General features: G+C 62.7%; 54 protein-coding genes and 1 pseudogene (1 of these 55 running past the window's edge). 14 read left to right on the top strand and 41 right to left on the bottom strand.

Features of this window, described 5'->3' with window-relative positions:
• Positions 1-1,159: the 5' portion of an aromatic ring-hydroxylating dioxygenase subunit alpha gene (locus G3N61_RS03380; RefSeq protein WP_205821559.1), read on the bottom strand. The gene continues 44 nt to the left of window position 1, outside the view; 1,159 of the gene's 1,203 nt are visible here — the first part of the coding sequence; it begins with the start codon at positions 1,157-1,159; the stop codon falls past the left edge of the window.
• A 58-nt stretch (positions 1,160-1,217) separates the two neighbouring features.
• Positions 1,218-2,558, bottom strand: a complete 1,341-nt coding sequence (locus G3N61_RS03375; RefSeq protein ID WP_205821558.1) for an acetamidase/formamidase family protein — start codon at positions 2,556-2,558, stop codon at positions 1,218-1,220.
• Positions 2,559-2,773: 215 nt separating this feature from the next.
• On the opposite strand from G3N61_RS03375, the gene G3N61_RS03370 reads away from it, so the two are divergent.
• The 4 genes from G3N61_RS03370 (at position 2,774) to G3N61_RS03355 (ending at position 6,104) form a co-directional block, all read left to right on the top strand.
• Positions 2,774-4,273: a PAS domain S-box protein gene (locus G3N61_RS03370; RefSeq protein WP_043185620.1), complete on the top strand. Its 1,500-nt coding sequence runs from the start codon at positions 2,774-2,776 to the stop codon at positions 4,271-4,273.
• A gap of 161 nt (positions 4,274-4,434) precedes the next feature.
• Complete coding sequence (locus G3N61_RS03365; RefSeq protein WP_043185618.1) at positions 4,435-4,764, top strand: non-heme iron oxygenase ferredoxin subunit; 330 nt, start codon at positions 4,435-4,437, stop codon at positions 4,762-4,764.
• Positions 4,765-4,778: 14 nt separating this feature from the next.
• Positions 4,779-5,789: a 2Fe-2S iron-sulfur cluster-binding protein gene (locus G3N61_RS03360; RefSeq protein WP_205821557.1), complete on the top strand. Its 1,011-nt coding sequence runs from the start codon at positions 4,779-4,781 to the stop codon at positions 5,787-5,789.
• A gap of 30 nt (positions 5,790-5,819) precedes the next feature.
• The gene (locus G3N61_RS03355; RefSeq protein WP_043185616.1) at positions 5,820-6,104 is read left to right on the top strand and encodes a SemiSWEET transporter; all 285 of its coding nucleotides are present in this window, start codon (positions 5,820-5,822) and stop codon (positions 6,102-6,104) included.
• A 58-nt stretch (positions 6,105-6,162) separates the two neighbouring features.
• Here G3N61_RS03355 and G3N61_RS03350 read toward each other — a convergent pair whose 3' ends face one another.
• From G3N61_RS03350 to G3N61_RS03335, 4 genes are all read right to left on the bottom strand, one after another.
• Positions 6,163-6,975 carry a glucose 1-dehydrogenase gene (locus G3N61_RS03350; protein WP_089454207.1) on the bottom strand — a complete coding sequence of 271 codons (813 nt, stop codon included), beginning with the start codon at positions 6,973-6,975 and terminating at the stop codon, positions 6,163-6,165.
• A gap of 1 nt (position 6,976) precedes the next feature.
• Complete coding sequence (locus G3N61_RS03345; protein WP_089454206.1) at positions 6,977-7,519, bottom strand: flavin reductase family protein; 543 nt, start codon at positions 7,517-7,519, stop codon at positions 6,977-6,979.
• Complete coding sequence (locus tag G3N61_RS03340; RefSeq protein WP_205821556.1) at positions 7,509-8,774, bottom strand: styrene monooxygenase/indole monooxygenase family protein; 1,266 nt, start codon at positions 8,772-8,774, stop codon at positions 7,509-7,511. The genes G3N61_RS03345 and G3N61_RS03340 overlap by 11 nt, the downstream gene beginning before the upstream one ends.
• 265 nt (positions 8,775-9,039) lie before the next feature.
• Positions 9,040-9,435: a hypothetical protein gene (locus tag G3N61_RS03335; RefSeq protein WP_205821555.1), complete on the bottom strand. Its 396-nt coding sequence runs from the start codon at positions 9,433-9,435 to the stop codon at positions 9,040-9,042.
• Here G3N61_RS03335 and G3N61_RS03330 point away from each other — a divergent pair.
• Positions 9,434-10,954, top strand: a complete 1,521-nt coding sequence (locus tag G3N61_RS03330; protein WP_089454204.1) for a sensor domain-containing diguanylate cyclase — start codon at positions 9,434-9,436, stop codon at positions 10,952-10,954. The genes G3N61_RS03335 and G3N61_RS03330 overlap by 2 nt on opposite strands.
• Positions 10,955-11,397: 443 nt before the next feature.
• Here the strand turns inward: G3N61_RS03330 and G3N61_RS03325 are convergent, their stop codons facing one another.
• The 27 genes from G3N61_RS03325 to G3N61_RS03195 all read right to left on the bottom strand — a co-directional run bounded on the left by G3N61_RS03325 (position 11,398) and on the right by G3N61_RS03195 (position 38,550).
• On the bottom strand, positions 11,398-12,552 hold the full coding sequence (locus G3N61_RS03325) for an acyl-CoA dehydrogenase (RefSeq protein WP_205821554.1): 1,155 nt from the start codon (positions 12,550-12,552) through the stop codon (positions 11,398-11,400).
• 22 nt (positions 12,553-12,574) lie between these two features.
• Positions 12,575-13,654: an acyl-CoA dehydrogenase gene (locus G3N61_RS03320; protein WP_089454202.1), complete on the bottom strand. Its 1,080-nt coding sequence runs from the start codon at positions 13,652-13,654 to the stop codon at positions 12,575-12,577.
• Positions 13,655-13,783: 129 nt separating this feature from the next.
• Positions 13,784-14,932 carry a CoA transferase gene (locus G3N61_RS03315; RefSeq protein ID WP_205821553.1) on the bottom strand — a complete coding sequence of 383 codons (1,149 nt, stop codon included), beginning with the start codon at positions 14,930-14,932 and terminating at the stop codon, positions 13,784-13,786.
• 173 nt (positions 14,933-15,105) lie between these two features.
• Positions 15,106-16,224, bottom strand: coding sequence for a porin (locus tag G3N61_RS03310; RefSeq protein WP_205821552.1), 1,119 nt, complete (start codon positions 16,222-16,224; stop codon positions 15,106-15,108).
• A gap of 301 nt (positions 16,225-16,525) precedes the next feature.
• Positions 16,526-17,548 carry a 4-hydroxy-2-oxovalerate aldolase gene (gene dmpG, locus G3N61_RS03305; protein WP_205821551.1) on the bottom strand — a complete coding sequence of 341 codons (1,023 nt, stop codon included), beginning with the start codon at positions 17,546-17,548 and terminating at the stop codon, positions 16,526-16,528.
• Between the two features lie 14 nt (positions 17,549-17,562).
• Complete coding sequence (locus G3N61_RS03300) at positions 17,563-18,507, bottom strand: acetaldehyde dehydrogenase (acetylating) (protein WP_205821591.1); 945 nt, start codon at positions 18,505-18,507, stop codon at positions 17,563-17,565.
• A 13-nt stretch (positions 18,508-18,520) separates the two neighbouring features.
• Positions 18,521-19,309, bottom strand: coding sequence for a fumarylacetoacetate hydrolase family protein (locus tag G3N61_RS03295; protein WP_205821550.1), 789 nt, complete (start codon positions 19,307-19,309; stop codon positions 18,521-18,523).
• Between the two features lie 10 nt (positions 19,310-19,319).
• The gene (locus tag G3N61_RS03290) at positions 19,320-20,225 is read right to left on the bottom strand and encodes an alpha/beta fold hydrolase (protein WP_205821549.1); all 906 of its coding nucleotides are present in this window, start codon (positions 20,223-20,225) and stop codon (positions 19,320-19,322) included.
• A gap of 75 nt (positions 20,226-20,300) precedes the next feature.
• The gene (locus G3N61_RS03285; protein ID WP_174957569.1) at positions 20,301-20,876 is read right to left on the bottom strand and encodes a TetR/AcrR family transcriptional regulator; all 576 of its coding nucleotides are present in this window, start codon (positions 20,874-20,876) and stop codon (positions 20,301-20,303) included.
• Between the two features lie 171 nt (positions 20,877-21,047).
• The gene (locus G3N61_RS03280) at positions 21,048-21,782 is read right to left on the bottom strand and encodes a class II aldolase/adducin family protein (RefSeq protein ID WP_089454197.1); all 735 of its coding nucleotides are present in this window, start codon (positions 21,780-21,782) and stop codon (positions 21,048-21,050) included.
• Positions 21,779-22,117, bottom strand: a complete 339-nt coding sequence (locus G3N61_RS03275) for a non-heme iron oxygenase ferredoxin subunit (protein ID WP_043185595.1) — start codon at positions 22,115-22,117, stop codon at positions 21,779-21,781. The genes G3N61_RS03280 and G3N61_RS03275 overlap by 4 nt, the downstream gene beginning before the upstream one ends.
• 8 nt (positions 22,118-22,125) lie before the next feature.
• Positions 22,126-23,001 (bottom strand): SDR family oxidoreductase, encoded by an 876-nt coding sequence (locus G3N61_RS03270; protein WP_346778540.1) that lies wholly within the window; start codon positions 22,999-23,001, stop codon positions 22,126-22,128.
• Complete coding sequence (locus G3N61_RS03265) at positions 22,902-23,846, bottom strand: VOC family protein (protein WP_205821547.1); 945 nt, start codon at positions 23,844-23,846, stop codon at positions 22,902-22,904. The genes G3N61_RS03270 and G3N61_RS03265 overlap by 100 nt, the downstream gene beginning before the upstream one ends.
• A 12-nt stretch (positions 23,847-23,858) precedes the next feature.
• Complete coding sequence (locus G3N61_RS03260; protein WP_089454264.1) at positions 23,859-24,401, bottom strand: aromatic-ring-hydroxylating dioxygenase subunit beta; 543 nt, start codon at positions 24,399-24,401, stop codon at positions 23,859-23,861.
• 10 nt (positions 24,402-24,411) lie between these two features.
• Positions 24,412-25,716 carry an aromatic ring-hydroxylating dioxygenase subunit alpha gene (locus G3N61_RS03255; RefSeq protein WP_205821546.1) on the bottom strand — a complete coding sequence of 435 codons (1,305 nt, stop codon included), beginning with the start codon at positions 25,714-25,716 and terminating at the stop codon, positions 24,412-24,414.
• A 32-nt stretch (positions 25,717-25,748) separates the two neighbouring features.
• On the bottom strand, positions 25,749-26,957 hold the full coding sequence (locus G3N61_RS03250) for an FAD-dependent oxidoreductase (protein WP_205821545.1): 1,209 nt from the start codon (positions 26,955-26,957) through the stop codon (positions 25,749-25,751).
• 231 nt (positions 26,958-27,188) lie between these two features.
• Positions 27,189-27,470 carry a cytochrome C oxidase subunit IV family protein gene (locus tag G3N61_RS03245; RefSeq protein ID WP_089454193.1) on the bottom strand — a complete coding sequence of 94 codons (282 nt, stop codon included), beginning with the start codon at positions 27,468-27,470 and terminating at the stop codon, positions 27,189-27,191.
• On the bottom strand, positions 27,470-28,090 hold the full coding sequence (locus G3N61_RS03240; RefSeq protein ID WP_205821543.1) for a cytochrome c oxidase subunit 3: 621 nt from the start codon (positions 28,088-28,090) through the stop codon (positions 27,470-27,472). The genes G3N61_RS03245 and G3N61_RS03240 overlap by 1 nt, the downstream gene beginning before the upstream one ends.
• 22 nt (positions 28,091-28,112) lie before the next feature.
• Positions 28,113-28,889 (bottom strand): hypothetical protein, encoded by a 777-nt coding sequence (locus tag G3N61_RS03235; RefSeq protein WP_143331204.1) that lies wholly within the window; start codon positions 28,887-28,889, stop codon positions 28,113-28,115.
• A 99-nt stretch (positions 28,890-28,988) separates the two neighbouring features.
• A complete protein-coding gene (locus tag G3N61_RS03230) occupies positions 28,989-30,290 on the bottom strand; it encodes an FAD-dependent oxidoreductase (protein WP_301767313.1) in 1,302 nt (433 codons plus the stop codon).
• A gap of 57 nt (positions 30,291-30,347) precedes the next feature.
• Positions 30,348-31,703: an FAD-dependent oxidoreductase gene (locus G3N61_RS03225; RefSeq protein ID WP_205821541.1), complete on the bottom strand. Its 1,356-nt coding sequence runs from the start codon at positions 31,701-31,703 to the stop codon at positions 30,348-30,350.
• A 32-nt stretch (positions 31,704-31,735) separates the two neighbouring features.
• Complete coding sequence (locus G3N61_RS03220) at positions 31,736-33,118, bottom strand: outer membrane protein transport protein (RefSeq protein ID WP_051890063.1); 1,383 nt, start codon at positions 33,116-33,118, stop codon at positions 31,736-31,738.
• A gap of 140 nt (positions 33,119-33,258) precedes the next feature.
• Entirely contained in the window at positions 33,259-34,308 is a 1,050-nt protein-coding gene (locus tag G3N61_RS03215; RefSeq protein ID WP_205821539.1) for a 2Fe-2S iron-sulfur cluster-binding protein, read from the bottom strand.
• The gene (locus tag G3N61_RS03210) at positions 34,308-34,844 is read right to left on the bottom strand and encodes a hypothetical protein (RefSeq protein ID WP_205821537.1); all 537 of its coding nucleotides are present in this window, start codon (positions 34,842-34,844) and stop codon (positions 34,308-34,310) included. Before G3N61_RS03210 ends, G3N61_RS03215 begins: the two co-directional genes overlap by 1 nt.
• Before the next feature lie 24 nt (positions 34,845-34,868).
• The gene (locus tag G3N61_RS03205) at positions 34,869-35,999 is read right to left on the bottom strand and encodes an alkane 1-monooxygenase (protein WP_205821535.1); all 1,131 of its coding nucleotides are present in this window, start codon (positions 35,997-35,999) and stop codon (positions 34,869-34,871) included.
• A 50-nt stretch (positions 36,000-36,049) separates the two neighbouring features.
• Entirely contained in the window at positions 36,050-37,480 is a 1,431-nt protein-coding gene (locus G3N61_RS03200) for an aldehyde dehydrogenase family protein (RefSeq protein WP_241017538.1), read from the bottom strand.
• A gap of 101 nt (positions 37,481-37,581) precedes the next feature.
• The gene (locus tag G3N61_RS03195) at positions 37,582-38,550 is read right to left on the bottom strand and encodes a glucose 1-dehydrogenase (RefSeq protein WP_205821532.1); all 969 of its coding nucleotides are present in this window, start codon (positions 38,548-38,550) and stop codon (positions 37,582-37,584) included.
• A 145-nt stretch (positions 38,551-38,695) separates the two neighbouring features.
• Here G3N61_RS03195 and G3N61_RS03190 point away from each other — a divergent pair, with 145 nt between their 5' ends.
• Together G3N61_RS03190 and G3N61_RS03185 are read left to right on the top strand one after the other, a co-directional pair.
• The gene (locus tag G3N61_RS03190; RefSeq protein ID WP_205821530.1) at positions 38,696-41,545 is read left to right on the top strand and encodes a LuxR C-terminal-related transcriptional regulator; all 2,850 of its coding nucleotides are present in this window, start codon (positions 38,696-38,698) and stop codon (positions 41,543-41,545) included.
• 106 nt (positions 41,546-41,651) lie between these two features.
• Positions 41,652-42,326 carry a dienelactone hydrolase family protein gene (locus G3N61_RS03185; protein WP_205821528.1) on the top strand — a complete coding sequence of 225 codons (675 nt, stop codon included), beginning with the start codon at positions 41,652-41,654 and terminating at the stop codon, positions 42,324-42,326.
• A 106-nt stretch (positions 42,327-42,432) separates the two neighbouring features.
• Here G3N61_RS03185 and G3N61_RS03180 read toward each other — a convergent pair whose 3' ends face one another.
• A complete protein-coding gene (locus tag G3N61_RS03180) occupies positions 42,433-44,145 on the bottom strand; it encodes an AMP-binding protein (RefSeq protein ID WP_205821526.1) in 1,713 nt (570 codons plus the stop codon).
• A 559-nt stretch (positions 44,146-44,704) separates the two neighbouring features.
• Here G3N61_RS03180 and G3N61_RS03175 point away from each other — a divergent pair.
• Entirely contained in the window at positions 44,705-45,379 is a 675-nt protein-coding gene (locus tag G3N61_RS03175) for a hypothetical protein (RefSeq protein ID WP_205821524.1), read from the top strand.
• Positions 45,380-45,511: 132 nt separating this feature from the next.
• Here G3N61_RS03175 and G3N61_RS40200 read toward each other — a convergent pair whose 3' ends face one another.
• From G3N61_RS40200 to G3N61_RS03150, 6 genes are all read right to left on the bottom strand, one after another.
• Positions 45,512-46,156, bottom strand: a complete 645-nt coding sequence (locus G3N61_RS40200) for a GAD-like domain-containing protein (protein ID WP_205821522.1) — start codon at positions 46,154-46,156, stop codon at positions 45,512-45,514.
• Positions 46,157-46,313: 157 nt separating this feature from the next.
• Positions 46,314-47,099: an ABC transporter substrate-binding protein gene (locus G3N61_RS03165; protein ID WP_043185873.1), complete on the bottom strand. Its 786-nt coding sequence runs from the start codon at positions 47,097-47,099 to the stop codon at positions 46,314-46,316.
• A gap of 1,025 nt (positions 47,100-48,124) precedes the next feature.
• Positions 48,125-48,214 (bottom strand): valine--tRNA ligase, encoded by a 90-nt coding sequence (locus G3N61_RS39380; protein WP_218829745.1) that lies wholly within the window; start codon positions 48,212-48,214, stop codon positions 48,125-48,127.
• A gap of 55 nt (positions 48,215-48,269) precedes the next feature.
• On the bottom strand, positions 48,270-49,505 hold the full coding sequence (locus G3N61_RS03160; protein ID WP_205821520.1) for a right-handed parallel beta-helix repeat-containing protein: 1,236 nt from the start codon (positions 49,503-49,505) through the stop codon (positions 48,270-48,272).
• A gap of 467 nt (positions 49,506-49,972) precedes the next feature.
• On the bottom strand, positions 49,973-50,344 hold the full coding sequence (locus G3N61_RS03155) for an Imm1 family immunity protein (RefSeq protein WP_205821518.1): 372 nt from the start codon (positions 50,342-50,344) through the stop codon (positions 49,973-49,975).
• A gap of 248 nt (positions 50,345-50,592) precedes the next feature.
• On the bottom strand, positions 50,593-51,483 hold the full coding sequence (locus tag G3N61_RS03150; RefSeq protein WP_205821516.1) for a LysR substrate-binding domain-containing protein: 891 nt from the start codon (positions 51,481-51,483) through the stop codon (positions 50,593-50,595).
• A 282-nt stretch (positions 51,484-51,765) separates the two neighbouring features.
• Between G3N61_RS03150 and G3N61_RS03145 the strand changes: the two genes are divergently transcribed.
• The 4 genes from G3N61_RS03145 to G3N61_RS03130 are packed head-to-tail and all read left to right on the top strand — an operon-like array spanning position 51,766 to position 56,060.
• Positions 51,766-53,202 (top strand): amidase family protein, encoded by a 1,437-nt coding sequence (locus tag G3N61_RS03145; protein WP_205821514.1) that lies wholly within the window; start codon positions 51,766-51,768, stop codon positions 53,200-53,202.
• Positions 53,203-53,208: 6 nt separating this feature from the next.
• Positions 53,209-53,418 (top strand): DUF3311 domain-containing protein, encoded by a 210-nt coding sequence (locus tag G3N61_RS03140; protein WP_011349362.1) that lies wholly within the window; start codon positions 53,209-53,211, stop codon positions 53,416-53,418.
• A gap of 16 nt (positions 53,419-53,434) precedes the next feature.
• Positions 53,435-54,826, top strand: a complete 1,392-nt coding sequence (locus G3N61_RS03135; RefSeq protein ID WP_043185871.1) for a sodium:solute symporter — start codon at positions 53,435-53,437, stop codon at positions 54,824-54,826.
• 34 nt (positions 54,827-54,860) lie between these two features.
• On the top strand, positions 54,861-56,060 hold the full coding sequence (locus tag G3N61_RS03130; protein ID WP_205821512.1) for a porin: 1,200 nt from the start codon (positions 54,861-54,863) through the stop codon (positions 56,058-56,060).
• A 9-nt stretch (positions 56,061-56,069) separates the two neighbouring features.
• Here G3N61_RS03130 and G3N61_RS03125 read toward each other — a convergent pair whose 3' ends face one another.
• Complete coding sequence (locus tag G3N61_RS03125; RefSeq protein ID WP_043185545.1) at positions 56,070-56,468, bottom strand: Arm DNA-binding domain-containing protein; 399 nt, start codon at positions 56,466-56,468, stop codon at positions 56,070-56,072.
• A gap of 300 nt (positions 56,469-56,768) precedes the next feature.
• On the opposite strand from G3N61_RS03125, the gene msrB reads away from it, so the two are divergent.
• Both msrB and G3N61_RS03115 read left to right on the top strand, forming a co-directional pair.
• On the top strand, positions 56,769-57,299 hold the full coding sequence (msrB, locus tag G3N61_RS03120) for a peptide-methionine (R)-S-oxide reductase MsrB (protein WP_043185542.1): 531 nt from the start codon (positions 56,769-56,771) through the stop codon (positions 57,297-57,299).
• Positions 57,300-57,334: 35 nt separating this feature from the next.
• Positions 57,335-57,671 (top strand): annotated as a pseudogene (locus tag G3N61_RS03115) (cytochrome c biogenesis protein DipZ); the annotation flags it as partial.

Genomic DNA, 57,671 nt, shown 5'->3' with positions numbered 1-57,671 from the left:
GCAGGATCTCCTCGTCCTGAAGGAACATGTGCTGCTTCGCGCCGGACGCAAGCGCGGCATGCGTATCCTCCATCGTCGCCGTATCCTCGAGCCATGCGTTGCGCTGCAGCACCTGCGCGAATTCGACGGCCCAGCGTTCGCTGTTGGTCTTCGGCGGCTTCACGTAGTACTTGCCCTCCCACAGCGTCTTGTCGTGCGACAGCGGCCAGAACTGATGGGTGAACCAGATCCCCTCCGAGATGTGGATCAGGATGTTCGGGAACACGACGCTCAGCTCGAACGAGAAGTCGCCCCGGCGGTCGGGGTTCACGCCCGGCGGCAGCATCGACGAGCCGCGTTGCGCGACCAGCGACGCGCCCGTGATGTTGTTCGCGATGCCGGCGACCGGCGTCGGCGTGGCATTGAGCGTCAGGCAAATGCCGGTCGTGCGATGCTCGTCGAACAGCGCGACGTCGGTCAGCCCGCTCGAAAACACGTTCGGGAACGAACCGGCATGGATGGTCGACACGTGATACGCCTCGGAGAACGCGTCGAGCGCGATCTTCCAGTTGCAGTCGAGCACCGTGTTGTAGCTGAAGCACTGGCTCATCTCGTGAAACGGGAAGCCCGCGAGATGCTGCCCGAGGCCGCCGAGATACTCGTTCAGCGAGCGCTCCGGCTCCGCGGCCAGGTTGATGAAGATGAAGCCTTCCCACACCCCCGTATGAACCGGCGTCAGCCCGCTCGACGCCTTGTCGAAGCACGGCGGAAAGCGCTCTTCCTCCGGCACCTGCACGAGCTTGCCCTGGCCGTCGTAGACCCAGCCGTGGAACCGGCACGTGACGACCGCCGCCTTGTTGCGGCCGAAGGTTTCCTCGCCATGCTCGACGACGACCTTGTTGCCGCGATGCGAGCAGGTGTTGTGAAAGCCGCGGATCGTGCCGTCCTTGCCGTGCATCAGGATCACCGACGTCTTCGCGAAATGGATCTTCTTGACCTTGTAGTCGCCGACGTTCGGAATTTCCTCGATGCGCCCGACCTTCAACCAGGTCTTCGAAAACACGCGCGCCTTTTCGCGTTCGTAGAATTCCGGCGATATGCAGGGCTCGACCGGAATCGGCTCCGTGCCGAGTTCCGGATACTTGGCCGCCCATCTCAGGGTATTGGTGGTGGTGTCCATCGCTGCTCCTCTCAATGAATTGATTCGCGTTGCTCGATCGTGTCGACCGTCACGCGGTTCAGGTCCGGTCGTGCGTGCCGTCGTCGAGTCCGTATTGCGCGCGCGCCAGGTGCGCGATGCCGAGGCGTTCGAGCACCGGCATCGGGCACAGGAACGTGACCCGCACGACGCCCGGCAAGCGGCTGATCTCGATCGAGCCGGCGATCGTCGCGCGGTTGAGGATCTCGTCGTACGCCAGCCCCGTGACGTTCGTCGCGCGCTGCAAACCGTTCTTCGTCGCGTCGTTGAGCGTGGCGCCCGAGCCGATGAAGGTGATCGGCGCGTTCTCCTCGATCTCGCGCTGCCCGTAGCGCGCCGCGAGCGCCGCGACCCGTGCGCGCTGCGCGGCGTTCATCGGCCGCGCCATCGGCGGCAGATCGTCCGGTCGCTGCAGCAGGATCGGCCCGTCCAGCGTCAGGCCCTTGATCACCTCGACCTGCAGCTCGACCTCGCCCGCGACGTCGGTCGCATGGCCGGCGATCTCGCCATTGCCTTGCTGCGCATGCATGTCGCCCATGTACACGCCGGCCCCCGGCACCTTGACGGGGCAGATCACGATCGCGCCCGCGCGCACGCTGTTGGTGTCCATGTGGCCGTCGGTCTTGTTCGCCTCGAGCGCTTCGCGCGACATGCCGAACGCGTGCGGCGCATCGATCAGGAACGCGCCGAAATCGCCCGCGTTGTGCGAGTCCGGCATGTCGACCGACGGGATCGTGCCGATGTTGCCGAGAAACGGCTGCATGTGCGCCGCCAGCCCGCTCATGTCGGCGCGGGCAAGCGAAAGGATCGAATGCTGTTCGGACGAGGCCGGCAGGCGCGCCATCTTTCCCGGCATCCCGGCGATTCGCTGCGCGGCGTCCTTGTCGACGGTCAGCGACACCTGGTGCTCGCGGTCGAGCACGATCACGTAGCCGTGACTGAAGCGGAACGCATTGACCTCCGCGCCGCAGACGCTGCAATGGATCGCGTCGTCGCCAGTGCCCTCGACGTGACTCGGCGGGCTTTCCGTGCCGCAGGTCGTGCATCGCTTCGCGACGAACGGGTCGCCGACATAGCGGCCCTCGACGAACTCCATCACGCCCGACGACGTGGCGAGCGACGTCACGTCGCAACGCAGGATCTTCAGCGCCACGGCATCGCCGATTTCGGCGCCGTCGACAGCGACCGGCTGCGTGACCTCGTGCCCGCCCTGGAAGATCGGCGTAATCATCGGCCCCCAGCAACCGGGCGGCGTACCCGTCACGATGCGCCCGCCGTTCCTCACCGGACCGAGCATGGTCAGGCGCGGCCCGATGACGCCGCGCGTATACGCGCCGACCTCGACGACGTCCCGCGGTGCTGCCGACGGTGGATGGCTCATGGATGTCTCCTCGCTCGAATGCGGAACGGGGCCTTGCGCCACGTCTTCCGCTTCTTGTTGATCAGTGCACTCAAGCGTAAGGAAATCGCCTGCCGGCCGTTATCCGGTCGGTCAATTAGCGCATTAGGTGATAACACTTAACGGCCGCGCGGCCCGCGAGCGAGCGCTTTCGCGGTGCTATGCTGACAGCCGGATTACCCCGGGGCGCCCCTGCCATGCATTCCGTCAGTCAATTGAGCCGGACCAACTACCAGGAGGTCTTCGTCTACGCGAACGACATCATGGTGATCCACGACATGGACAGCGGGGAAATCCTCGACGCCAATCGCAAGGCATGCGAGATGTACGGGCACACGATCGACGAATTGCGCGGAATGTCGATCGGCGAGCTGACCCGGAACCACTCTCCGTACGACACCGAAGGCGGCCTGAGGCGCGTGTGGGAAGCGCGCGATTCCGGCGACACCGTGATCTTCGAATGGGTGATCTGCAACGCGCAGGGCCGCGAAACGCCTGTCGAAGTGAGCCTGAAGCGCATCACGCTGAACGGGGTCGACCGTGTGATCGCGATGGCGCGCGACATCACCGAGCGCAAGGAAGCGCACGCCGCGCTCAAGGAACGCGAGCGGTACTACCGCAAGCTGATCGAGCGCTCGTCGGACGGCATCGCGATCCTTTCCGCCAACGGCATCGTCCGCTTCCTCGGGCCATCGATCCATTCGCTGCTCGGGGTTTCCGCGCGCATGCCGGTCGGCCGGTCCGTCTATGCATTCATCGCACCGGAAAACGTCGAAACGGTGCGCGACACGCTGCGCGCGCTGGCGCCCGACGCGAGCGCCAACCTCGGCTACCGGATCCAGCACCGCAACGGCACGTGGCGCATCCACGAGGCGCGCTGCCGGAACCTGCTCGACGATCCGGCCGTCAACGGGATCCTGGTCAATTTCCGCGACGTCACCGAACGCGTCAGGGCCGAGGAAACCGCCCGCGCCCGCGCGCTCGAACTCAGCCGGATCTCGCGCATCTCGACGACCGGCGAGATGGCCACTGCGCTCGCGCACGAGCTGAACCAGCCGTTCTTCGCGATCGTCAACTTCGTTGCGGGGTGCCGCCGGCGCATCCAGTCCGGCAATTTTTCGGCCGACGACCTGCTGCACGCGCTGGAGCTGGCGCAGCACGAAGCCGAACGCGCCGGCCGCATCATCAACAAGGTGCGCGAATTCACGTGCAACCGGACCTATCAGCGCCAGTTGATCGACGTGCGCACCCTGGTCCGGGACATCGCCGACCTGATCGCGCTGCGCGCGCGGCAAAGCGACGTGACCGTCACGTACGAACTCGACGACGCGCCGTGCGAAATCGAATGCGACGACGTGCTGATCCAGCAGGTCGTGATCAATCTGGCCGTCAACGGGATCGAGGCGATGTCGGGCACGTCGCCAGAACGCCGCGAACTGCGCATCTCGGTCGCCAAGCGCACCAACGGCAATGTGCAGATCACCGTGTCCGATACCGGCCCCGGCCTGCCGCGCGTGAGTCCGGACCGCATCTTCGCGTCGTTCTTCTCGACCAAGCACACGGGCCTCGGGCTCGGACTGTCGCTGTGCCACTCGATCGTCGACACGCATGGCGGGCATCTGTGGGTCACGAGCGCCGAAGCCGCGCCCGGCACACGTTTCCACGTGATGCTGCCGCGCTCGGCCGGCGCGGCCTGAACGCGGCGACGATAAGCGAAAACCTGTATTCGCTAAGCAGTCGATCCAATTTACCCGTCAGGCAGCCGTCACTACCCTGAAGCCATGACGTCCCGCAGGCAGCGGAGCCGGCGCGATATCGCGCGCCGATTCATGGACGTCGACAACCAGGGAACACGATCATGACGGTAGCCGAACATACGATCCATTTTCTTTGCCGCACGTCGGACGTGCCGCGCGGATGCGCGAAGCGCGTCGCACTCGACGGCCGCGCACCGGTCGCGGTCTTCAACCTCGACGGCCGGTTTCATGTCACCGACGACACCTGCACGCACGGCGAAGCATCGCTGTGCGACGGTGAAATCGATGGCGACGTCGTCGAGTGTCCGTTCCATCAGGGTGCCTTCGACATTCGCACCGGCAAGGCCGTCGGTGCGCCCTGCATCGTCGATCTGAAGACGTATGCGGTCGTCGTCGAAGACGACGCGATCGGCATTCGCCTCGCCGATTGACGGAGGACGACGACATGCACGAGATCCTTCTCGACGGATCGGCGCACCGTTTTGCGTGCGATCGCGACGACACCCTGCTCGGCGCCGGCTTGCGGGCCGGCCTGGGCATGCCGTACGAATGCACCGCGGGCGCGTGCGGCAGCTGCAAGTTCGAACTGCTCGACGGCAGCATCGACGTGCTGTGGGACGACGCGCCCGGGCTGTCGGCGCGCGATCGCGCGAAGGGCCGGCACCTTGCCTGCCAGTGCCGCCCGACGAGCGACTGCCGCATCAAGATCCGGCTCGACGATGCATGCCGCCCCGCGCAACCGCCGCGCAAGCAGGTCGCCACCTTGATCGCGACGGACGACGTCACGCACGACATCCGCGAATTCCGCTTCCGCACCGATGCGCCCGCGGTCTTTCGTCCGGGACAATTCGCAGTGCTGCACTTGCCCGGGATCGCCGGCACACGTGCATATTCGATGGCGAACCTGCCGAACGACGACGGCGACTGGCATTTCCAGGTGCGCCGGGTCGAACGCGGCGCCGGTTCGACGACGCTGTTCGAGCGCGTGAAGCCGGGTGACCGCGTGATGCTCGACGGCCCGTACGGGATGGCGTTCTTGCGTCCCGAACCGGCTCGCGACGTGGTCTGCATCGCGGGTGGGTCGGGGCTCGCGCCGATGCTGTCGATCGCACGCGGCATGGCCCACGCCGGCCTGCTGGACACGCGCCGGCTGCATTTCTTTTATGGTGCGCGCACGCCTCGCGACGTGTGCGGCGACGCGCAACTGCGCACGCTGCCCGGTTACGGCGAACAGCTCGTGTTCCACCCGGCGGTATCGTCGCCCGGCGGCGCCGGCGACTGGTCGGGCCGTACCGGCTTCGTGCACGAATACGTCGAGGACGTCCTTGGCGCGAACCTGGCCGACCACGAGTACTACATGGCCGGCCCGCCGCCGATGATCCAGGCGATGCTGGACGTGTTGCATGCGCGTCACGGCGTGCCGGCGTCGCAGGTTCACTTCGACCGATTCTTCTGATCCCCCATTTCACGTGACAGGTCACGCACCATGAACATGACCGATACCGTCGGCCTGGTCGCCGGAATACTGACGACCGTTTCGTTCGTTCCTCAAGTCGTCAAGATCCGGCGCTCAGGCTCCGCACGCGATATTTCCTACACGATGTACGCGTGCTTCATCGCCGGCGTGAGCCTGTGGCTGTACTACGGCATCGCGATCGGCGCGTTGCCGGTCGCGCTGAACAACGCGGTCGTGCTGCTGCTGGCCGTCACGATCATCGTGCTGAAATATCGCGCCGAAGCACGGGCCGCAGCCGGCAAATCGGCCAATTGATGCTGGGAGAATGAGAAAGGGCGTCGGTCGGCAGCAAGCCGGCCGACGCCCGTGCCGTTCAGGCGGCCGGTGTCGTCAGTTCGCCGATCGGCGACAGGCCCTGCTCGGGGCCCATCGCCGAATAGCCGCCGTCCACGGCCAGATTCGCGCCGGTGATGAACGACGCCTTGTCGGAGACCAGAAACAATACCGCGTTGGCGACTTCCTCCGGCTCGCCGATGCGGCCGAGCATGTGGAATTTCTGCGCGACGGCATTGGTCCGGCGCTTGTCGCCGCCCGATATCGCGTCCAGCACGCCGGACCACGTCCAACCCGGCGACACCGCATTGACGCGGATATTGTCGCGCGCCAGATCCAGCGCCTGGCTGCGCGTCAGTTGCAGGATCGCCGCCTTGCTGGCCGGATACAGCCAGCGGCCGGCCTGCGCCGCGGACGCGCTCGTCGAGCCGAAATTCACGACCGCGCCGCCGCCGGCCTCGCACAGGAACGGATAGGCGGCCTGCAACAACAGGCACGCGCCGATCACGTTGACGTCGAACGCCGCATGCCATTGCGCGCGCGTCGACGACAGCGCGTCGTCGACGTATGCGCACGCAACGTTGACCAGCATGTCGATGCGGCCGAACCGCGCGTGCGTCGCTTGCACGCAAGCGCGAATCGCCGCATCGTCGGCGAGGTCGGTCTCGACGAACATTGCGCGCGCGCCGAGCGAATCGGCCAGCGCGCGACCGCGCGCAACGTCGATGTCGGCCACCGCGACCTGCGCGCCGCCGTCGCACAGCGCGCGTGCGACCGCCGCGCCGATCAGCGTCGCGCCGCCCGTGACGATCGCGGTCTTGCCTTCGATGCCCCAGCATGTCGATGGATTCATGTCAGCTTTCCTGTCGGTTCGTGTCCAGCTCGCGCAACGCGCCCATGCAGAAGACCAGCGGCGCCTGCTCGTGCCAGCGGAAACGGTTGACTCGGCCGACGAAGATCGCGTGATCGCCGCCCGCGTGCACGATCTCGTTCTCGCATTCGAACTGAGCGACCGCGCCCGCGATCAGCGGCACGCCGCCCTGCCCGTCGACGGTATCGACGCCGGAAAACCGGTCGTCGATCGGCTTGGCAAAGCGTGTGCAGATATCCTGCTGCGAGCCGGCCAGCACGTTGACCGCAAAGAAGCGGCAACGCTCGAACGCGCGCAGGTTCGGCGAGCGGCGCGCCAGGCTCCACAGGATCAGCGGCGGATCGATCGAGACCGACGAAAACGAATTCGCCGTCAGGCCGATCCGGCGGCCGTCGTCGTCGACCGTCGTGACGACGGTCACGCCCGTCGCGAAGCAGCCGAGTGCGCGCCGGAAGTCGCCCGGTGCCTGCGGAATCTCGTGATGATGACGCCACGCGTGCGCGACGATGTCGTGGTCATGCCGCATCGCGCGCCACCCGCTCCGCGACGAAGCGCTGTGCCTCCGACAAATCGGCGATCCACGGCCAGAACTCGCGCGGACGCTGAAAGCAGCGCACGAAGTCGTCCGCCACCGCACGCTGCGCCGACGCCGCGCGCAACACGTACATGATCGCGTCGCTCGGCGGTTCGAGCAGTGCGTTCGTGAACGCCGTCGTATAGCTGGCCGACGCGTCCCAGAACGCGTCGAAGGTCTGCTGCATCCACCCGGCGTCGAACGGCTCGCGACCGTGCACGTCGATCGCCCGCATCAGATGGTCCACCATGCGCGACGCGTTGTTCGCGCCCTGTCCGGCAATCGGATCGTTCAGGCAAACCGTGTCGCCGATGCCCATCACGATGCGCCCGGACGCGAGGCGGCCGACCGGATGGCGCACGGTCGGCGTGAAGGCGCCCTTGAGCCACGCGTTCGGATCGGTCAATTGCGCATCGTCGAGCAGGCTCGCCTCTTCCGGCGCGAAGTCGCGCATCACGCCGCGCGCAATCTCGAGCAGTTCATTGCCGTCCGTCGCGGCCTGGAAGCGATCCATGTCACCGCCCGGACGCGCTTCGAACAGGAAGCTCCGGCATTCGCCGACGCCATGCGAGTAGAACGGCAGCGAAAAGAACTCGCCGACACCGAAAACGAAGTTGAACCGCAGCGGCCGGAAGTCTGCTTTCGGCCACGGACGATCGCCGACGATCTGCGGCCCCTTGAGCAGCATCGCCGCGAGATTGCGCGGCGGCTTGTCGTGTACGCTTCGCGCAGCGTCGCGCGCGAACAGCGCATTGATCGCCCCCTTGCCGGACGCGATGAACGTCAGATCATTGGCGCTGGCGATCTCGTCCAGCTCGTCGATGTCGACGCTGCGAAACACGAGCGTGCCGCCGCGCCGTTCGAATTCCTCAGTCCAGCGCGCAAACTTCGTCCGCTGGTCGATCGCCTGACCCGACCGGTCGTGCAGCCGCCCCTTGACCGTCATCACGCTCGCGCCCGACGGCTCGCGAAAATCGACGAGCATCCCTTCGCCGGCCGGTGCGACGTCTTCCCAGAAATTCAGGCCGAGCCGGCGTTCCCAGTCCAGCGTTTCGTTGAACAGAAACGCCGTGCTCGGGATCCTGCCGGCCAGTAGCTGATCCGGCGTGCGGTCCGTAAACACCGTGACCTCATGCCCCCGGTCCAGCAAGCCGAATGCCAGATGAAACCCGGCCTGCCCGCCTCCTACGATTCCGATCTTTCTCACGTCGCATGCCTCCTGTTGGTTTGGGTTATGCGTAGCGTAGGAGGCCGGACAGGGTCGGTAAATTCGCTCGGCTACTTACGACCATAGATGGAAGCACCTATGCGCCATCGCACGGGCACGACGCAAGAAGTGCCCTGTTGCGGAATATCATCCCGTGACACGGCGTATCGGTCCATCGGTGAAGACAAGCGGCCGATCCGTTCACATCGTCATCCATCGTCCCCAAGCGGCTGCCTGGGCCAGATGCCGCACCGATGCCAGCGTGTTACCGGTCGCGCAGATCGGTCACAAACACGCCGAGGTTGCACGCTCCGCGACCGTCGACCGCGAAGTACAGGCGTGCTTGGTTACGACGGGCACGGCCGCCAATTGAGCGGATCGGCGCGTAGCCGGGCACGAACGCGATCGGGATGGTGCCGCTCGCCATGATGGACAGCGTGACGATCGGCGCGTCAGCGGCGCGCGGCGCAGCACACCGTTCCGCCCCGGACTGCCTTGCCCCCTCACCCGTGCCCGGTCGCACACGTTTGCGCCCCGTTGCGCGATCGCACGCGCCGGCTGGCGGCCACGCCGGCCTCGATTTTCTGTTAACCGTGCCGTTAACCCGGATTTGAACCGCGCCGGAGCCATTCCCGCCGGCCTCCCCTACGAGCACGAACATGCCCGCATCCACCTCGATCGAGAAAATTGCCGACTGGGCCGGACGCAACCATCTTGTCGTCGGGGCATTGGGTACGCTGATGTCGCTTGCCGCGCTCGGAATCAGCGCGGCGACACTGTGGGCCGGCCGGAGCGAAGTGATCGAACACGCACATGAGACGTCGCGCAACGTCGCAGCCGTGCTGGTGAGCCAGATCGCACGCACCGTCGAAACGTCGAACAGCGCACTGGTCGCACTCGCGTCCGATCTCGGCAAGCCCCCGGTGCAGCGTATGGATGCCGGGCTGCGGCACGACCTGCTGTTCGAGCGCACCGCAGCCCAATATGTCACCGGCATGGGCGTGACCGACAAGTCCGGCCAGTTGATCGACGGATGCTGCAGCGCGACCCACCATTGGGATTTCAGCGATCGCGACTACTTCAAGGTGCATCGCGACGCGGACGACGTCGGCCTCTACGTGTCCGAGGCCTATCGCGCGCGCTCGCGCAGCGGCAAGGAATCCATCGCGCTGTCGCGGCGCATCGACCGGCCGGATCATACGTTCAACGGCATCGCGGTGGTCGCCATCGACCTCGCCTATTTCGAGCAGCTCCTGTCCGGCCTCGATGTCGGGCCGAACGGGGTCAGCGCGATCCTGCGCGCGGACGGCACGATCCTCGCGAGAAATCCGTCGTTGAACGACAGCCAGATGAACCACCTGCGTCACTCGAAAGCCTTCAACCGGATGGTCAACAGTGAATCGGGCTTCTATCCCGCACGGTCGAGCATCGACGGCACCATGCGGCTGTATACGTATCAGCGGGTGCGGGGCACGCCGCTGATCGCCGTCGTCGCGCCGGCCGAGCACGACGTGCTGGCGGGCATTACGCGCCTGTCGTGGACGGTCGGCATATCCGCAACCGTGATCAGCGCCCTGTTCTGCGCGGTGGTCTGGCTGCTTGCGTTTGCGCTCCGGGACAACCTGCGCAAGCAGACGCTGCTCATGGACCTCACCCGGACCGATCCGCTGACGGGCCTGTGCAACCGCCGCGCGCTCGATATCGCGCTGGCCGACGAATGGGAACGGCTGCAGCGGGGCAGCAACGGCAGCCTGTCGATTCTGTTCATCGATGCCGACCACTTCAAGCAGTACAACGATCGGCACGGCCATGCGGAGGGCGACACGGCGCTGCGCTTTCTCGCCGAATGCATCCGCACGCACACGCGGCGGCGCGGTGATCTCGCCGCGCGCTACGGCGGCGAGGAGTTCGTCGCGGTGCTGCCGGATACGGACGAAAGCGGTGCCGCGCAGGTCGCGGAGGCCATTCGACGCGAAGTCGAACGCAACCGGCTCGATGGGTTTGCGGAAACCGTTCCGGCCTTCACCGTCAGCATCGGCTGCGCGACCGGTCATCGCGCGCGCCCCCCGACCGTGCACGCGCTGTCGCATCAGGCGGATATGGCGCTTTATCGTGCCAAACGCGAAGGCAGGAATCGCGTGTGTTGCGCGGAAACGGAGCCACTCGCGCGCCTGGCTTGACCGGCCATGGGTCGGGCCTGCCTTCTTTCGGCAGCAGAACGTACGCAAACGATTGCCGCGGACAACGTTCATCAATACGCGGTCGTGGAGGCCGGCCGCGCCGGCGAACAGGGCCGCGGTGCCGGCTTCGCCCGACGGTCGAGCCCTTTCCCAGTTCCGACAGATGACCGTCGCGACCGAACGCGGCCGCACCGATCGGCCCGGTGATCAACGCGCAGGAACACCCCGCGCTCGTCCGACAGCGAGGACAGCTTACCGCTCCACTGTCGGACGGGGCGTGGACGGATTCCGGCGAACCCGGGCGCACCATGCTTGACCGAATTTGCGCGGCCGTCTCTATCAGAAGGCCGAGCAACGCACACCACTCGTTGCCACTTTATCTTCCCGGCATACCGCGTACCTGATGGCTTGCCGAGCCGACTGTTCAGTAGTGTGCGCGACGCTCAATTCAGTTCCTTGCTCGAGTAGCCAAGCAACCACCTCGCGACGATCAGACGGTTGATCTCACCCGCTCCTTCGAAAATGTCGAAGATTCGAGCGTCCCGAAACCACTTCTCCGCCAGATGATCTTCCGTCAGCGCGAGCGGTCCAAGGAGCTCCATACATTCCTGCGTAATACGGCGCGTCGCCGAACCACCCAGTGCTTTCACCATGGAAGCCTCGATCATCGTCCGCTCGTCCGTGACGCCGCTCGCTTGCTCGCGCCACTTGGCATGCAGGATCGACAACTCGGTTGCGTCATGCAGCGCTTCGAGCGCGATCAAGCGATCATGCACTGCGGATCGCGCATTGCGCCCTTCCGTATAGTCGGGTGCCTGGTCCGTTTGACGAAGGTTCTCCTTCACCATATCCAGCATGTTGCGCGCGGTCTTGAGGCCGAACGCGGTCACCATTGCGCGCGATCCGTTGAACACCATCATCGTGCGCTTGAAGTCGGCGTCCAGCTTGTTCGTTGACGGCACGCGACAGTCCTGCAGCACGAAATCCGCCGTGTCCCACGCGCGCATGCCCATCTTGTCGACTTGCCCCAGCGGTTGCAGCCCCGCCATCCCCTTCTCGACGACGAATGCACAGAACGGACGGATGCCACGCTCGTCTGGCGGCCCCTTCAGCAGGACGACTGCGCCCGCCGCTTCCCCGAAGCCCGAACAATAGATCTTCTCGCCATTCAGCACCCATTCATCGGCGGCCTCGTCGTATCGGGCGTTCCCGACCATCGCTCGCGGATCGGATCCCGCGCCCGGTTCCGAAATGGCAATCGACAGCAACTTGTCGCCGAAGCGCTCGATCTGGTCCGGCGTACCCGCGTACTGGATAATCTTCGTCCCGAGGAATCGATTCGAGTCGCGCCGCATCCGCACATCGGGGTACTCCAGTTGCAGCAACGCCTGCGTCACGATCGGCCCGCTCGTTTCGGCCGGATCGGATGCGAGCAACGCGTAGGGATCCGGGCGCCCCGAAGCCTCGGGCAGTTCCACCGGCTCGAGCTCTTCGTGATGCTGATCGTAATAGCGCGCGTATCCGCGGGCGATTTCCGCGTCTTCGCGCGCAATGTTTACCAGATACTCGTCTTGGGGGGTGAGAGTAAAGTCAACCACGTTTGATCTCCTTGTTGACAAGTCAGACGCCAGCCACGCCTTCGAGCATCGAAACCGCACGCGCATTCCGATACCACATTTCAATCGGATGCTCGCGTACGAACCCATGACCGCCGAAGATCTGCAACCCTTCGTCCGCGATCGACATCGACTGGCGCGCGGCATACGCGTACGCGAGCTGCGCCGAACGTGCGGCGTCCTTCCCGTTCGCAAGCTCGGACGCCGCCCGCCACCCCATCAGACGCATCGCCGCCACGTCGATGTGCATATCCGCGAGACGAAAGGCGATCGACTGTTTGCTCGCGAGCGCCGAACCGTGAACCACCCGATCCTTCGCATACGGGATCACGTATTCCATGACGCCGCGCGACAAGCCCGTCATCACGGCGGCAAGCCCTGCGCGCGACGAATCGACGAGGCGCTGAACGTTCGAACCCGCGCCGTTCCCGAGGCGAGCCGTATGCGGAACACATACGCCGTCGAGCCGGACGTCGCTCAATCCGAGCGCACGGAGACCGACCGTCGGCACCGGCGCCTCGACATGACATCCCGCCGTGTTGCGTTCCACGATGAAGGCAGCCCGTTCGCCGTCGGCTTGCGCGACGACGAGAAAATGGCTCGCGGCGGAAGCCAGCGGGACCAACGTCTTGCGACCATTGAGCCGCCATCCGTCTTCATCCCGCACCGCCGTGGTCGTCAGCGACGACACGTCCGAGCCGAAATGCGGCTCCATCAGCGCAATGGCCGCAGCATGAAACGCATGCCCCTGAAACACCGGCAACAGCGTCTCCCTCTGCCGAGGCGATCCCTGATCCAGGATCGCCTGGGTAAACGCAACCGGCGCCGCCAGGGCAAGCGCGAGTGTCGCGTCGGCCGCAGCGAGCTCCTCGAGCACGATCGCATTGAGAATCGAACACCGCTCCTGACCGTCGTCGCCTTGCATCTGTACGAGGCCGGTCGACCACAGCGCATCCAGCGTCGAGACGGGAATCTCCGAAGCCCTGTCGAGCTTCTGTGCAATCGGCCGCAACTCCCCTTGCGCGAAGCTTCGCGTTGCGTTGCGCGCCAGTTCCTGCTCCTCGCTCAAATCGAATGTAATCAAGTCTCTCTCCTGTTCTCCTGCACATCGCAGTTCAAATCCGTTCCACCAGGTGTCGCCGCTTCGCTCGCGACATTCGCCCGCGTCGACCGCGGGGATTGCGCGACGCTTCCGCCGGCAAGACTTCTCAGGTCAGCATTTCGTATCGCGCAGAATCTCCGCTGTGTGTTCGCCGAGCAGCGGTGCACGCGCCGCGACGTCCACCACTGAACGACTGAAACGCACCGGGAAATTCATTTGCCGGATCACGCCGAATTCAGGATCCTCGTGATCGACATAGACATCGCTGCTCCTGACTTGCGGGTCGTCGAAGAACTCGTCCAGCGTATAGATCGGACCAATCGCCACCCCCTCCGATTCAGCCCGCGCCAGCACTTCGGCGCGTGTCATCGTCGCTGCCTTGCCGCCGAGCGCTCGCCACATCTCGCCGTTTCGTTCGATTCGTTTCGCCGCCGACTTCCAGGTGTCGTCGTCCAGCAAATCCTCCCGATCGAAGAGCCGACACGCGGCCGCGAACTGGTCGTCGGTCTGGATGTGACCGATGACCCATCCATCGCGCGTGCGCAGCGGATGGTGAATGTCGAGCGCCGGGGCCTGGTGTGCGTCGGGCGTGCGGAACGTATAGTTCCCGATGTTGTCCGTGAGCCCGAACCACGAGAACGCGTTCAACAACGACGCATCGATGCGCTGCCCTTGCCCGCCGCTGCGTTCGCGGTGCAGCAGTGCCGCGAGAATCGCGCTTGCCGTGATCGTCGCGGTCGACTTGTCCACCATCAGGTTGCGGATCGGCTCGGGCGCGTCGCCGCGCCCCTGGAGATACATGACGCCCGTCATGCCCTGAAGGACATGGTCGTATGCGGGCTTCGACGCATAGGGCCCCGACTCGCCAAAACCGGATATCGACGCGTAAATCAACTTCGGGTTGGCATGCTGGAGTAGCTCGTAGCCCAGGCCAAGTCGCTCCATCACACGAGGGCGCATGTTGTGAAGCAGCACGTCGGACGACAGCGCCAGCTCCCGAGCGACGTCCAGATCGCCGGGCGTCTTCAGATCCAGCACGATGCTTTTCTTCCCGCGGTTCACCGTCATGAACGGCGCACCCATGCCATTGTGAAATGGCCCGACCCTGCGCATCGGATCGCCTTCCGGCGGTTCGATCTTGATCACCTCCGCCCCCATATCCGCCAGAATCTGCCCTGCCAGCGGAGCCGATACCATCGAACCCAGCTCGAGCACGAGGAGCCCCGAACAGGGTCCGCTCGCTTTCGCTTCGTCGCTCATGTCTTCCTCCAATGACCCAACGTCATGCCCGAGAGTTCAGCGTCGACACGCTCTCGCCTCGTTCAATCGGCCCGGGTCAATCTCATGTGTGTAGGAAATCTTCAATACAAAATCGATCGACTCACTCCACTAATATGGATATCGAAGTAATTGAATTTCAAAAAACCAGACCGTCAGAAGAGATGCCGTATCCCCACCATCGCTCCAGCCTGTCCGACTCCGGGTGCCGGCACGGCCGGAGCCAGGCTACTCGAAGACACGGAATACACGGCACCGTGTCCGCTGTTCTTCATGTAAGCCAGCAGCCCGTAGAGCGCCGTCCGCTTGGAAAGGTTGTAACTGGCACGAAAAATCCCCATCGTTCCGTCCGCGTCGTATGAGCGGTTCCTGACGTGAAGCACTTGCGCGTCGAAAACCCATGCGACGTACGGGACCGAGACGCCGAGATAGCTGAGATCGGTTCGCACCGTCCGAACGTCTCCCTTGATCTCGCGATGCAGCCATCCGCCCCCGACCTTGACCTTCCCGACGAGAAAATAGCCGTTTGCCTGGTATCTTCGATCGGTATCGCCCGAGTTTCCGAAAGCAACACCACTCAAGCCCGGCACGACCGTCATTGCCGTGGCGCCGGCGCCACCGCGCTGCTCGTCATAGATGAGTGCCGCGCCCCAGTTCGGCCGGTCATATTTCAGCATCGTGGTTAGCGCGCGGCACGACATCGTGTCGCCCGGAAGCTGCCCGCCGCAGTTGCTTGCCGGCAAGCCGTCGCGCCCGAACGAATAACTGACCCCGACCGTCAGATCCGCGAATTTCCCGCGATACTCGACGCTGTTGTCCGCCCGTGCGGCAGCCAGATAGCCGTCGAACGAGCCCATGCTGAAAGCGGCAGGGCCGATCACATCCGCATCGGCCATGCCATACATGGTCATGTTCATTTGCCGGCCGACAGTCAGCTGCCCCCATGCACCCTTCAGTCCGACGAATGACTGCCGTCCAAACAGGCGGCCATTCTGAAGCGAGGTCCCGGACGCGGGCGAAAAGCCGCTTTCGAGCGTGAATACCGTCTTGATTCCTCCCCCCAGATCCTCCTCGCCTCGCAGCCCCCAGCGGGACGGCAAATCGCCGCCGCTGATGGTCGGGAGTCGAACCATCGCCCCGCCTGTTGGCGACGCGTGCGTAAAGAACTCCACGCCCGTATCGACGATGCCGTACAGCGTGATTGTCGATTGCGCGCATGCCGGCGCACAGATGCTTGCCAATGCTGCAAGCAACACTGCTCGTTGATGTCTCATTTGTCTCCTTGACCATGGTGATGGCTCGTTTTTTTACTGCGCGATTCCATCTGGGGGCAGTGCGGTCATGCCGCTACGACTATCGGCATTCCGCACCGTCATTATTAAAAACAGACTATCTTGTTTTTATTGTTCGAGTTGAATCGGCCTCCTTGTGCCAGGCAAATCTCCCGTATCTGATGCAACGAAACGCGGGGTTGCGGCGGCGTGCCACGCCGTTCTGCATCGACCATCGGCCACCGATCGCCGTGTCAGCAACCGGGCCCGCTACCACACGAGCGAAGCAACACCGCGCTCCCGATCACGCCGTATCGCGCAAGAGGTCCAAAGCGACATCCACGATCATGTCCTCTTGCCCGCCCACCATCTTCCGGCGCCCCAACTCAACGAGGATATCGACGGTCTTCAGACCATACTTCTCGGCCGCGACCTCCGAATGGCGCAGGAAGCTCGAGTAGACGCCCGCATAGCCAAGCGCGAGCGTCTCGCGGTCGACTCGCACCGGCCGGTCCTGCAACGGCCGCACGATATCGTCCGCCGCATCCATCAGCGCATACAGGTCCGTCCCGTGGTTCCAGCCGAGCCGCTCCGCCGCCGCGATGAACACTTCGAGCGGCGCGTTGCCCGCGCCCGCGCCCATGCCGGCCAGGCTTGCGTCGACCCGGTCACACCCTTCCTCGACCGCGGCAATCGAATTCGCCACGCCGAGGCTCAAGTTGTGGTGCGCGTGGATACCGGTCTGCGTCGCCGGATCGAGCACCGCCTTCAACGCGTGGAAGCGATCACGGATGTCGCCCATCGTCATCGCGCCGCCCGAATCGACGACATAGATGCACGTTGCACCGTAGCTTTCCATCTTCTTCGCCTCGACAGCCAGGTTCTCCGGCGTCGTCATGTGGCTCATCATCAGGAAGCCGACCGTGTCCATGCCCAGCGAGCGCGCATAGTCGATATGCTGCTTCGAGATGTCGGCCTCGGTGCAGTGCGTCGCGACGCGCACGACGCGTGCACCCGCGTCGTAGGCCGCCTTCAGGTCATGAATCGTGCCGATACCCGGCAAGAGGAGCGTGGCGATCTTCGCCTGCTCGACCACTTCCGCCACCGCCGCGATCCATTCCAGATCCGTATGCGCGCCGAAACCGTAGTTGAACGAGGATCCTCGCAGGCCATCGCCATGCGCCACCTCGATGCTGTCTACCCCAGCCTTGTCCAGCGCCCGGGCGATACGTTGAGCATCCGCGACACTGTACTGATGTCGAATGGCATGCATCCCGTCACGCAGCGTGACATCCGAAACGTAGATCTTCTTGCTCTTGTCGTACATGATCTATTGCCCCCTTAAGCCACGACCGACTGACGCGCCGCCATGCGTTCCGCCGTGGCAAGCGCCGCGCTGGTCATGATGTCCAGGTTCCCGGCGTAGCTCGGCAGATAGTGCCCCGCACCCTCGACTTCGAGGAAAATCGACACCTTCATGCGCGGCGCCCGCCGGGCGGCCGGTTCCTGCGGCATGCGTCCGTTGAACGCGTCGAACTGCACGACCTGCTTGAGCCGATACCCCGGGACATACGAACGCACCGCAGCCACCATCTGCTCGACCGATTCGACGATCGCAGCCTGGTCGGCATCGCCTGAAACCAGGCAGTACACCGTGTCGCGCATGATCAGCGGCGGCTCCGCCGGGTTGAGGACAATGATTGCCTTGCCGGCCTTCGCGCCACCGACTCGCACGATCGCGCTCGACGTGGTCTCGGTGAATTCATCGATATTGGCTCGCGTACCCGGGCCGGCGGAGCGACTCGAAATCGACGCGACGATCTCGGCGTACTCGACCGGCGCGACGCGGGAAACCGCTGCGACCATCGGAATCGTCGCTTGCCCGCCGCAGGTCACCATGTTCACGTTCGGCGCATCCAGATGCTGGTCGATGTTCACGGCCGGGACCACGAACGGACCGATCGCCGCCGGCGTCAGGTCGATCACGCGCACGCCGTGCGGGCGCAGCAGCCGTTCATGCAGCGCATGCGCACCGGCGCTCGTGGCGTCGAATACGTAGCGCATGGATCCGAAATCGGGGTGGGCGAGCAACCCGTCGATCCCCGTCGTCACGATCGGCACGCCCATACGCTCGGCCCGTTTCAGGCCATCCGACTCGGGATCGATGCCGACGAATGCCCCCATCTTCAGGTGCTTTCCGTAGCGGAGGATCTTGACCATCAGGTCGGTGCCGATGTTTCCGGATCCGATGATGGCGACTGCCTGTTTTTCGTCAATCGAGTTCATGGAAAGAACCTCATCAGGAGAAAATCGCGCGTACCGGAGCAAAGCCGTCGATGTGCGCCGTATAGGTATGGCCGGCCTTCACCGCCACCATCGGTCCGAGCGCACCCGTGAGAATCACGTCGCCGGCGCGCATCGGCGTGCCGACCTCGACGAGCGTGTCCGCCAGCCAGCGGGCGGCATTCAGCGGATTGCCGAGGCACGCGGCCCCCGCACCTTGCGATACCGTTTCTTCGCCGTCGGTCATGCGCATCGGCGCGCCGGCCAGATCGAGCCTCGCAAGCGGAACCGGCTGCGTGCCGAGCACGAACAGACCGGACGACGCGTTGTCCGCAACGGTGTCCACGAAACGGATATTCCAGCCCGCGATGCGGCTGGCCACCACTTCGATCGCGGCCAGCGCATAGGCTGTTGCACCGATCAGGTCGGCCACGGTGTGCCGTTCATGGGTGAGATCCTTCTCGAGCACCAGCGCAATCTCGGCCTCGGCCTTCGGCTGCAACAGGCGATTCGGGTCGATCGGCTCACCGTCGACGATGGCCATGTCGTCGAGCAACGTGCCGAAATCCGGCCGGTCGACGCCGAGCTGCTGCTGAACGGCCGGCGACGTCAGGCCGATCTTCCTGCCGACGATCCGCCTGCCGCTGCGCACCTGGCGCTGGATGTTGATCTGCTGTACCGCATAGGCCAGTGCCGCCTGAGCGTTTTCGTCCCGCCCTTCGAAGCGGTCCCGCACCGGCGCACAGGGTGCGTTGCGTTGCTGCGCGTCCCACAACAGCTCGGCAATATCGTTTTCCGGAGTCATGTCGGGCCTCTCACTCGACCGCGCCGGTCTTGAAAAACTTCACCGCGACGTCGTTGAACTCGTCGATCGCTTCGTACTGGGGCCAGTGGGCCGAATTCCCCTTCATGAAATAGAGGGTGCTGCCCGGCACCTTCGCCTGGGCGGCTTTCACCGATTCGGTATCGTGGATGGGGTTGTCGTGCGTCCACAGGAACAGCGTCCCCTCGGGCAGCTTCTCCAGCGGAATCAGATAGTCGTCATGGTGCGCGAGAATGTCGTTCAGCAACGGCAGCACCGCGCGGCTTTCCGGGCGCAGGTAGATGCGCAGGCGCAGATCGACCAGTTCGTCGTCCACCAGGTGACGATTGTCCGGATGCATCAGCCAGTGCATGCGGGCCTGCACCGATTCGTAGGTGGGCGTGCTGTCGATGTTGCGTTTGTTCAGCCCGATGAAGGTCTCCAGGTCCTGCTTGCCCTTCTGAGTCACGATCGGGATACCGCCCGCCGTGTTCAGCATGAGGCGCCGCACGCGATGCGGGTTCGCCGCGGCAAAGTGTCCGGACACCCAGCCCCCGAGCGACTCACCCGAGAGGTGAGCCTTTTCGATGCCGAGCGCATCCATCAGTTCGCCAAGCTGCTCCGCAAGCATGACCGGGTTGTATTCGCGAACCGGCTTGCTGGACAGCCCCTGGCCCACATAGTCGAACGCGACGACGTGAAAGTGCGTCGACAACGGCACGATATTCTTCGCATAGGCCTCCAGATGGCCGTTGATGCCATGCTGCAGGATGAGCGTTTCGGCATTGCCTTTCCCGGCCTCGGCGATACGGATCGTACCGAAGTGCTGGGTGTCGACGTAGCGGATTTCCGCGCCGAGCATGTCAAGCCAGAGACTCATGGGTTTTTCCTCGAAAAGAAGCAGAAACGACAACGCCACCCCTGCGGAACCCGCAGGGGTGGCGTTGGAAGACGAAATGAAGGTGTGAAACGGCCGTGCGCCGGCCGGCGCGCGTTACTGCGGCGGCAGGCTCGCGCTCATGTAGGCACGCGCGATCTTCGACCACTGCTCGGTCGTGAAGCGCGTGTATTCCGGATCGTTGCGCAGAAAGCGCCGCATGACCATCCCGCGATAGATACTCTGCGTGATGTTCAGGACGGTTCGCGCCGGCTCTTCCGCCAGCCCGGAACGCAACAACGCGTCCAGCCACGCCTTCTCGATCGGCAGCCGGTGCTTGCGCGAAATCGTGCGGACCTTTTGCCGCAACTCCGGCTCGTGATCGCCGAGATTCAGCAGCGACATCGAGATGATGAAATTCGGCCCAAGATAAAACTTGGCGGAATCCTGCATCAGCGCGTCGAGGAGGTCGTCCTCCGGCTTCAGACCGTCGATCAGCTTCATGCTGGCCTCGGTCGATGCCTCGTAGAGCTTTTGCAGCGCAGCAAGAACCAGCGCCTCCTTGGTCGGGAAATGATGCGACTGCGCCCCGCGCGACACGTTGGCCGTCGCGGCGACCTGTTCGACCCGGAATCCCGCATAGCCTTTGCTCGTCAGCTCGCTGACCGCCGCCTCCAGTATCCGCGCACGCATCTCCTCGCGTCGCTCTGCCTGGCTGCGACGTCGTTCTGGCACTTTCTTTGTCATCGTAACGTGTTGAGTCGGCTGAAACCGGCATTACACTACCCCACACGACGACCTCGCGGCAAGCGCCGACACCGGGCGGACGCATCGTCGGCGCCATCGACCCGCCATATCCGGACTTCATGACAGGGTCCCCCAGGCGGGTGACGGAAACGCGGCTTCCGGCGCGATGGCCTCTGGATCGCCTGCCGTCAGGTATTCCCACAACCGCTCGAACACCGCGCCCGAGCTGACCTGGCGCACCGCCACCTCATCGCGGGTCAGGCACGCCGACTCCGCGTCTTGCGCGCCTGCCATGGCGCGCACGAGCGTCTCGACGCGCGCCGCCTCCTCCAGGCACCACGCGAAACCGGCGGCCAGTTCGATGTTCGGCCCGACGGCGATGGCGCCGTTCGCCCGCATGACCAGAGACGGGGCATCGCCCAGATGCGCTGCCAGTTGCGCGGCAAGCGCATCGTCACGCAGCAGCCGAGGGTCGTCCCAGAACCTGCAGGCCGCGTTGAACGCCCCAACCCCGTGCCGCGCGCTGGGCACGATGCGCAACGTCGACAGCGCGACCACATTGGGCGGCATCACACGACACACGCCGCCGACGTCCTCGCGCATCCGGTAGATCTGCTGATGGATACGCACTTCCCCGAGCACGCCCGGCGGCAACGGCGCATCGATCCGGACGATCGTGCCGGGTTCATGCTGGCCGATGCATCCCATCGGTCGCGACGCGCAAACGAGAAACGACGTGTCGTCGATCCGTGCGCTGCAGTGCCCCCACGCCTGTACGAGACCGTGGCGCGCGAGCGCGCGTGCTGCCACGCGTACCCGGCGCTGGAGGACGGAGAGATCGACGCCGCTCATAACGCGTGTGCTCCGGCGTCGACGAACACCCGACCGCCATCGATCTTCACCGGCCAGCTACGGATCGCGTGCTCGCACGGCATCGCGCACGGCGCGCCGCTACGAACGTCGAACCGGCCGAAGTGCCAGCTGCATTCGACTTCATATCCGTCGAGCGACCCGTCCTCGGACAACGACGCCTCCCCATGCGAGCAGATGTCGTCGGTCACGTAGAACGCTCCGTTGACGTGATAGATCGCCACGGCGTGCCCGGACGGCAGCGTGCCGCGGCGGATTTCACCGTCGGCCACTTCGTCCGACGCACAGAGTTCGACCATTTCAGTTGTCGTGTTCATTCCGATCCTCACAACATTGCGCTGCCGCCGTTGACACTGATTACCTGACCGGTGACGAACGCCGCCTCCGGCAACGCCAGATAACCCACCATCGAAGCCACTTCGTCGACCTCCCCTACCCGGCCGATCGGAATCACGTCCACGAACCGTTGGGCGAGGTCCGGATTCGACTGCTTCACTTTCACCCACGCGTCCGTATTCACCGCGCAAGGCGCCACCGTGTTCACGGTGATGCCGTTCAACGCGAACTCGCGCGCCAGGCCCGTCGTCAATGCATGCACGCCGCCCTTTGCCGCGTTGTATCCCGCGTGATCGGGCAGGCCGTTGCGAACCGAGTCGGCACCGATGTTGACGATCCGGCCGTACGCCGCGGCGACCATGTCCGGCAGAAACACGCGGCTGCACCAGATCGCCGTCCACAGGTTCCTGTCGATGGTTGCCTTCAGCGTCTCGGGCGTGTGCTCGAGGAACGGGCGGATGACACCGCCGCCGGCACAATTGACGAGGATCTGCGCGGGCCCGAAGCGCTTCGTGACGGCGCGATGCAACGATTGCACGCTGCGCTCCCTGGACAGATCCGCCGCATGCGCGGCAATCGCGTTGCCGTACGACTTCGCGAGGCGTTCACAACTGGCTGCCAGCCCTTCGCGATCGAGATCCGACACCATGACCTTCGCGCCCAGTCGCAGCAACCGCTCGGCAATGCCCAACCCGATGCCGTGAGCGCCGCCGGTGACTACCGCGACATATTCATCCAGACTGTTCTGTTTGTTTTTCATCACGCTCAACCGATCACCTTCTGAATCGTCGACACCGATGCCTCTTCTCCTGCGCACTCGATCGGACCGCTGCGGCCGAACTGGCCGTCCGGCACCGCGCCCCACACGTCGAGCGACTCGGGTACGGGCTCCATGTAGCGCGGTGGCCGGGCGCCGTGTTCCGCGAATTCCTCCATGCCAAAGCTGTACTCCACGGTGATCCCGTCCGGATCGAGGAAGTAGAAGAAGATGCTGTCGGACGGCGGATGCCTGCCCGGGCCGAACACCACCTTCACGTCGTGCTTCTTGATCCGGTAGAGCGCCTTGCCGATGTCGTCGATATCCGTCACCATGAAATTCACGTGATGGAAATGATTGCTGCTCGCCGGCCCGACCGCGAACGTGTGATGAAACGGATTCGGATGACAGCGCATGAACGCGATGCGATCTTCGATCAGATCCGAAACCCGGAATCCGAAATCGCTCACGAGCGAATCCCGGCTCGCGGCGAAATTCTCGGAGCCGATCACCACGTGGCCGATGCGGGCGATCTTCGCGACCGTCGGCACGAACGGTTTGCCCATATGCGTGTTGCCGACGAACAGCTCGAACAGCAATCCGCTATGGCGTTCCCGCACCCGGAATCCCGGGCCCTGCTTCATCTGCCTGGATTCCTCCTGCGGCACCCAGGCCGGCGCCATCTCGAGCCGCTCGAAATGGTCGAACGCTGCCCGGACGTCGCTTTCCTGCTCCAGTTCGAAACCCACCCGCTTGAGCCCATGTTCCGGCGACTCGCACAGGAGCATGCTGTGATGATCCCGGCCGCAGCGCAGATACGCGACACCCGCGCTCCGTTGCATCAGCTCGAGACCGACGATGTCCGTATAAAACGCGATGGAGCGGTCGAGGTTCGTGACGTTGAGCGCGGCGTAGCCAAGTTTCTTGTAGCGGAAAGGAAGCGTGATATCCATGATTGGCCTCGCTCAGAGAATGATGCTCACCCGCCCGTGCGGGCGCAGCGCTTCGAGATCCAGAAAACAGCGCTTTTCCACGATCCGCAACTGTCCGTCGACACGTCGCAGGCGATAGTGCGTGCTCCCGACATACGCATCGTTGCTGCCGAACTTGATCCGGTAGGTCACGAAAGCGGCCGCGACCTTGATCTCGTCCGGACCGGCGTCGAGGATGCGGACGTTGCCGACCAGATGCCGGGTGCGCGAGCGCGGATATTCGGAGTGAGCGGTTTTCTTCATCAGCCGAATCACCCGCTCGCGCAGCCGCACCGGATCATCGGCGATGTAGAACAGGCTGTCGTCCGCGCTTGCAGTGCGCGGCAGATCGGTCGACGGCACATAGTAGGTGCCGTCGTCGGTGAACAGCGACAACCAGTCGTGGAGCTGCCACGTATCGAGCAGCTCTGCCTCGTGAAACAGCAGGTCCTCGACTTCGACTCGCGTCACGTACTCCGCGAAGTCGCGGGACGACGGGATACGCACCGGTTCCTTTTCGATCGTGATGGCGTTCATGTGCGTGTCCTCAGGCTGCGGTTTCCGCCGAACGTTGATCGGCATTCGGCTTCGACGGGGACGAAGCGCTGATGTACTGGTTCCAGCGCGTCCAGAACGCACGCATCTGCAACTCGTCGTCGTAGTTGGGCGACGCCTTGCCCATTCCCTTGGAGATATCGCTCCACGGCACGAGGCGATAGTTGTTGAATCCGTTCTGGCACGACTCCAGCGCTTCGACGTCGTCCGGCGTGGCAAACCCGCCCGGTCCGAGGAATTCGAGGAAGTTGCTGAGCCGGAATTTCTTCGCCCAGTCGGATTCTTCGTTGGGTGCGAGTGACCAGCCGTTGACCAGCATGTAGTTCGGCGCCTGCGGATAGAACGTCCGCACCGTGATCGCCATGATGTCGTTGATGACGAGATTCGGAAAGATCAGCAGGTTGCGGTTCTTGTGCGCCATACGATCGGCCATCTCCTCGCCGTGCAGTTCGACGAGGCGCGCATAGATTCCGTCGATCTCCTTCTTGCCATCCTCGCCCCACAGCGGTACCCAGGATGCAATCGGGCGCCCCCACGGCGCGGTGTACTCGAGCACCGCGTGACCGTTGCCGAGGTCGTAGCTCGTCCCTTCGAGCTTCGTGCTCGACAGGCTACCGTTGGTGTTCTTCAGATAATCGAGGTAGGTCGCGTGCGTACTGACCGCGTGATAACCGTCCACGCTGTTTTCCACCAGCAGCTTCCAGTTCGCACGAATCGCATACTCCTGCGTGCCGCTGGAAATCGCCATGCCGCTCTCCGAATACTTCGACACCAGGTCGAGGTATTCCTTCGCACCCGCCAGATAGTCGGGCAGCGGTTCCACGTCTGCATTGAAGCTGACGAAACAGAAGCCGGCGTAGATATCGAACTTCGGCACGGGGACGAGGTTGCCTGCGCCACTCGCGATGAAGTCCGCGCAATAGCGCTCCTTACCCGGCTGGCTCTTCAGGTTGCCGTCGCAACCGAACACCCAGCCGTGGTAGAAGCACTGGAAGTTCTTCGAGTTGCCGGAACGATCTCGACAGACCGTCGCACCGCGGTGCGGACACGTGTTGAAGAACGCGTTGATGCTGTTGTTCGTGCCCATGGTCACCAGCAGATTGCGACGCGCGATCGTCCGGGTGACGAAGTCGCCGGGCTTTTTGAACTCCGATACGTGCCCGACATAGAGCCAGCACGTGTCGAAGATCTTCTCGTATTCGTCGAACAGAATCTGCTCGCTGACAAATGTCTCCCGGGCCACCCGGAACTGGAGATTCGTCTCGTCGATCTCCATCCACTTCGTCTCACTCGTCATGTTCTTATCCTCTCGATTTGGATCGCGTGCACTCAAAGCACGCAATTACGTAACGGGATGCCCGAATCGGCGAGGTGCCGCGGGTCCACTCGATCTCCCTGTTTCACCCAGCGGCGAGCGACCGCCATGTCCTTGGGCGAATTGACGGACGAACAGCCGGTGACGTGACCGCCTTCGTCCAGCCAGAAAATACTGAAGGCGTCTCCGTTTTCGTCGCCCCGGATGACGCGCGTCCCGCATGTCGCATTCCCGACAACCTGAAGATTCGTCCGCCCCTGGTCGGACCAGAACCACACCGGCGATTCGTAACGCACGGACTCGCCCAGCAGATTCCTGACCACGTTCAGCGAATGATCCCGAGCGTTGGCCCACGTCTCGATCCGTCCAAACGCGCTGCCGGCCGGCTGCGAAGCAATATCGCCCGCCGCGAAAATGCCGTCGATGGCGGTCTGACCGTATGCATCCACCCGCACGCCCGCGGCATCGGTGATGCCAAGGTCGTCGAAACCGCCAGTGTTCGGCGTGACGCCGATCCCGGCCACCAAGGTGTGCGCGGCGACCAAGCTGCCGTCAGACAACGTCAGACGGCCGTCCTCGAATGGCCCCGTTACCTGTACCCGATAGCGGACATCCACGCCTGCGCGTGCATGGACCCTGTCGAGGTAACGCGATACCACCTCGTCCACACTTCTCGACATCAGTCGATCCGCACTCTCTATCACGGTCACCTGGCATCCCAGCGCGCGCGCCGCCGCGGCAACTTCCAGCCCGATGACGCCGCCGCCCACGATCGCGATGGGCTCGCCGCCTTCCAGGTCCACCCGCAGCTTGCGGGCATCTTCGACCGTACGCAGATAACGCACCCGGGCGGGGTCGGCGACCGTCGCCGGCAACTGCCGGGGATTCACGCCGGTCGCGATGACCAACCGGTCGAACGCGACCGCGCCCCCGTCGTCCAGCAAGACCCGACGCAGGCTCGCGTCGGTCCGGACAACCTTGCGGCCGAGGCTGAGCTGAATCCCATGCCGCTCAAATTCGGCATGCGCCTTGATCAACCGGAGTTCGGCCGACGCCGGCTGCAGCATCTCCTTCGACAGTTGCGGCCGTTCGTAAGGAAGATGCGACTCCTCTCCAATCAACGCGATCTCGCCGTCGAAACCCCGCTCGCGCAGACCGAATGCAACCGTCGCCCCGGCCTGACCTGCTCCCGCGATCACAATCCTCTTGATCCTTTCGTTCATCACGATTCCGTCTGAATGCGTCCGTCTTCCTCAACTCACAACATACAAACAGACTAGCCCGTCTGTTTTTTTGCAATTGTTGTGCGGCAGCGTGTTTGTGTCAACTCGGGATGGCCATATTTCGCTGCTGCGATGCAGCAGCACGAGCGCCCCGCTCAAGCGCGCCCGCTCCCGGTCGACCTGCCCAGGCGAGTCAACGAACAAGGGTCAAGCCCGCCCGGTACGCGAACGTCAAGCGCCGCTGCAGGCCCAGATCGCGACAATCGTGCCGCACACGCCCCACATCCAGGCCTCGAATGCGATACGCCACGGCAGCGGTGCCGCCTTGATCTCCATAAAGTGCAACAGCACGGCGCGCCCCTTGATCGCCGCAATGAACATGATGGCCACAACCGCCGTCAATCCGTTGGCCAGACCATGATGCTCTGCAAGAAAACCGCTGCAAAGCGTCGCCACCATCAAGAACAACCACACGAAGAATGCCCGGGCCGAAGTCGTATGCGCCTGCTCCATCATTGCGCTCCTACCAGATAAAGCATCGGGAAAATAACGATCCAGAGCAGATCGACCATATGCCAGTACAGTGCGCCCGCCTCGATCCACTCAAACAACGGCCCGTCATGCACCGGCTCGCGAGCCGCCCTGAACCAGAGCGTCGCAAGAATGATCATTCCGGCGACAAAGTGGATGAAATGCGCACCTGTCAGCACGAAATAGAACATGAAGAAGTCGTTGGTCAGCATACTGATGCCATGGGAAAACTTGTCGAAGTATTCAGTCAGCTTCGTCACCCCGAAACCGGCACCGACCAACATGGCCAACAGCAACCAACGCCTGGCCTGACCCACCTGCGCGCGCCGCGCGGCGTTGACCGCAAATGCCACGAACATGCCGCTCGTCATCAAGATCAACGTATTGAGCAGACCGAGTCCGATATTCAAACTGCGGGACGAGACGTCAAACAGTTCGAGCTGACCGCGCCGCTCGATCATGAACGCCACGAAGAACGCACCGAATATCGCAATATCGGCGATGATGAAGAACAAGATGCCGGGCACCGGCGCGGGCCGGGCATCTTGTCGCGGGGCTTCGACCGTTGCGTCTGCCGAAGCCGGGGAACCAAGACTAGTCATATCGACCCACCGTGCAATGAGGTCATGCGTTCGACAGACGCGCACCGACCGATTGGCGCGCGACGTTTCCTGCCAGCTTCAATCGATCCGCGCGCTCCTGCTCGAGCCGCGGCACGGCCTTGAAGACATAAAACGTGATCAGCAGGATGTAGCCGAACCACACGAGGAACTCGACCCAGAAATTCAACCATCCCTGTCGAGCAAACAGCCCCGTCTTGAACACCGGCATCATCAACTCGAAGAGAAAACTCAGGCCGGCCCAGATCGAATACCAGCAGGCCCAGCGAGGAAACAGCGGCTTCGCACGCCGGTCCGTCAGGCCGGCCATCCCGATCGCGACCATCGGAATGGTGGTGATCGCATAGAACATGTCGATCAACAGCCAGCCCATGTCATAGAGCATCTGCAGCGTGACCGGCGACAGTACGTCGGGACGATACGCCCCCGTCAACCAGAAGACCGACGATGTCACCAGGGGCACGACCGTCAGGCCGCCGCCCCACATCTGCAAGGTCGAAAGGACATCGTTTTCCTCCGGATTGAGCCGTTTCATCACGTTGGTGATCGACAAGGTCCACGGCAAATACAGCACGCCGAAGAGCATCGCGCCAGCCATGCCGGCACGCACTTCGTTGTAGTGATGGCGGAAGAAATCAGCCATCTGTTCCGGTGTTCGATCGGCCGGGATCGGCGGAATGTTGTATCCGAGCATGCCCCAGCACAGCAGGAACGCGGCCAGAAAAATCGGCCCGCACAGTGCACAAAGCCGCCAGTACCGGAAATATGCGCGATTGCTCATCGTTGAATCCATCATCTCTCTCCTTCGTGCTGGTTGTGTTGCTTTAACAAAGAAGTACTGCTAATCACATTCCTTGAATACGCCGGCTCACCAATGAACTTATGCTCGCCCCATCAGGCGGTTCGCAGCCAGCTCACCGCTCAACACGGCCGCTTCGACGCCCGCATGGGCGAAATAATCGCCGGCCAGATAGATGCCCTTCGGCATTTCGCCGTGCAGCGAGTTCAGCATTGCATAGTGTCCGGGGCCTGCGATCGAAAGACCGCGCTTGTAGCGGAACAGATGAACGAATGTCGGCTCCGGCGCCGCACCGAAAACTTCCGTTACCGCGGTCACCGCCTCGCGCTTGATGTCGTCATCCGTCATGTGTTCCAGCGGCGGCGTGTAGAAGTAGACACCCACCGCCTCGCCGCCAGGCGGAACCGCATTCGGGTGGCGTTTGCTCTGCAGGACGCAGGCGCCCCAGTTTCGAAGATCGTTGGCAGGCAACGCAACGCTCACCGGGAAGTTCGGCCATGGATTATTCGCGTAGCAGACTTGAACGTGCGCGTACTCGGAATACAGGCATTTTCTGAGTTTCCCGGTCGACTGTTCCGACACCACGCCCTCGAGCAGGTCGGCCGATACGCCGGGCTCCGACGCGAGAATGACCGCATCGACGGTGTAAAGCTCGTTGTTCGACGCGATCGTGTAGTTCCGATCGTTCTTGTAGATCCCCCTCACCGGGCTGGACAGACGGAGATCGACGCCCGAAGCCCCTTCAATGAGCCAGTCGCAAATCTGCCCCACGCCTTTGGGCGGAACTTGCAGCGAGAGTTTGTAAAACTGCTGGATGATGGCCTGATACAGCGGCGTCGACAGCCAATTCATCGGCACCGCATACAGGAATCCCATATAGGGAACCGTAATGTAGTGATGCCCCTTCTTCCCGAGCACACGCAAGGACCAGTTCTCCAGGTGCTCGCCGTTGTCATGCTTGGCCAGCTCTGCACCGTCAAAGCAGGATTTCGGCCCCGGGGACAGCAGTTGTTTCAGGACGCCCAGACCGATCCGGAGCTTGTCGAGCGTACTGAAGACAGGCAGCTTCAGGAAACTCAGTACCTGATCGAAATCCACGGTGTAGCGCTGCCTGTCCCAATCGACGACATGGGTCTTGGCGTCCCATGCGACCAATTCGCCGTGACGGCCCAGTTCCTTGAGGATCGCATTCGTTCGCGGATAGATGCCTCCCATCAGGAACAATGCGCCGGAGCCGAGATTGAATCCGTCTCGATGGACCTGGCTCGTTCGCCCGCCGACATGATCCTGGCTTTCGAACAACACGGTCTCATGCCCATGCTTTCGCAACGTATATGCGGCGGTGCATCCAGCCGGGCCGCCACCAATGACTGCAACCTTCACAATTGTTCCTCCCATTTGCTACGACGCCCCGAATTCACTGAAACGGGGTCGCCAGGCTTACATTCGAACCGCTTCATGCTCTCCGCTCGCGTTCACAGTCAAACGTGAAGCCGGCCAGGACAACGGAAAGCGCACCTGGATATCCTCGACCACCCTTCTCGCGACTTCCGCGCAAGCAGCCGTCCCCCCCGATCCCCACGGCTTGACGCCATCCCCCACGTTCCAGAGATTGCCCACCGGCGTCTGGCTGGGCAGGTCGTAGCCGGTAACGGCGCGCTGCGCGGGCCATTCATGCGCGGTGACGTCGACGGCGACGATCCTGGCGTTGTCGAAGCCGGGGAAATGCTCACGAAGGTCATCGAACAGCAGTGCCGTTTCCTTCTCCACGTCGAACTGTCCGCAAGGTGGTCGCGGTACCGATGCACCGCAATACAGGTGCCATCCAGGCGGTGCGCGCCTGAGCTCCGGAGCGCTGAAATTCGCCGCATACACCATGCGTCTTGTCTTTGCGAACAACGCCAGCCCCGGAAAATGCGCAAGCGGTTGTCGGCTGGCGAAGTGGACCGTGATGATTGCGGCAGGATGAGTCGCATCGCGAACCGATTGCACGTAGCCGCGCGGAAACTGCGCCTCTTCTGCCAGCAGCGCTGTCTGCAGCGGACCGATATTGCTGACGACGGCGTTGCAGGGAACCGTCGTCGATCGTCCGCCCCTCTCGATCACGACGGCATCGACCAGGCCCGTGGCAGAGAACTCGAGTGCCTTCACGGAAGCATCGAGCCAGACCTCGCCGCCCTTCGACACAATCAGATCGACCAACGGCTTCCACACCTCGATCGTTCCGCCGGGCGGCAGTCCGAACTTCCTGAACGCGGTGTCCTTTGTGAAGTAATGCAGAAAGACGTCCGCCTGGAATATCGTGCTATTCGCGGCAAACATCGCGCCTACCGCGTTATCGATCAGGCCATGAACAGCCGGGCTGCGGGTAAACCGGTTCAACCATTCGGAAAGCGACTGCCCCTTCTTGGGAGCAAGCCACGGGATGAGGCCCGTCATCGCCGCCATTGCCTTTGGCCCCGCATTCCGCAGCCACCCGCCGATGCCTTCCGACAGGTTGATGTCTTTCCCGTTCGCGCGCAGAACAGTCGATGCACGCCGGGGAATATGGAGATCGAGCGCAAGCCCCAGATCCTCGTAGGTCTTCGCAACGGCACCGTCCACTTCGATGATCAGTGCGCCCGTATTGCACAGGAAGCCGTCGACTTCCCGCGTCGACGCCCGTCCCCCCACGCGATCGAGCGATTCGACAAGCAGCGTTCTATAACCCAGATGGGCGAGTCGAGCAGCCGCACATATCCCGCCCGCTCCCGCACCAATCACGACGACATCGAAACCCGAAGATTCAGCTTGCATAGATCACTCATCAAATAACGTGCGATGCGACACTAGAACCGCTGTGTATAGGAACACGCGACGTGAAACATCGAATCGGTCACAGAAATCGGCACGCTGCTCCCGGTGTTCCCGCTGCTGGCTACGCGCTTGGGCAGCGAATAGCCCAGCGCGAAGTCGATCGTCCCGCCTCGATTGAACGTATAGGCGCCCCCCGCCGTGATGCTCGTGGTCGGTGTCGAAGGAATGATGGCGAGCAATCCGGAACCCGGCGCCGCCTCCTGCGCATAGTGGAAACCGCCACGGAAAGTCCAGTTCGCGTTGTATCGGTATTGCGCCCCAATGGAGAACACGTTGGTGTCCCTGTAGTTCAGCGGAAGCGCCAAGGAAATGCCCTTGCCTGATCCATCCTGGGTGAACCCGACTCGCAAACTGCTCATGACATCGCGCCAGAACACGCGCTGATAGTCCGCCGCGACCGTGAGCCGATCCGACAGGTCCTGGCTGATACCGACCGTGAACGAAGCAGGCAACTGAAAATCGGCGATGCGTACCGTACCGCCGATCGGAATATTGCCGGCAGAAGCACTGACGGCGGTAACCTGCGCACTCCCGGTCAGGTCGCTGACGTGCGTCTTGAATTGGTACGCGAGCCCCAGCCTTGTCCTTGGCGTAGCCTGATAGGTCAACCCGAGCTTGCCGCTCACGCCCCAGCCATCGGCCGCGCCGCCGGCGATCTTGCCGTTGCTGAATTGCAGTTGAGCGCCTGAAAGACCCGGAATGCTCATCAACGACGACAACAATCCTCCCGAGAGTCTTCCCTGGGCCCCAAGCACGCCGAGTTGCGAAGCATCGAACAACAAGCCCATATTCGCCGCGATCAGGACAGCCTCCACTGCCCCGCCGACGGTCAGCTTGTCGGTCACTTGATACGCCATTGAAAAGGGAATTTTCAATGCCATGAGACGGGAAAAATTATCCAGCCCCGTGTCTACGCCATTTGTCGTCGTTCGGGAAAGAAAGCTGCCTGTGCCATATTCGGTCCCGACACCAGACGACGCAAACACGCCAATGCCCAGTGCATAACGCCGATATCGCCACAAGTAGGCCAGCTCGGGCGCATAGTAGGGTCCGTTATTCCTGCCGCGCGTATGGGAGTCTGCGATCTCCCCGGTCGCTTCATTTTTTGCCTTGACGTTAGCCGTGATCACCCCGGCACCGAGCTCGCCATAGCTTCCTTCGTTCATGAGCCCGAGGGTGGCCGGATTCACCATCATGCCGGGCAGACCGACATTGCTGGCCGCGGCCACGCCACCCATCGCGAGCGAACTGGCGCCGATGGCACTGATATTGAATGCGTCCTGAGCCCACACGGTCCCGCTCGAACATTGGGCGATCAGACATCCTGCCGCCAAGGCAGCACGTGCTCCCGTCATGCTTTGTCTCCGATCTTTTATATCTCTTGTCTCGTTGCGCGGCGTGATCGCTGCGCTCAACCGCACTTCATTTCAATCACCTGCCAATTGATACGGATTCCATAACGTATCGAATTTACTTATGTCTTGCGGATTGGCGTTCAACGTGTCCCGCTATCGGTGAACTTGTCGTAGAACACCTTGTCGACCGGAATGCCATATCGGCCGAGCGCGGGAATCGCCGCGTCAATCATCAGCGGCGGGCCACAAAGGTAACCCTCGGCCCCACTGCAGAACCCGGCTTCGATGTGGTCGGTGACCAGCCCTCGTGCGCCACGCCAGTCGCTGTCGATCGGTTCGTGCGACAGCACCGGAATGAACCGAAAGCTGCCTTGCCAGTGCGCGGCGATGTTCTCGATAGCGTCCAGCTGGTACAGATCCGCCTGCGTCCGCGCGCCGAACAAAAGCGTGCAGTCGCGCCTGATGCGGTTTCCCCTTGCATGTTCAAGCACGCTCATCAACGGCGCGAGGCCACTGCCGCCGGCGACGCACACCATCGGAGCCTCACCGCCGCGCAAATGGAAAGTGCCCAAAGGCCCTTCCATTTCCAGCGATGTCCCGTCCAGTTGTCCGCTGAACAGCGCCTCGGTGAACTCGCCGCCCGGAACCTTGCGGATATAGAACTCCAGTGTCGTCCTGCCTTTGCGTTGCGGCGCATTCGCGAAAGAGTAGGATCGCGCTCTGCCTCCGCCCGCCTTGCGCAGATTCGCGTACTGGCCCGCCGCATAGTTGATCGCACGATCCGTCTGCACCGTGACCTTCAGGATGTCGTGCGTGAGCGGCTCGCTTGCGACGATGGTCGCGGCATATTGTTCCGCAGGCCGCAGATCGACCGCAGCCGCTTCGATCTCCACGACGGTGAGTTCGTCGCGCGGAAACGCCTGGCACGCCAGGATGTATCCCGCGTCGAGCTCCTGCTTGGACAGCGTGTAGCCGAACGGTGTCGCCTCTCGAACCCGCCCCTGCTTCAGGCGAGTCTTGCAGGACGCGCATGTGCCAACCGTGCAATCGTGCGGATAGGCGACGCCTTGGGCCAGCGCAGCCTCCAGCAGCGTCTGTCCTTGCCCGATCTCGATCGTCGCGTCCTGGGGCAGAATCCGCAATTGCCTGGGCTTCGATTTGCCAAATGCCGCTTTCAGAAAGTCTCGCATCAAACACCACTGATCTTTTGGGTCGCCGGCCACACCGGGCGTCGAAACGACAGTCCGACCAGGATGAGCACAACGACGATGGAAATGATCGCGAATACCAAACCGGGAACCAGTCCGATGAAGGACGCGAGATTCGCGTCTCCCAGCCGGTTATTGCCGAAGGTAAGCGCACGGTTGGGCGCAAACAGCGCGGCCCCGTAGAAGAGCGTGTTCGCCCAGCCCGTCCCGACCATGAGCCATCCGAGACGGCGCCCGAGCCAGGGTTCGACGCCGAGCACGGGCAGCGTCAGCGCCACCAGAACGATCAGAAAGGCGTTCAGCAATTGACCGATGTGGAATCGAACCCACGCGGCACTGCTTCCTGGCAGGTGAACCGACACGAGCCGGCCCGGCCACGGTTCCAGCCCGCCGATCAGGCTCACCAGCAACCCGATCCCGGCCAGCATGCCGATCAACAGAATCAGCATGCCGTGCCCGATCATTTGCCGCTGCAGGTCTCTCGTCTGGCTCTGCACAAGTTGGGGGGTCATCGTCACGGGTAGTCTCCGTTCAGTACGCGCTCAGCTGCCGGCCCATGCCGTCGTGGTCGGCTTGCCCGGCTTGGTCGGCGGTTCGTCAAACCAGTCCTCCCACCCAACGCTCCGGTTCTGCTCCATCGCGAGGCGACGCTCTGCCGGTGACGCAAACTCGTTATCCCAACGACGCAGCGCCGGCTTGATGATTCGGCTGTACCACAACGGGGGAATGAACCCCGAAAGGAAGCAGACGATAATGCTCGGCATGATGATCGCCTGCCTGTCCGGCACCAGCTTGTAGTACGGGAGGTAGGAATTCAGGTGGTGCTCGGCGTGATTGGTGATCTCGAACGCGTACAACCGGGAAAGCGTGCCGTAGTGATTCCACACGTGCCGCTTCTCGATGGGGGTACCGACGACCCGGGTCTGACCGAAGTGCTGGTAATAGTTGAATGCCTCCACCCAGAAACGCGCGATCACCATGGCGATGAAACACAGGCCTGCTGCCTTGACGCCGCCGATTGCATGGATGATGCCGACGAACACCACGACGGCGAGGATCGCTCGCCACACGGAGTGACGGATCGACCAGCGCGAGTGGCCGCGCTTCTCGAGCGTGTCGGCGTCGAGCTTGAGTTCGAGACGGGTCGATTCCCACATCGACCGGATGACGAAGCGGTACAGGGTCGCTCCGCGACGCGCGGTGTCGACGTCCTCGGCGGTACCGACATCACGGTGATGGCCGACCACGTGCACTTCCATGCGCATGCAGTCGAGAAACGCGATCTGCCCATAGCGCCCGACGAAACGGGCGAGACGCCCGCGCGAGTGATAGAGTTCGTGCGTCGCCGGTACGCCCGGCACCACCGACAGCCAGGCCAGACCTGCGACACCACCCGCCATCTGCAGGGCAGTCAGGGCGTGATGCCCGATCGACCATGCAAACACGAAGTACATGACGGGTAACAGAAGCGTCGCAATCCAGACCGGCAGATAGGCCCAGAAGTGACTCTTCATCCGGCGCTCCGACAGGTCGAGCGGTAGCAGCGCGTCAAGCATCGCGATGGCCGGAAACGCACCGATCGCAATCCACGTCAAGTCGCCTCCCCGATAAAAACCCCAGATCGCCAACGCCTGCACGAACGGTGCAAAGTAGTACTTAATGTATTCCCACATGATCGGTCTCCTCAACCGCCCAAACACAATGCCCGGAAATCGGTTATCGACTAGTCGTCCAGCAACGCGCAAACCGTCTTCGTTTCGGTATACGCAGCCAGGCCCTCTTCCGATACTTCACGCCCCCAGCCGGACTGCTTGAACCCGCCGAACGGCGCGGCTGGGTCGATGACGCCGTGACAGTTGATCCATACCGACCCCGCCTGCAACCGGTGAGCCACGCGATGTGCCTTCTTGATGTCACGCGTCCAGATGTTCGCCGCCAGCCCATACGCCGTATCGTTCGCGAGGCGGATCGCCTCGGCCTCGTCCTTGAAGCGGATGACGCTGACGACCGGCCCGAAGATCTCCTCCTGCACGATCTTCATCGATTGATCTGCATCGGCAAACACGGTCGGCTGCACGAAGTAGCCCTTGTCGCCCACCTTCTGGCCGCCGCACACGAGGCTCGCGCCTTGTTCGATGCCGGACTGAACGTAACCCAGCACGCGCTCCTGCTGCTTGCGCGACACCAGCGGGCCGAGCATCGTGTCGGCGGCCTGGCCGTTGCCGACCTTGAACTGCGCCGCGACCGCGGCGATCGCCTCGACCACGCGATCGTAGACGCTGTCCTGCACGAACAGCCGGCTCGCGGCAAAGCAGATCTGACCTGAGTTGAAGAACACCGCGAGCGCGGCGCCGAGCGCGACCTGATCGAGGTCCGCATCGTCGAAGACGATGCTCGGCGATTTCCCGCCGAGTTCCAGCGTCACGCGCTTCATGTTGCCGAGCGAGTACTCGACGATCTTCTTGCCCACCGCCGTCGACCCGGTGAAGGTGATCTTGTCGACGTCCGGGTGACGCGCCAGTGCCTCGCCCGCCTCATGGCCATAACCGTTGACGATGTTCAGCGCGCCTTCGGGCAATCCTGCTTCGAGGCACAACTCGGCCAGCCGAAGCGTGCTGAGCGGCGTCAGCTCGGTAGGCTTCAGAACCATCGTGCAACCCGCGGCCAACGCGGATGCAATCTTCCAGGCCCCCAGCGCGAGCGGGTAATTCCATGGCGTGATCGCACCGACCACCCCGACCGGCTCGCGACGCGTATACGTGTGGTATTCCTTTCCGTCGAACGAGATCGGCGGCGTCGAGCCACTCAGCTTCGAGCACCATCCGCCCATGTAGCGAAACACGTCAACCGTCGACGGAAGATCGATGACCTTCGCGAACGAGATCGCCTTGCCGGTGTCCACCGACTCCAGCCAGACCAGCTCGTCGGCATGTTCCTCGATCTTGCGAGCGATGTTTTCCAGAATCCGGCCGCGGTCGATCGGACGGATCTTGCGCCACGCGGCGGACTCGAATGTGGTTCGCGCAACCTTCACGGCAGCGTCGATGTCCTCCTGTTGGCCGCGAGGCACTTCCGCGATGATCTCTTCGGTCGCGGGGTTCTCGACGGTGATCGACTGGCCGGAAAGCGCATCCTTCCACTGGCCGCCAATCAAGTTCTTGTTCCTGAGACGGGTCGGGTCCGCAACGTGCGGCACATTTGCATTCATGGCGTTAGCTCTGCGATGGATTGCTGTAGTGAACCTCCGAGAGACGATCAGAGACTCATGAAAATGCCGCCGTCCACGACGACGTTCTGGCCGTTGATGTAAGACGCTTCGTCGCTGGCAAGCCAGAGCGCCGCGCCGGCAATGTCGTCAGGCTGCTGCGGGCGCTCGATCGTTCGCATCTGCGAAGCCACCCCTTCGAATTGCTCATGCTGGCCGGCGTTGGCGATCGCGTTCGCCGAATGGGTGTAGCCGGGCGAGATCGAGTTGACCAGGATCCGGCTCTTCGTGGCCGCGAATTCGCGTGCCATCGCACGGGTCATTGCCGCGACAGCGCCCTTGCTCGACACGTAATGCAGCATGAACGGAACGCCGACATGCGCGATGACCGAAGCGATATTGATGATTCGGCCGCCGCCACCTTCGCGCATCGCCGCCGCTACCGCGTTCGTGCACAGCCACGGGCCCTTGACGTTCACCGCATAGAGTCGATCCCAGTCCTCGACCGGAATCGCTTCCATCGGGATGCCGTTGAGTCCGGTGAAGATGCCGGCGTTGTTGACCAGCACGTCGATTTTCCCGAACTGCTCCACTGCCGCGGCTGCCATCTGCCGGACGCTGTCCGGATCGGCCACGTTCGCGTGAACGCCGAGCGCAACGCCCGGGCCGAATTCGGCGGCGGCCGCTTCCGCCCCCTTCACGTCGGCGATCACGATCTTCGCGCCTTCAGCGGCATACTTCTTCGCGATCGCGTTGCCGATACCGGTGGCCGCACCCGTTATGATTGCCACCTTGCCTTCAAGTCTCATCGTCTCGCTCCAGTTTGATTCAATAAAACAGACAGACTGAGCTGTCTTTTTTGTGCCAGATAGTGCCGCTTCAAGATGTCTCGGGATTCGGAGAACGGGGATGGTCCGGCTCCCAACCCATCCGCAACCGCCGGGAGGATTCGATGGTTCGCACCATCGATATCCGCCGTTTCGTTGCAGAACGATTAAAGCCTTGTCTTCGATCGACATCCCCATCCCAAAGGACGGGTATGGACCTAGGAAAAACCCGGGGCCCTGAAGTCGTGACGCGCGGTCAGAATCTGACCAGCGGCGCACAAGCGGCAGATCTCGCCCGCGGTTTTGTGCATCGCAAAATGGCGAGACCGTCCGGCAGTTGAACGGGGTTCCCGACCGGCTGACCCGCATCCATCCCATACGCGGCAACCACGTCAATGTCGTACGCCTGGAAGCACTGAACTCGATGAACTGGAACAATTGGTCCCGTGGACGGCTTGCGCCCCCTGATTTCGGCTTCGAGCGCGTGCCGACCCGCGCGTTTGCGCTGCTACGCGCCCGGGCACTTCCCCGCCTCACGGTAGTCACGGCACCGCCCGGTTACGGGAAAACGGTCCTGTTGAGTGCAATCTACCGCTGGCTGCGCTCCGGCGACGAGCGTTGCCTTTGGCTTTCGCTCGACGAGCGGGAGCGAGATGTCCGCTCCGTCCTGGCGCTCCTTCGACAGGCCCTGACGGACGCGTCGCAAACGACAGACGACCGGCATGCGCAGCCGGCCGGTCCGGTCGCGGACCCGGTCGACATTCTTGATCCGAATCACGCGCTGGAGGCAATCGTCGGCGACCTGCGCCAGCTGCGCGGGCGCACGATCCTGTTCATCGACAACCTCGATGTGTGCATCGATCCGATGGTTTCCGCCTTCATCGAACGCTTGACGTTTCATCGCGTGCCGGATGTGCGCCTGGTCGTCTCCAGCGTGCGTAACCTCCCGATCGATTTCGTCCGGATGAAACTCGAGGTGGATGGTCTGTTGCTCGGGCCCGACCAACTCGGTTTCAACCGCGACGAGACGAGACAACTGTTCTCGTTGTCGGGATTCGCGGGGCTAGACGACAGGGCGGTTCAGGAGATCCATGCGCACACCGAGGGGTGGCCGGCGGCAGTGCGCCTGGCCCAGGTTCTGATGTCGGAGCAACGGCAGTTTCCGTGCGACCCGGCTTCAGCGCACTTTCCGCCAACGCCGCTGCGCGATTTCAACGGCGACCAGAAAGACATTTCCCGCGTGCTCACCGAACGCGTCCTGTCCATCATCGATCCCGCACGGGTGAACTTCCTGATGGAGGTCGCGCTCGTGCGCGAATTCAACGTGGAGCTGGCGGAGTTCATCACCGGCAATCCCAACGCTCGCGACTGGCTGGACGACCTGCTGCAGCGTAACCTGCTGATCTTTTCGATCGGCGTCGGCCGTCGATGGTTTCGCTTGCACACGCTGCTTCGCGAGTACCTGCTGCAGGAAGCGAAAGACCGCCTGTCCCCCGCGCGCCGGTCCGAGGTATTGAAGAATGCGGCCCGCTGGTACGAGGATCGCAAGGACTACGTGTCGGCGTTGGGGAGCGCACTCGAGGCGCCGGACGTAAAGCGGGCCGAAAGTCTGATCGGACGCATCGCGCGGCACGTTGCGGCAGACTGCGGGCAAATGTCGTTGTTCGTGGAGTGGACTGAGAAATTGCTCAGTCTCGGCGGCGATTTGCCGGTTCAGGCACAAGGTTGGTATGTCTGGGCGTTGTGCCATCTGATGCAGTATGAAAAAGCGGGATCCGCGCTGGAAATGCTGGATCGGCGAATGTCGGAAGATCCCGCCCCGCCTTCGGCCGCACTCGAAACCGCCGATCTCTCATTCCTGAGAATCGTGCTGGCGGTATCGACGGATGCACTGGACGCCGCTCACGACGAGGCGCTGGCGTGGCTGAACGACACCGGGCACTACGACCCCCTTCAGGTCGGCACCGTGACGGCAGTGGCGGCCCTGGCCGCCCTGGATCGCGGGGATCTGGCCGAAAGCGAGCGGCACCTGGACGCTGCGGACGGCGCGATCGAACGATCGCACAGCATCTTCCTGCGCGCATGGATCGGCATTTTGCGCGCGGCCCTCGCACTGTCTCGCGCACGACCGGATCTCGCCGACCGGATCCTGGGCAACGTGCGAGCCCGCGTCCTGTCTGAAATCGGGGAAAGCTCTCCCGTGCTGGCCATCATCGATAGCGTGCATGCCCGTGCGCTGACCGATCAAGGCAAGTTTGCCGACGCACGCGTGCCGCTCGAGCGCAGCATGCAGCCCGCCAATCATTTCGGCGTGCCCATGACCACCGAACTCGGGCTCGGCGCGTGCGTGGCCATGAAGCCGGATGGCGAAATCGCCGACACGGCCGATTCATCCCTCGACGAAATTGCGCGCCGGTACGCACCGCGCATCATGACTCTATTGTCGGCACAACGCATCCGGCGGCGCCTGCATGCCGGCATCGAAGCCGAGACCGATTCAATCGAACTCGCCGGCCGGGTCATTCAGTCCGGCAACCGGACGCACGCGACAGGGATGCGCGAGCGCAGCGACTGGTTGCTCGTCGGTATCGAGCTGGCCATTGCGAAAGGTCTTTTCAAACAGGCCCATGACACGATCGATGCCGCCATGCGACTCGCCACCACGCAAGGGCGCACCAGCGATCGCGTGTCCCTCCTGCTCGCATCGATGGATGCCTATGCCCGCGCAGGAAGAAAGCGGGAAGCGACACGAGCACTGTCACGCGCAATCGGTCTGGCACACACCGGCTCGCTCGTCTATCCGTTCATCCTGTATCAACGAGCCGTCGGCAAGCTTGTCGCCAAAGCGAGTGCCCGCGATTTCGCGTTGATTCGCCCCGCCGAAATCGATTTTCTCGACCGGCTTCACGCCATTTGCGGTCAATCGCAAAGCGATGAAGACGGCGACGCTACCCGCGCCTTCAATTCGGCAGCCGGGCCCGTCGATGTGGTCCAGCCCCTCACCTTGCGCGAAACGCAACTCCTGCGTCTCGTCAACGAAGGACTGAGCAACCAGACGCTGGCAGACCAGCTTTCGCTCAGCCTCCCCACTGTCAAATGGCACCTCAGGAACCTCTACGGCAAGCTTGGTGTACGAAACCGCTCTGCGGCGCTCGCCAAAGCGCGCGCCTATGGGCTGTTGAACTGATTCGGGCAAGCCTTCAAAAAAGAAACAGACTATACTGTTTATTTTTTGAAGGTTGCATCACAATCCTCCAGGATGTTCCCGATCAATCGCATTGTCTGAGGTATCGATGAGTCACTGGATCACGCTGGTGAGCACACATGGGCCGATGAATGGATGGTCCGCCGAACCGGACGACAAGCCGGTCGGCGGAATCGTGCTGGTGCATGAAATATTCGGCGTCAACGCCGACATGCGCAACATCGCCGAAAGGTACGCCGCCGAAGGATATCTGACGGTCGTGCCCGCGCTGTTCGACCAGGTCGAGCGAGAAGTCGAACTGGACGACTATGCTGCCGACGACCACCTGCGCGGAAACACGCTCGCAGCGACACTCGGCGTCGACACCGCGGCCGAACTCGTCGCGACCGCCGCTGACGCGATCGGTCACGCAGGCGAGATTGCAATCGTTGGATACGGCTGGGGAGGCGCGGTTGCGCTCGCCGCAGCCCGCAAGATGTCGTTACCGTGCGTCGTGTACTACAGCGTGCCGACGCCCGTGTCGCCTCAGGACGGAACCGGACCGGTGCTGGCGCATTGCGGCACGCTGGACCCGCAAGGTCCGTCCTCACAGCCTGCCTCCGTTGACGATGGTTCCGCGTCCGTACAGATTCGCCTTTACCCGACCGGAGACGGATTCGATCGCGAAGGAGACCCTCTTCATTACCATGAGGAGAGCGCTTCGCAGGCCTTCGGACACACCGTCGAGTTCCTCGGCCGGCACCTGCGTGTACGAGGTCACTGACACGCGCGATCGGTCGCCCTGGTCGGCGAGCAAACCTGCATTGCGGCATCAAGGAGAAATCGGGGCCGGGCGCGAATGCGTCGCGCCCGGCCCCCAAGGTACAAGATCAGCGCAACTCGGGAAAATCTTCTTCCCAATACTCGTCCGCGAATCGCCCGGTTCCTGACTCGCGCTCCATTTCCAGCCGCCGCAATTCGACACGGCGAATTTTGCCCGAGATGGTCTTCGGCAAATCGCTGAACTGGAGTCGCCGAATCCGCTTGTATGGTGCAAGCTTTTCGCGCGAGAAGCGAAATACCTCACGAGCGAGATCGGGGCCGGCATCGTAACCGTGGCGCACCATGACGAACGCCTTCGGCACCGACAGGCGCAGCGGGTCGGCACTTGGCACCACGGCCGCCTCCGCGATCGCCTCGTGCTCGATCAGCACGCTCTCCAGCTCGAAAGGACTCAGCCGGTAGTCGGATGACTTGAACACGTCGTCCGCACGACCGACGTACACGTAATAGCCATCGTCAAGACGCAGTGCAACGTCCGACGTGTGGTACAAGCCATTGCGCATCGCATGCGCGGTCGCCTGCTCGTTGTTCGCATAGCCGGTCATCAAGCCGGCCGGACGCTGCTCGAGAGGCAACGCAATTTCGCCTTCGCTCGCGGGCTGGTCGTCGGCATCGACAAGTTCGATACGGTACCCGGGCAACGGCCGCCCCATCGATCCGTTGACGACGGGCTGGCCCGGAGAATTACCGATCTGGCAGGTCGTCTCGGTCTGGCCGAAGCCGTCGCGGATCGTGACGTTCCATGCATGCCGCACCCGCTCGATGATCTCCGGATTCAGCGGTTCGCCCGCACCGACGATCTCACGCAGCTTCACCGGATACGACGCAAGCGGCTCTTGCACCATCATCCGCCAGACGGTCGGCGGCGCACAGAGCGTCGTGACCCCACAACGAACGAGTACATCCAGCGTCTCTTTCGGTACGAAGCGCGCATAGTTGTAGACGAACACGCACGCCTGCGCATTCCACGGTGCAAAGAAGCAGCTCCACGCGTGCTTCGCCCAGCCCGGCGAGCTGATGTTCCAGTGCACGTCACCCGGCTGCAAACCGATCCAGTACATCGTCGAGAGGTGTCCGACCGGATAGCTTTGATGCGTATGCTCGACGAGTTTCGGCTTCGACGTCGTGCCCGACGTGAAGTACAGCAGCAATGGATCGGTCGCCTTCGTCGGACCATCCGGTTCGAACGAGGCGCTCGCATCATATGCGTGGCCGAAGTCGATCCAGCCACGTGCTGCGCCCGGCGCAGCGCCGACCGCGATGAACGTCATGTCGGCATCGAGCGCCTCGAACTTCCCGAGTTCCGCCGCATCGACAACGACGAAACGCGCCCCGGCCACGTCCACCCGCTCGCGAACATCGTCCGGGGACAGTTGCGTCGTCGCAGGCAGCACGACGGCACCGAGCTTCATCGCGGCCAGCATCACGTCCCAGAGTTCGACGCGATTCGGCAGCATCAGCAGCAGCCTGTCTCCACGTGTCACCCCCAGCCCTCGGAGGAAGTTGGCCACGCGCGACGAGCGCTCGGCCATCTGCGCAAACGTGAACGTGTTGCCCGGCCCGGCCGGATCGTCGACGATCCATAACGCCGGGTTGTCATTACGCTCGGCCATCACGTCGAAATAGTCGAGCGCCCAGTTGAATGTTTCAAGTTCAGGCCAGGTGAACTCGGAATACGCGCGCTCGTAGTTGGTGCGATGCTGCAGCAGCAGATCGCGCGCGTCGAGAAAAGCCTGCGCGGAAGGAGTAAATCGTGTCATCGCTGTCTCACTCAGTGCGGTCGCACACTTTGTTATCTGCTTCAGTTATCGTTGAGCATTGCCGGTGGTCATGTCATCGCCGCCGCACAATCGTCATGCGCTGTGCTTCGATCGGTACCTCGTGGGTCCGCTGCGGCGAAAACGGCACTTGATCGCGTCATCCGGCAAGTCACCGTCGTGCATCTGCAGCGCGGTCGATGTTCCGCTCGACATGCACTGCATTCCTGTCATTCTTGTCAATGCGCGGTTGCGAAACGCAGAGCGCCGTTCCGCGATACCGTTACCGAGTGTATTGGCTTGGATTTCCACGGCGTAGAGACGAAAAAACCCATCTCATATGCAAAAACGCACGGACCCAACGCAGAGAAAGTGACCTGGGACGCCTCTTGTTACCGACATTGGAAACGTCACGACCCACCGCGTCGCGAAGCCTGGTTTCAACTCGCCCACGGTGCGGTTTCAGCGCCGGCAGTCCGCGTCGTCACGCGTTGTGCGAAGCCTGAGTATGAGCAGATAATCGTGCTGTATTGATGAGGTCAAAACCTGACGGAGCGAACAGATGGAGCCGGTTGGTATCTATGCTTCAGTTGCGATCAGCAATGAACAGCTGACCCGATTCTATGAAGACTGGGGTGATGCGTTGATCGACGACGTCCGATGCATTTTCGGCAAGAAGCCGGGCCTGCAGCGGGATAGTTCAGGTGGCTTTATAGACCCGGCAACCGGGCACTACCACAATCCCGGAAACAAGCTGGTCATCCGGTATGACGAAGCCACGGAGACCTTGTTCTATTACTATCAGCTTGAATTGCGCGATCCAGACAGCATGGCGGAGGTCCCGTCCTTCCGCGCATTTACCCGCATTGCAGGATATCGAGACCAAGCCGGCGCGGACTATGTCGCATTCTCGCCCAGTGCGCCGAATTTCCTGATCGACTCGCTTTGGCGTGCCTATCAGTTCACTCGTGACGGGTTGAGCGCAATTGCAATCGATGCGCTTCCGCCAGATCGACAACGCGAGCTTGATGTCTTGTCCTGGCGATACTATTGGGGGCCAATCGAAGCCATGTTCGAGAGGATGGACCGTCGCGAAGACGTTTCCTATTTCAGCAACTTCTTTCCGGAGAATTGCTTTGATCCACCGCTTCTATCGCTGCTGGGTGTCGAAAAACCCGCCTACGATTCGCGAATGATGCCAGCGCCCTATCCACCGTCTCGTCTAGAGATGCCGTGATGCCCTCCTTGCGCAGCCGGTGCATACCCTGCACATAGTCAGGTAACAGACGTCCGGGCATGGCGATCGATGAAAACTTCAAAGTCGCCATCCCTCATCTGATCCTATTTGCCATTCCTACCGCACACAGAATCAAGTCGGAGTGCCAGTGAATGGCATCTTCGGCGACGCAAGCTGCCGCAGAATCGTCAAGTGGACATCGAGATCCACCTTTCTCAGATGGTCGAGATTGATTTGACCGCCAGCAATCAGAGCCGGCTCAAAGCCATACATCTCGTTCGGCTCGAGCTGTCCGAGCTTGCCGACGGCGTGTTTGAACAACGGCTGCTTCGACTCGTCCTTGAAGTCGCATTCACTCCGCGTCCTGGCGCCAAAGAAGGTTTGAACACGGAAGTCCGGATTCTTGAGCGGCCCCTTCATATCCTTCTCCAGAGCAATCAGGGAATGCGTAGGGCATGAAACCGTCAGGCTCGGCCCGGTCTTCTCACCCCACGCATACAACTTCCCGAACGCTGTTCGAGCGATGACATGATAGTTATCGACTTCCTCGAAGATCGTGCCCGCCAGCCAGATATTAAGGATGTCTTGATACTCGTCCGGGTTCACGATCCAGAACAGGCCATCTGCATAGCTACCCCAACCTTCTTGCTCCCAATACTTCAGGAGCTGATCCGGCAACCTATTCGCGAACCTGTCGAAACTCGCGCGCGGAACCTCGACCCGGTTAGTGGCCTCGGAGAAGGTCTCGACAAAAAGGGCAAAGTCTTCGTCTCTCACGTCTGCCTCGTTCCGGGTACGACAGTTTTGTAGGCCAGGGTCACCCTTCACCCATGCTTCGGCGCGGCGGACACATCGTCATGCCGCCGCTTCGTTCCGCCGCGCCGGGTACGTCACGCGCCCGTCACCCGGTGCGACGGGCAGGACGCTCACGCGCTCAATTGCCGTAGATGTCGAAATTGAAATAGCGGCTGGCGATCTTGTCATACGTTCCGTCGGCACGGATCGCGGCGAGCGCCGTGTTGATCTTGTCCTTCAGGTCCGTGTCTTCCTTGCGAATGCCGATGCCCTGACCCGGTCCGAAAATCTTCGGATCGTTCAGCTCACCGCCCGCGAATGCATAGTCCTTGCCTTGCGGCGTATTCAGGAAGCCGCGCGATGCTTGCACGCCATTTTGCAACGCGGCATCGAGCCGGCCGTTGGTCAGGTCGGCATACACCTGATCCTGGTTCTGATACGAAAGGATGCGCGCGCCGATACCTTCCCAATGCGCCTTCGCATACGTCTCCTGCATCGAGCCTTGCAGCACGCCGACGGCTTTACCGTTGAGCGATGCCGGCGTCGGCTGGATACCCGAGCCCTTTTTCGCGACAAGAAACGTCGGTGCGTGCGCCGTCTTGTTCGAGAAATCGATTTGCTTCAATCGCGCAGGCGTCATCGACATCGACGACAGGACCGCGTCGAATTTCCGTGCCTTCAGGCCGGGAATCATGCCGTCGAACGCATTTTCGACCCAGAGGCATTTCGCATTGAGGCGCTTGCACACTTCATTGCCGAGGTCCACGCCGAAGCCAGTCAATTCCCCGGACGGCTTCTTGTATTCGAACGGAGGATAAGACGGGTCGACGCCAATGCGAATCGTCGTCCATTCCTTGGCAAACCCGGTTGCGGACATGGCAAGCGCAACCAGTCCGATCATGATCCTCTTCATTATTTTCTCCATGTAGTTGAAATAACTGCGTTGGCATTTACCCTTCGAACAGATCGATTCGAAACGGGTGACGACGCCTGATTCGTCGAAACCGGATACCTGCATGACAGCCGCCGAGCCCCCGCCGTCGGTCGCCACGCCGCCTCAACCCTGCATTCCTCTACCGCGACAATGCGACGGCATTGCCGCCAAGCAACGGCAGAGGCAATCATTCGTATTGGATAACGCGACGACCAGACGGACGATTTTCCATCCTCTGTTTCGGGGAATAGCGGGCTTTTTCGCCGTGCTTGATTCGGCACACGCAAGCATGAGCCTTTTTCAGATCACCGATTCCGGCTCTATTGTGCCTGATCCGATTGAGCATCCAGAATTTCGACGCGTCGGCTTCATTCGATTGCTATGCGGAGCATTGTCAACTTAACGACCATCGAGGATGAAAATGCAACGGACGACAATCTCAGTTTGTCGGAGACGGATTCGGGGCCACGCCAGTGAACTCGCGCCAGGCGTCGAAGTGCATAGCGAGTTGTTTGCGATGGGGCGCCGGGCAGGTGCGCAATAGAAGCGTGCCGCGGCCACGAAGAATTGGCGGGGCGGGACTGCAAAGACGCATACCGACACGAGAGGCAGCCTCCGTTGGGTGCATGCCTAGGTAGAACGCGTACGGTTCGAACTCCGTTCGAATGGCCCGAAGAAGATGTCGCCGACAGTCTCTTGTTGACCGAATGCCGCCGGATGCAGTCGCCCCCGGCAGCCCCGCAACGCCGCATTTCCCCCACCGGCGGACTTGGTTTGAGACAAAGAGCGTCCCGCCTGAACTCTGCGTCGCGACGGATCGCATTGTCCTTCGGGAATCAATCTGGAAATCAGGAGCTTACCGTCGGAACGCGTGGCCCACTTCGCGAGTGGAAAAATTTAATGCGGACACCGGCGAGTTGACGACATTATTTTGGTAAGACCGTCAATAAAGTCGTCAACTCAGGGGCCGGATGCCTGGATCGGCGGGGATTCTGGCGTGACAGATTTAATTTGCTCTACGGCTGACGGCTGATCAGCCAGTCGCCATTGAGCCCGTCGACCCAGTGCGCATAGCGCTGGCCCATGAACGGCGGATGCCAGTGCAACGCCTCGCCGCGCGCACGCAGCGCATCGCGCAGCCGCGTGCCCCGCGTCGCGATGTCAGTGCGCCTGCGCGGTGGCCGCCGCGTTGCGCGGCTGCCGCAACGCATCGCGCACCACCGGCATGCGCGAGACGTTCGCGCCGGTGATGTCGAGCGTCGCGCTCGACACGCAGCCCGTTGGCGTCAACGCCCGACCATCGAGCGTATTGGCCGCGCAGACGATCTGGCTCGGTGCGCAGCTGGGTGCCTGTATCAGGTCGAGCGCCGCGCCGCCGATCGACGTGAGCGTGTTGCGTTCGATGCGGAACTGGCACACGTTGCCGAGCGCGCGGACGCCGGAGTACCGGACGCTGGACAACCGGTTGTCCAGCACGGCGACACGGGTGACCTTGCCGGAGTAGGTGTTCAGGTCGATGCCGGCCATGCCGGTTTCCGGCCGGGGATTGCCGGGATTGGGCAAGGAGATGTCGGAGATCGTGTTGTTCGACACCACGACGTTGTTCGCGCCGTAGGTGTTGTACCCGTCCTCCTGGCCGACCAGGATGCCAGCTGCCTTCTCCACGCCGCGCACCGTGTTGCCGGTGATGGTCACGTCCGCGCCGCCCACCACCGTGATGCCGCGCCCCCAGTAGTTGCCGGACACGTTGTTGTTCCGGATCAGCACGTTGCTGCTGATCGCGCCGTCGGGGATGTAGCTGACGACCGCGATCAGGTCGTCGCCGGTGCCGGTCACCGTGTTGTCCTGCACCAGCACGTTGCGCGAGCCGTAGGTGGTGTGGATGCCGTCCGCGAGCGTGTCGCGCACGTCGTTGCCGACCAGCGCGACGTCCTTGCCGCCGAACACGAACAGCCCGGCGCTACTGCCGCCGCGCACCGAGACGTCGAGCACCTGCACGCCGATGCCGGTGATCTCGACCTTGGTGGACTCGGGCGTCGTCAGCCGGGTCGTGCCGGTGCCGACCAGCGTCACGCCGACGAGCGTCGAGTTCTTGCCGCTCATCACGATGGTCTGGTCCTCGCTGCGGGTGGCGCTGAGGGTCGCGCCATAGCCGGAAATCACGACCTGCGGATTCTTCACGGTCAGCGAGCGGCTCACCGCGTACTGCCCGGGCGCGAGCACGAGCCGCTGGCCGGGCTGCAGCGCGTCGAACGCCTGTTGCAGCGCATCGGACTGATCGCTGCCATTGGCAGCCGGATAGACCGTGACGTCGGGGGGCGCTGCGCGCGCGATCTGGAATGATGCGGCGCACAGCGCGGCGATAGATACGGCGGCGATTCGGAATGATCGGTTCATATCGGATCTCTTATTGGGTGTGAAGTTGGGTGAAGCGTAATGACGTTATAGGTCGCGAACCGGATGCGTCAGCGCGCCAGATCACATTAATGGAATCAAGGTGAAGATAATGATGGCGCGCAGGAAAATAGCGTGTGGTGAGATCGCAGTGTGGTACTCGAAAACAACCGGGCGGCCGTCGAACGTCATGCCCAGGTTCTTGACGTTGACGATAGGGTACCGTCAGTGTTCAATGCTCAGTGCATCGCCAATTCGTGTCTCACAGCAGCAGCATATTGGTCGATAATCGCCGTCATTGCGACATGATCCTGTCGGTGCCAGCGCAGCAACCGGTGATCGTCATCGCACTGTCGTAAAAGCGCCTCCCGCTCTTGCACTGAACGTCAAGCGCTCCGCGTTCGAAAAAATGGCTCGTCCATACGAGCCAAGGAATCTACAAAGGGACGACCGTCACGAGGCTCCGTTTCTTACAACTCGCTCCATGACAGTTGCTCGGGCCGTTGCTTCGTCGCAAAAAACTGCTTTGCGGCTTCAATCATTTGCTCTTTACTCACGACACAATCTTTCGACAGATCTACTTCCCCGCCGAGCTTATTCTCGTAAAACTTCTCCGTACCACCTGTCTCGGAAGTGCCTTTCGAAACGAAATTCTCACCAATGTCCATGTAATAGACGACGGCAACATTGCTTTTTGCAAAAATATTCAATTGAGGAAAACCACTTTCCTCAAACGTCAAAACAAAATGATTTGCGTCGAATGCAGGTCGTCTACTGAGGAACTCGACCAGATTATCGACCTCATCGATCTCAATCTCACCGTCAAAATCGTCTGCGTACATCTCAACAATCTCCTTTCGCGGGGGATTTTGGCGAATTGCTATTCCCCGTAAATACTTTTGTCTCACCAGTTGCGCCACGCTTGACCGGGATCGCTCCTTCAGGTGGAACGACGGTCATCCTGGCGTTTTCCGGCAGGAGAGATTCGATGTACGGCATCCGGGCATGCCGTCGATCGACGGGGGAATACGTGGTCACGAAGAACAACGTCATGGGCAACCATGTCACCGTTGATCGCTGGACGCCCTGATCAATCCGCCAGGTCTCGCCTGAACAGTGCGACCAGCGTCTCCGCGGCCAGCGACAGCGGCGCATCGCGCAGCTTGAGGATGCCGAGCGTGAGCGGCGGGAGCGCCATGCGCAACGGGATCCGACATGCCTGCGCTGCATAAGGCTCCACTGCGAGCATCTCGGCCGGACACGAAAGCAATGCGTCGCTCCGCGTCATCAGGTTCCAGCCGACGCCGAACGTATTGACCCTGACGATCGAATCCGGCAGCACATGGTGCGTTCGCCGCACATGGTCGAGCAGGTTGCTGTGCTGGCTGCCTGACGACAGGTTCATGACCCACGTGCAGCCGACGAGCTGATGCCATTCGGTGGCTGTCTCCAGCGGATGTCCGCGCCGGCATGCCACGACCGTCTCCAGCACCTGCAGCGATTCGAAATGGAACTCGCCTCTGACTTCCTCGTCGGCGGGCGCCGCCACTGCGAAATCGATCGAGCCGTCGCGCAGCGCGTGGAGGACGTGCGGCATCATCCCTTCCTCGACCGTGAGCTTCGCGAGCGGCATGCGCTTGCGGAAGCGCTCGATCACGCCGGGCAGCACGCCGAGAAACACCATCGGCGTCACGGCAACGGATACGTGCCCATGCTTGCCGCCGAGAATCTGCCGAATATCCTGGCGCGCAAGCGTCAGCTGCGCTTGGGCGAGCCGTGCACGCACGGTCAGTTGCTGGCCGCACTCCGTCAGCGTCACGCCGCGCGTGCTGCGCGAGATCAGCGGCGCCTCCAGGTCCTGCTCCAGTTCGCGGATCGCCTTGGTGACTGCCGCCTGGCTCAAGTGAAGATGGCGCGCGGCGCCGCGAATGCTGCCGGTTTCAACCAGCGCAAGCCACGCCTTCAAGTGGTGGTCTTTCATGTCTCCTTCCGCGGTTCTGCATTCTTGTATTTCACGCCATGGCATGACTGCCGGACGCCCTGTCGTTCGGCCCAGATTCTATCCGCGTATGCGCGTCGGAGCGGCCGATCCGCGCGGTCGCGGCGCCGCATGCGCTCCGGCGGCGCTGACAACCACAAGTTGTCTTCACCGAAAAAAGCTCGTCTTATGCGACCAATACTGTCCGGTTAGGCTTCCTTCAACGCGTGCCCGGTCGGGCGTTCGCGGCAAACCATAACGATGTAGAACAAGAAGGAGCGAGACATGGAACAGCAATTGTGGCGCCTGAGCGCAACGGAAATGACGGCACTCGTCGCGCGCCGCGACGTGTCGTCGAAGGAACTCGTGCAGAGTTGCCTGCAGCGGCTCAATGACGTCAATCCGCGGATCAACGCGATCGTCGACGTGCTTGCCGACAGCGCGTTGGCCGCCGCCACGGCAGCCGACGAAGCGGTTGCGCGACGAGAGCCGACCGGCCCGCTGCACGGCGTGCCGGTGACCGTCAAGGTGAACGTCGACATGGCCGGCTTCGCGACGACCAACGGCGTGAAGGCCTTCGGGAACCTCGTCGCGCACGAGGACAGCCCCGTGGTGGCGAACCTGCGCAAGGCCGGCGCCATCATCATCGGACGCAACAACGCACCGGCGTTCTCATACCGCTGGTTTACGGACAACGACCTGTACGGCCGCACGCTGAACCCGTGGCATCCGGGCCTGACGCCGGGCGGCTCGAGCGGCGGCGCGGCGGCGGCCGTTGCGGCAGGCATCGGCCCGATCGCACACGGCAACGATCTCGGCGGATCGATCCGTTACCCGGCCTACGCGTGCGGCGTCGCAGGCCTGCGCCCGACCTCGGGCCGCGTGCCGGCCTACAACCCGACGCAGTCGCAGGACCGGACGCTCGCCGTTCAGCTCGCGTCGGTTCAGGGGCCGCTGGCGCGCACGGTCGGCGACCTGCGTCTTGCACTGTCGGCGATGGCCGCGCCCGATTCGCGGGACGCGTGGTGGATGCCCGTCGCGCCGGACGGCGGCCCCGCATCGACTGCACGGTTCCCCGTACGCGTTGCCGTATGCACATCGATCCCGGGCGTGCCGACCGACCCCGTCGTGGCCGACGCCGTGCGTCAGGCGGCACGCTGGCTCGAAGATGCCGGATGCGTGGTCGAGGAAGTCGTGCCGCCGCGGTTGAACGAGGCGAGCGACCTCTGGCTCGCCCTCGTCACCAACGAAGCGGTGAGCGGCTTGGGCAAGACGATCGAGACGCATGGCGACCAGGCGATTCGCAACGCGTTCGCGTGCCAGCGCCGCCTCGCGAAACCGCTCGACCTGGCCGGCTACATGAACGGGCTCGCCCAGCGCACGGGCCTGCTGCGCGAATGGCAGGCCTTTTTCCAGCAATACCCGCTGCTGCTGATGCCCGTGTCGTGCGAGCAGCCGTTCGCCATCGACGAAGACCAACGAGGCGACGACGTGTTCCGGCGCATCCTCGATGCGCAAGGCCCGCTGCTTGCGACGGCGCTCCTCGGCCTGCCGGGACTGTCGGTGCCAACCGGCGTTCGCGATGGTGTGCCGATGGGTGTCCAGATCGTTGCGGGTCGCTTCCAGGAAGCGCTGTGTCTGGCGGCCGGCGAGGCGATCGAAGCGCGCGCGGGCATCTGCACGCCGATCGATCCGGTCGGTGCAGCGCGGCAGGAGGCGTGACAGGCCATGCCCAAGTTTCTGATCGGCATCGCCGTGCCTTATCTCGGCGTATTGGGTTTGCTGCCCTGGGTCTCGTCCGTCGATGCGTACGTGTTCGGCGTGCCGTTCATCTACGCGTGGATGTTCGCGTGGTTTGTGCTGACGTCCGCATGCCTGTACGTCTGCTGGCGCTGTTTCGACAAGCCGGCGGCCGATGCGGCGCGGCTTGATGTCTGATTTCGCGGAGGATCACATGTCGTCTGTGGTATTCACGGGGTTCATCCTCCTGTCGTTCTGCCTCGCGCTTTACTCCCGCCGAGGCGTAGGCAAGCAGAGCGTGCACGATTTCTTCGTCGCATCGCGGCAGTTCGGCGCATTTCTCGTCTTCTTCCTGGCAGCGGGCGAGATTTACAGCGTCGCGACGATGGTCGGCTTCGCGGGCGGCATCTATGCGAAGGGGCCGACCTACGGGATCTGGTTCCTCGGCTACATTCTGCTCGCCTACCCGCTCGGCTATTTTCTCGGCCCAAAGATCTGGGAAGCGGGGCAGCGCTACAACGCGATTACGCTTGCGGACCTGTTCGGCGGCTATTTCCGAAGCCGCTCGACCGAGTTCGTCGTCGCGCTGTCGTCGATCGTGTTTCTGCTGCCGATGGCTCAACTGCAGTTCACGGGCCTCGTTGCCGCGTTTCGTGGCCTGGGCTGGCAATTCGAGCCGCTGCACATGGTGCTGATCGCTGGTGTGCTCGCATTTCTATACATCATGATCGCCGGTATCCGTTCGTCGGCGTACGTCGCCGTGTTGAAGGACATCCTGATGGTCCTGGCGATCGTGATCACGGGCCTGGCCGTGGCGGGACACGTCGGCGTGACGGAGGTGTTCCACGCAGCGAGCCTGCACGTGGGCAACCAGATGAATGCGGAACAGCTGCGGTTCTCGATGAGCACGATCCTGCTGCAATCGCTCGGCTTCCTCGCGATGCCGTTCGGCGTGCAGATTTTCTTCACCGCGAAAAGCGCCGACACGATCCGACGCTCGCAGATCGCAATGCCGCTCTATATGCTGATGTATCCGTTCCTCGTCATCGCTGCGTACTACGCAATCAGCCAGAACCTGCATCTTCGCTCGCCGAACGAGGCGTTCTTCGCTGCTGCGAATGCGTTGCTCCCGTCGTGGATGCTCGGGCTCGTCGCAGCGGCGGCAGCGCTTTCCGGCCTGCTCGTGCTGACCAGCATGTGTCTCGCGATCGGCCCGATCGTGAGTCGCAACCTGCTGCCGTCGCTGCCGTCGCAACGGCAGACAGGGGCGGCGAAGATCGTCATTTTCGTGTACCTCGCCGTGTCCATTGCGATGACGTCTGCAGCACCCACGCTGATGCTTACGCTGATCAACGTCACCTATTACGGCGTCACCCAGTTCTTCCCGGGCCTGATCGCCGTGCTGTTCTCGCTGCGTATCCGGCCGGTGGCGGTGACGGCAGGCATGATCGTCGGACAAGGTCTCGCGTTGGCACTGTATCTCGGGAAGGTTCAGCTCGGCGGCATCAACCTGGGTTTGCCATGCCTGGCCGCCAACATCGCCACGGTCGCGGCGATCCACTACCTGCTGGGCGCGGCCAAGCCCCGGACGTTGGCCTCGCAATGAGCGTGCCGGCTGCGGTGCGTCCGATCATCCGGTCATGGCCGACCGGGTCGATCGCGCGCCGCAGCCATCTGTAGCAGAAGCCGGTGTCCGGCCGGGCAATCCGCCAGACCGGATGTCGATAAATTCCGGCCCTGCCGCCGTCCTGCTTGTGCTGTTCGGAAATCCACCGAGATTGCTGATTTCAACAGGCGTCAATTTTTCGATGAAACGATTCGTACAACTACTTTTAATGTCGATTCCTGGCCTTGCAATGGCTCAAAGTTCCGTCACCCTGTACGGGCTTGTCGACACGGGGATTCAATATCTCACCAATGCGGATAGCGCAGCGCATCGATCGATCGGGATGGCGCCGAGCGCGTATTTGCCATCGCGTTTCGGCTTCAGAGGCGTCGAAGACCTCGGAGGCGGCGTGAAAGCGGTGTTCCAGCTCGAGAATGGCTTCAATTCGGCGACCGGGTCGATGGTCGTGGCCAACACGCTCTTCAATCGCCAGGCGTGGGTGGGCGTTGACGGCAGCGTCGGGAAGTTGACGTTCGGACGCCAGTACAGCGTGCAGTTCGACAGAGCGATCTACTACGACCCGACTTTTTTCGCGGCCTATTCGGCCCTGTCACTCAATGCCATTCCGCTGGCGACGATCCGCGTGAACAATTCGGCGAAGTTCACGTCGAGCCGTTTCGCGGGTTTCACTACCGAAGCCATGTACGGTTTCGGCCAGCAGGAACCGGGCAACGCGCTGGCCGGGCGATATATCGGTGCCGCACTCGAATATACGGTCAATCGCTTCACGGCGACTGCGACGTACGAGCAGGCTCGCGGCACGGTGACGGAGATGGGCGATCTGTCGTCGCGCGTCGACAACCGCTACGCATTCGCCGCACGGTACAACACAGCGAAATTCGCGGTGATGGCCAATGTCACCCGGGTCACGGGCGACCTGCAACTCACGCCTCGCGGCACCGTATATTGGCTCGCCGGCAACGCGTTCGTTACCCCTTTCCTGCAGTTGTACGCGATCGGTGGCCGTTACGACTACCAGGGGTGCGACGCGCACCCGATGATCTTCGTCGCCGGAACACTCTACTCGCTCTCGAAGCGCACGATGCTGTATGCGAACGTCGGTACCGCCCGAAACAATGGTGGCAGTTCACTCGGCCTGAACAACTACGCGTCCGTCGGCCAGCCCGGCCACAGCCAACTCGGTGTTGCGGTCGGTATCGATCAAAAATTCTGAGGAAATTGCTCAGACCAGCGGCGCTCGAAAGCGCCGCCTTTCTCGCCCCCGTTCCTTTGTGTCGTCGCCGGTAAATTCGACGATGAGCGCCATGCCACATGCTGCCGGCATCAGTTCACGTTCACGCTTCTTCGCTTCGAGATAGTCCACGCCGTCACGCGCATGTGAACGCATCGTCGCTGCGGCCGCGCGTGCATCCTCTAGTGACAACCGTCCATCGGTCATGGTGCACCCCCACGCCTTGCCGAGCGACTTGTCGCGTTGCTTGCCATTAATGCTGACGCGAACGAGCCTGGTTTTCGAGCCATCCGGGCCGATGCGCAGGAACAGCCCGCGCCCGTCCGAGAGGAAATACAGCTTCCCGATCGCCTTTGCAGCTTCGATTTTTCCAACCGTCATCGCACCCATGATTGCCGTCCTTTGATATCGCAACGAGGTCGGCCCGCGCATCTCTAAACAGGGTCTCCCCCACATCGCGGACACTAAAAAAACGCTACGAAGTTGCGGCTCGGGGAGGATTTCCGTGGAACTCAGTTGACCACAAATTTCCCGAAACCCTTGTCAGACGGGACTTTGAAGGATTTCAACGGACCTGGCCGGATCCCCCCGGAAAGTTTCACAATTCATTTAACTTTCCGTGAGGACTTCGACACCGGCCACTGACTACGATGGGCGCATGTTTTCAGGACCTGCCGCCAGGAGCCCATCATGCCTACCCGCAGACATCTGCTGTTCGCCGGCGCCACCGGCCTCGCCGTGCTCGCGACGCTGTCGTCCGTCGGCCGCCGCGCGCTGGTCGGCCGTGCGTTCGCCGCGCCGCCGGCCGCCCCGCAGACGGCCGCCCCTTTTGAGGTCACCCTCAGCGACGCCGAGTGGCATCGCCGGCTCACGCCCGCCCAGTACACGATCCTGCGCGAAGCCGGCACCGAGCGGCCGTACACCAGCCCGCTGAACGACGAGCACCGGCAAGGCACGTTCGCGTGCGCCGGCTGCAACCTCGCGCTGTTCTCGTCGGCCACCAAGTTCGACAGCCATACGGGCTGGCCGAGCTTCTGGAAGCCGCTCGACCACGCGGTCGCCACCACCACCGACGCGTCGTTCGGGATGATCCGCACCGAAGTGCACTGCCGCCGCTGCGGCGGCCATCTCGGCCACGTGTTCGACGACGGCCCGCAACCGACCGGCCTGCGCTACTGCATGAACGGCCTCGCGCTCGCCTTCCACCCTGCCGCCGCCTGATCCGGCCCCACTCCTGACCGACTGGAGAACGCACCATGCTGCTCATCGTCCTTGCCTACCTCGGCGGCGTGCTCACGATCCTGAGCCCGTGCATCCTGCCCGTGCTGCCGTTCGTGTTCGCGCGCGCCGACCAGCCGTTCGTACGCTCCGGCCTGCCGCTGCTCGCCGGCATGGCGCTCACGTTCGCCGTCGTCGCGACGCTCGCCGCCGTCGGCGGCGGCTGGGTCGCGCAGGCCAACCAGGCCGGCCGCTGGGTCGCCATCGTGCTGCTCGCGGTATTCGGCCTGACCCTGCTGATGCCGCGCCTCGCGGAGCACCTGACGCGCCCGCTCGTCGCCGCCGGCAACCGGCTCACCGGCTTCGCGCAGCGCG

The organism is Burkholderia sp. Ac-20349 (assembly GCF_017104865.1).
Classification (GTDB): domain Bacteria; phylum Pseudomonadota; class Gammaproteobacteria; order Burkholderiales; family Burkholderiaceae; genus Burkholderia; species Burkholderia aenigmatica.
Note: the sequence above shows the minus strand (reverse complement) of the source record. Positions and strands in the feature narration are given on the sequence as shown.

Coding starts and splice junctions, on each gene's coding strand:
- G3N61_RS03375 (WP_205821558.1), bottom strand. CDS start 2,558: ATGAGCCATCCACCGTCGGCAGCACCGCGGGACGTCGTCGAGGTCGGC.
- G3N61_RS03370 (WP_043185620.1), top strand. CDS start 2,774: ATGCATTCCGTCAGTCAATTGAGCCGGACCAACTACCAGGAGGTCTTC.
- G3N61_RS03365 (WP_043185618.1), top strand. CDS start 4,435: ATGACGGTAGCCGAACATACGATCCATTTTCTTTGCCGCACGTCGGAC.
- G3N61_RS03360 (WP_205821557.1), top strand. CDS start 4,779: ATGCACGAGATCCTTCTCGACGGATCGGCGCACCGTTTTGCGTGCGAT.
- G3N61_RS03355 (WP_043185616.1), top strand. CDS start 5,820: ATGAACATGACCGATACCGTCGGCCTGGTCGCCGGAATACTGACGACC.
- G3N61_RS03350 (WP_089454207.1), bottom strand. CDS start 6,975: ATGAATCCATCGACATGCTGGGGCATCGAAGGCAAGACCGCGATCGTC.
- G3N61_RS03345 (WP_089454206.1), bottom strand. CDS start 7,519: ATGCGGCATGACCACGACATCGTCGCGCACGCGTGGCGTCATCATCAC.
- G3N61_RS03330 (WP_089454204.1), top strand. CDS start 9,434: ATGCCCGCATCCACCTCGATCGAGAAAATTGCCGACTGGGCCGGACGC.
- G3N61_RS03335 (WP_205821555.1), bottom strand. CDS start 9,435: ATGTTCGTGCTCGTAGGGGAGGCCGGCGGGAATGGCTCCGGCGCGGTT.
- G3N61_RS03315 (WP_205821553.1), bottom strand. CDS start 14,932: ATGAGCGACGAAGCGAAAGCGAGCGGACCCTGTTCGGGGCTCCTCGTG.
- G3N61_RS03310 (WP_205821552.1), bottom strand. CDS start 16,224: ATGAGACATCAACGAGCAGTGTTGCTTGCAGCATTGGCAAGCATCTGT.
- dmpG (WP_205821551.1), bottom strand. CDS start 17,548: ATGTACGACAAGAGCAAGAAGATCTACGTTTCGGATGTCACGCTGCGT.
- G3N61_RS03300 (WP_205821591.1), bottom strand. CDS start 18,507: ATGAACTCGATTGACGAAAAACAGGCAGTCGCCATCATCGGATCCGGA.
- G3N61_RS03295 (WP_205821550.1), bottom strand. CDS start 19,309: ATGACTCCGGAAAACGATATTGCCGAGCTGTTGTGGGACGCGCAGCAA.
- G3N61_RS03285 (WP_174957569.1), bottom strand. CDS start 20,876: ATGCGTGCGCGGATACTGGAGGCGGCGGTCAGCGAGCTGACGAGCAAA.
- G3N61_RS03280 (WP_089454197.1), bottom strand. CDS start 21,782: ATGAGCGGCGTCGATCTCTCCGTCCTCCAGCGCCGGGTACGCGTGGCA.
- G3N61_RS03275 (WP_043185595.1), bottom strand. CDS start 22,117: ATGAACACGACAACTGAAATGGTCGAACTCTGTGCGTCGGACGAAGTG.
- G3N61_RS03265 (WP_205821547.1), bottom strand. CDS start 23,846: ATGGATATCACGCTTCCTTTCCGCTACAAGAAACTTGGCTACGCCGCG.
- G3N61_RS03260 (WP_089454264.1), bottom strand. CDS start 24,401: ATGAACGCCATCACGATCGAAAAGGAACCGGTGCGTATCCCGTCGTCC.
- G3N61_RS03255 (WP_205821546.1), bottom strand. CDS start 25,716: ATGACGAGTGAGACGAAGTGGATGGAGATCGACGAGACGAATCTCCAG.
- G3N61_RS03250 (WP_205821545.1), bottom strand. CDS start 26,957: ATGAACGAAAGGATCAAGAGGATTGTGATCGCGGGAGCAGGTCAGGCC.
- G3N61_RS03245 (WP_089454193.1), bottom strand. CDS start 27,470: ATGGAGCAGGCGCATACGACTTCGGCCCGGGCATTCTTCGTGTGGTTG.
- G3N61_RS03240 (WP_205821543.1), bottom strand. CDS start 28,090: ATGACTAGTCTTGGTTCCCCGGCTTCGGCAGACGCAACGGTCGAAGCC.
- G3N61_RS03235 (WP_143331204.1), bottom strand. CDS start 28,889: ATGAGCAATCGCGCATATTTCCGGTACTGGCGGCTTTGTGCACTGTGC.
- G3N61_RS03225 (WP_205821541.1), bottom strand. CDS start 31,703: ATGCAAGCTGAATCTTCGGGTTTCGATGTCGTCGTGATTGGTGCGGGA.
- G3N61_RS03220 (WP_051890063.1), bottom strand. CDS start 33,118: ATGACGGGAGCACGTGCTGCCTTGGCGGCAGGATGTCTGATCGCCCAA.
- G3N61_RS03215 (WP_205821539.1), bottom strand. CDS start 34,308: ATGCGAGACTTTCTGAAAGCGGCATTTGGCAAATCGAAGCCCAGGCAA.
- G3N61_RS03205 (WP_205821535.1), bottom strand. CDS start 35,999: ATGTGGGAATACATTAAGTACTACTTTGCACCGTTCGTGCAGGCGTTG.
- G3N61_RS03195 (WP_205821532.1), bottom strand. CDS start 38,550: ATGTCGATCGAAGACAAGGCTTTAATCGTTCTGCAACGAAACGGCGGA.
- G3N61_RS03185 (WP_205821528.1), top strand. CDS start 41,652: ATGAGTCACTGGATCACGCTGGTGAGCACACATGGGCCGATGAATGGA.
- G3N61_RS03180 (WP_205821526.1), bottom strand. CDS start 44,145: ATGACACGATTTACTCCTTCCGCGCAGGCTTTTCTCGACGCGCGCGAT.
- G3N61_RS03175 (WP_205821524.1), top strand. CDS start 44,705: ATGGAGCCGGTTGGTATCTATGCTTCAGTTGCGATCAGCAATGAACAG.
- G3N61_RS03165 (WP_043185873.1), bottom strand. CDS start 47,099: ATGGAGAAAATAATGAAGAGGATCATGATCGGACTGGTTGCGCTTGCC.
- G3N61_RS03160 (WP_205821520.1), bottom strand. CDS start 49,505: ATGAACCGATCATTCCGAATCGCCGCCGTATCTATCGCCGCGCTGTGC.
- G3N61_RS03155 (WP_205821518.1), bottom strand. CDS start 50,344: ATGTACGCAGACGATTTTGACGGTGAGATTGAGATCGATGAGGTCGAT.
- G3N61_RS03150 (WP_205821516.1), bottom strand. CDS start 51,483: ATGAAAGACCACCACTTGAAGGCGTGGCTTGCGCTGGTTGAAACCGGC.
- G3N61_RS03145 (WP_205821514.1), top strand. CDS start 51,766: ATGGAACAGCAATTGTGGCGCCTGAGCGCAACGGAAATGACGGCACTC.
- G3N61_RS03140 (WP_011349362.1), top strand. CDS start 53,209: ATGCCCAAGTTTCTGATCGGCATCGCCGTGCCTTATCTCGGCGTATTG.
- G3N61_RS03135 (WP_043185871.1), top strand. CDS start 53,435: ATGTCGTCTGTGGTATTCACGGGGTTCATCCTCCTGTCGTTCTGCCTC.
- G3N61_RS03130 (WP_205821512.1), top strand. CDS start 54,861: ATGGCCGACCGGGTCGATCGCGCGCCGCAGCCATCTGTAGCAGAAGCC.
- G3N61_RS03125 (WP_043185545.1), bottom strand. CDS start 56,468: ATGGGTGCGATGACGGTTGGAAAAATCGAAGCTGCAAAGGCGATCGGG.
- msrB (WP_043185542.1), top strand. CDS start 56,769: ATGCCTACCCGCAGACATCTGCTGTTCGCCGGCGCCACCGGCCTCGCC.